The 56,567-nt window shown below is 69.4% G+C and carries 52 protein-coding genes and 2 tRNA genes (1 of these 54 running past the window's edge); 25 read left to right on the forward strand and 29 right to left on the reverse strand.

What is annotated here, in order from left to right; translation table 11 throughout:
- Positions 1-3,115, reverse strand: a 3,115-nt coding sequence (locus tag E4F61_RS03615) for a hybrid sensor histidine kinase/response regulator (protein ID WP_133478310.1), incomplete at its 3' end; no start/stop codon positions are given.
- A 153-nt stretch (positions 3,116-3,268) separates the two neighbouring features.
- Positions 3,269-5,512 (reverse strand): TonB-dependent receptor, encoded by a 2,244-nt coding sequence (locus E4F61_RS03620; RefSeq protein WP_133478311.1) that lies wholly within the window; start codon positions 5,510-5,512, stop codon positions 3,269-3,271.
- A gap of 167 nt (positions 5,513-5,679) precedes the next feature.
- Here E4F61_RS03620 and E4F61_RS03625 point away from each other — a divergent pair, with 167 nt between their 5' ends.
- A complete protein-coding gene (locus tag E4F61_RS03625) occupies positions 5,680-7,083 on the forward strand; it encodes a GntP family permease (protein ID WP_133478312.1) in 1,404 nt (467 codons plus the stop codon).
- Between the two features lie 12 nt (positions 7,084-7,095).
- Here the strand turns inward: E4F61_RS03625 and E4F61_RS03630 are convergent, their stop codons facing one another.
- Together E4F61_RS03630 and E4F61_RS03635 are read right to left on the reverse strand one after the other, a co-directional pair.
- Positions 7,096-7,923 (reverse strand): amidohydrolase, encoded by an 828-nt coding sequence (locus E4F61_RS03630; protein ID WP_133478313.1) that lies wholly within the window; start codon positions 7,921-7,923, stop codon positions 7,096-7,098.
- Positions 7,924-7,931: 8 nt separating this feature from the next.
- Entirely contained in the window at positions 7,932-9,080 is a 1,149-nt protein-coding gene (locus tag E4F61_RS03635) for a pyridoxal phosphate-dependent aminotransferase (protein WP_133478314.1), read from the reverse strand.
- A gap of 55 nt (positions 9,081-9,135) precedes the next feature.
- Here E4F61_RS03635 and E4F61_RS03640 point away from each other — a divergent pair, with 55 nt between their 5' ends.
- From E4F61_RS03640 to E4F61_RS03685, 10 genes are all read left to right on the forward strand, one after another.
- Positions 9,136-9,621, forward strand: coding sequence for a DUF3293 domain-containing protein (locus E4F61_RS03640; RefSeq protein ID WP_133478315.1), 486 nt, complete (start codon positions 9,136-9,138; stop codon positions 9,619-9,621).
- Positions 9,622-9,653: 32 nt separating this feature from the next.
- Positions 9,654-10,298, forward strand: a complete 645-nt coding sequence (gene ccmA, locus E4F61_RS03645) for a heme ABC exporter ATP-binding protein CcmA (protein ID WP_133478316.1) — start codon at positions 9,654-9,656, stop codon at positions 10,296-10,298.
- Positions 10,295-10,987 (forward strand): heme exporter protein CcmB, encoded by a 693-nt coding sequence (gene ccmB, locus E4F61_RS03650; protein ID WP_133478317.1) that lies wholly within the window; start codon positions 10,295-10,297, stop codon positions 10,985-10,987. The genes ccmA and ccmB overlap by 4 nt, the downstream gene beginning before the upstream one ends.
- Before the next feature lie 96 nt (positions 10,988-11,083).
- On the forward strand, positions 11,084-11,830 hold the full coding sequence (ccmC, locus tag E4F61_RS03655; protein WP_133478318.1) for a heme ABC transporter permease CcmC: 747 nt from the start codon (positions 11,084-11,086) through the stop codon (positions 11,828-11,830).
- Positions 11,827-11,997, forward strand: coding sequence for a heme exporter protein CcmD (gene ccmD / locus E4F61_RS03660; RefSeq protein ID WP_133478319.1), 171 nt, complete (start codon positions 11,827-11,829; stop codon positions 11,995-11,997). The genes ccmC and ccmD overlap by 4 nt, the downstream gene beginning before the upstream one ends.
- On the forward strand, positions 11,994-12,503 hold the full coding sequence (ccmE, locus tag E4F61_RS03665) for a cytochrome c maturation protein CcmE (RefSeq protein ID WP_133478320.1): 510 nt from the start codon (positions 11,994-11,996) through the stop codon (positions 12,501-12,503). The genes ccmD and ccmE overlap by 4 nt, the downstream gene beginning before the upstream one ends.
- 5 nt (positions 12,504-12,508) lie before the next feature.
- Complete coding sequence (locus tag E4F61_RS03670; protein ID WP_238382794.1) at positions 12,509-14,482, forward strand: heme lyase CcmF/NrfE family subunit; 1,974 nt, start codon at positions 12,509-12,511, stop codon at positions 14,480-14,482.
- Positions 14,479-15,030 (forward strand): DsbE family thiol:disulfide interchange protein, encoded by a 552-nt coding sequence (locus tag E4F61_RS03675; protein WP_133478321.1) that lies wholly within the window; start codon positions 14,479-14,481, stop codon positions 15,028-15,030. Before E4F61_RS03670 ends, E4F61_RS03675 begins: the two co-directional genes overlap by 4 nt.
- Positions 15,020-15,463 carry a cytochrome c-type biogenesis protein gene (locus tag E4F61_RS03680; RefSeq protein ID WP_133478322.1) on the forward strand — a complete coding sequence of 148 codons (444 nt, stop codon included), beginning with the start codon at positions 15,020-15,022 and terminating at the stop codon, positions 15,461-15,463. The genes E4F61_RS03675 and E4F61_RS03680 overlap by 11 nt, the downstream gene beginning before the upstream one ends.
- On the forward strand, positions 15,463-16,452 hold the full coding sequence (locus E4F61_RS03685; RefSeq protein WP_238382791.1) for a tetratricopeptide repeat protein: 990 nt from the start codon (positions 15,463-15,465) through the stop codon (positions 16,450-16,452). The genes E4F61_RS03680 and E4F61_RS03685 overlap by 1 nt, the downstream gene beginning before the upstream one ends.
- 90 nt (positions 16,453-16,542) lie before the next feature.
- Here E4F61_RS03685 and ppsA read toward each other — a convergent pair whose 3' ends face one another.
- A complete protein-coding gene (ppsA, locus tag E4F61_RS03690; protein WP_133478323.1) occupies positions 16,543-18,921 on the reverse strand; it encodes a phosphoenolpyruvate synthase in 2,379 nt (792 codons plus the stop codon).
- 132 nt (positions 18,922-19,053) lie between these two features.
- Between ppsA and ppsR the strand changes: the two genes are divergently transcribed.
- The 4 genes from ppsR to E4F61_RS03710 all read left to right on the forward strand — a co-directional run bounded on the left by ppsR (position 19,054) and on the right by E4F61_RS03710 (position 20,703).
- Positions 19,054-19,875 (forward strand): posphoenolpyruvate synthetase regulatory kinase/phosphorylase PpsR, encoded by an 822-nt coding sequence (gene ppsR / locus E4F61_RS03695; protein WP_133478324.1) that lies wholly within the window; start codon positions 19,054-19,056, stop codon positions 19,873-19,875.
- Positions 19,876-19,962: 87 nt separating this feature from the next.
- Complete coding sequence (locus E4F61_RS03700; protein WP_133478325.1) at positions 19,963-20,469, forward strand: DUF1249 domain-containing protein; 507 nt, start codon at positions 19,963-19,965, stop codon at positions 20,467-20,469.
- 43 nt (positions 20,470-20,512) lie between these two features.
- Positions 20,513-20,588: transfer RNA gene (locus E4F61_RS03705), tRNA-Ala, on the forward strand.
- 39 nt (positions 20,589-20,627) lie between these two features.
- Positions 20,628-20,703, forward strand: a tRNA-Glu gene (locus tag E4F61_RS03710).
- A 42-nt stretch (positions 20,704-20,745) separates the two neighbouring features.
- Here E4F61_RS03710 and E4F61_RS03715 read toward each other — a convergent pair.
- The 3 genes from E4F61_RS03715 to orn form a co-directional block, all read right to left on the reverse strand.
- Entirely contained in the window at positions 20,746-21,087 is a 342-nt protein-coding gene (locus E4F61_RS03715) for a hypothetical protein (protein ID WP_133478326.1), read from the reverse strand.
- Between the two features lie 72 nt (positions 21,088-21,159).
- Entirely contained in the window at positions 21,160-21,354 is a 195-nt protein-coding gene (locus E4F61_RS03720) for a hypothetical protein (RefSeq protein ID WP_133478327.1), read from the reverse strand.
- A 50-nt stretch (positions 21,355-21,404) separates the two neighbouring features.
- Positions 21,405-21,983, reverse strand: a complete 579-nt coding sequence (orn, locus tag E4F61_RS03725; protein WP_133478328.1) for an oligoribonuclease — start codon at positions 21,981-21,983, stop codon at positions 21,405-21,407.
- A 61-nt stretch (positions 21,984-22,044) separates the two neighbouring features.
- Here orn and E4F61_RS03730 point away from each other — a divergent pair, with 61 nt between their 5' ends.
- Positions 22,045-22,527 carry a DUF2721 domain-containing protein gene (locus E4F61_RS03730; protein ID WP_133478329.1) on the forward strand — a complete coding sequence of 161 codons (483 nt, stop codon included), beginning with the start codon at positions 22,045-22,047 and terminating at the stop codon, positions 22,525-22,527.
- Here the strand turns inward: E4F61_RS03730 and tadA are convergent.
- The 12 genes from tadA to ndk form a co-directional block, all read right to left on the reverse strand.
- Positions 22,484-22,984 (reverse strand): tRNA adenosine(34) deaminase TadA, encoded by a 501-nt coding sequence (gene tadA / locus E4F61_RS03735; protein WP_133478330.1) that lies wholly within the window; start codon positions 22,982-22,984, stop codon positions 22,484-22,486. The genes E4F61_RS03730 and tadA overlap by 44 nt on opposite strands.
- A gap of 120 nt (positions 22,985-23,104) precedes the next feature.
- Entirely contained in the window at positions 23,105-24,670 is a 1,566-nt protein-coding gene (guaA, locus tag E4F61_RS03740; RefSeq protein ID WP_133478331.1) for a glutamine-hydrolyzing GMP synthase, read from the reverse strand.
- A 105-nt stretch (positions 24,671-24,775) separates the two neighbouring features.
- On the reverse strand, positions 24,776-26,233 hold the full coding sequence (gene guaB / locus E4F61_RS03745; protein WP_133478332.1) for an IMP dehydrogenase: 1,458 nt from the start codon (positions 26,231-26,233) through the stop codon (positions 24,776-24,778).
- A 98-nt stretch (positions 26,234-26,331) separates the two neighbouring features.
- A complete protein-coding gene (folD, locus tag E4F61_RS03750; protein WP_133478333.1) occupies positions 26,332-27,207 on the reverse strand; it encodes a bifunctional methylenetetrahydrofolate dehydrogenase/methenyltetrahydrofolate cyclohydrolase FolD in 876 nt (291 codons plus the stop codon).
- 60 nt (positions 27,208-27,267) lie between these two features.
- Entirely contained in the window at positions 27,268-28,386 is a 1,119-nt protein-coding gene (moeB, locus tag E4F61_RS03755; RefSeq protein WP_425480103.1) for a molybdopterin-synthase adenylyltransferase MoeB, read from the reverse strand.
- Positions 28,387-28,452: 66 nt separating this feature from the next.
- Positions 28,453-29,850 (reverse strand): ribosome biogenesis GTPase Der, encoded by a 1,398-nt coding sequence (der, locus tag E4F61_RS03760; protein WP_133478335.1) that lies wholly within the window; start codon positions 29,848-29,850, stop codon positions 28,453-28,455.
- A 75-nt stretch (positions 29,851-29,925) separates the two neighbouring features.
- A complete protein-coding gene (bamB, locus tag E4F61_RS03765; protein WP_133478336.1) occupies positions 29,926-31,122 on the reverse strand; it encodes an outer membrane protein assembly factor BamB in 1,197 nt (398 codons plus the stop codon).
- Between the two features lie 11 nt (positions 31,123-31,133).
- Complete coding sequence (locus tag E4F61_RS03770) at positions 31,134-31,757, reverse strand: YfgM family protein (protein ID WP_133478337.1); 624 nt, start codon at positions 31,755-31,757, stop codon at positions 31,134-31,136.
- A gap of 87 nt (positions 31,758-31,844) precedes the next feature.
- Complete coding sequence (locus E4F61_RS03775) at positions 31,845-32,627, reverse strand: helix-turn-helix domain-containing protein (RefSeq protein WP_238382792.1); 783 nt, start codon at positions 32,625-32,627, stop codon at positions 31,845-31,847.
- Positions 32,627-33,442 (reverse strand): tetratricopeptide repeat protein, encoded by an 816-nt coding sequence (locus E4F61_RS03780; protein WP_133478392.1) that lies wholly within the window; start codon positions 33,440-33,442, stop codon positions 32,627-32,629. The genes E4F61_RS03775 and E4F61_RS03780 overlap by 1 nt, the downstream gene beginning before the upstream one ends.
- On the reverse strand, positions 33,429-34,673 hold the full coding sequence (gene rlmN, locus E4F61_RS03785; RefSeq protein ID WP_133478339.1) for a dual-specificity RNA methyltransferase RlmN: 1,245 nt from the start codon (positions 34,671-34,673) through the stop codon (positions 33,429-33,431). The genes E4F61_RS03780 and rlmN overlap by 14 nt, the downstream gene beginning before the upstream one ends.
- Positions 34,674-34,690: 17 nt before the next feature.
- Positions 34,691-35,116, reverse strand: coding sequence for a nucleoside-diphosphate kinase (ndk, locus tag E4F61_RS03790; protein ID WP_133478340.1), 426 nt, complete (start codon positions 35,114-35,116; stop codon positions 34,691-34,693).
- A 217-nt stretch (positions 35,117-35,333) separates the two neighbouring features.
- Between ndk and E4F61_RS03795 the strand changes: the two genes are divergently transcribed.
- The 3 genes from E4F61_RS03795 to E4F61_RS03805 are packed head-to-tail and all read left to right on the forward strand — an operon-like array spanning position 35,334 to position 39,631.
- Positions 35,334-35,972: a TetR/AcrR family transcriptional regulator gene (locus E4F61_RS03795; RefSeq protein WP_133478341.1), complete on the forward strand. Its 639-nt coding sequence runs from the start codon at positions 35,334-35,336 to the stop codon at positions 35,970-35,972.
- A gap of 21 nt (positions 35,973-35,993) precedes the next feature.
- On the forward strand, positions 35,994-38,363 hold the full coding sequence (locus E4F61_RS03800) for a 3-hydroxyacyl-CoA dehydrogenase/enoyl-CoA hydratase family protein (protein WP_133478342.1): 2,370 nt from the start codon (positions 35,994-35,996) through the stop codon (positions 38,361-38,363).
- A gap of 56 nt (positions 38,364-38,419) precedes the next feature.
- Positions 38,420-39,631, forward strand: coding sequence for an acetyl-CoA C-acyltransferase (locus E4F61_RS03805; protein ID WP_133478343.1), 1,212 nt, complete (start codon positions 38,420-38,422; stop codon positions 39,629-39,631).
- Positions 39,632-39,712: 81 nt separating this feature from the next.
- On the opposite strand, the gene E4F61_RS03810 is transcribed toward E4F61_RS03805, so the two are convergent.
- From E4F61_RS03810 to cmk, 8 genes are all read right to left on the reverse strand, one after another.
- Positions 39,713-41,011, reverse strand: coding sequence for an NAD(P)/FAD-dependent oxidoreductase (locus tag E4F61_RS03810; protein WP_133478344.1), 1,299 nt, complete (start codon positions 41,009-41,011; stop codon positions 39,713-39,715).
- Between the two features lie 38 nt (positions 41,012-41,049).
- Complete coding sequence (galU, locus tag E4F61_RS03815; RefSeq protein WP_133478345.1) at positions 41,050-41,961, reverse strand: UTP--glucose-1-phosphate uridylyltransferase GalU; 912 nt, start codon at positions 41,959-41,961, stop codon at positions 41,050-41,052.
- Positions 41,962-41,990: 29 nt separating this feature from the next.
- Positions 41,991-43,898, reverse strand: coding sequence for a polysaccharide biosynthesis protein (locus tag E4F61_RS03820; RefSeq protein ID WP_238382793.1), 1,908 nt, complete (start codon positions 43,896-43,898; stop codon positions 41,991-41,993).
- Entirely contained in the window at positions 43,895-44,881 is a 987-nt protein-coding gene (locus E4F61_RS03825) for an MraY family glycosyltransferase (RefSeq protein WP_162301394.1), read from the reverse strand. Before E4F61_RS03825 ends, E4F61_RS03820 begins: the two co-directional genes overlap by 4 nt.
- Positions 44,878-46,053, reverse strand: a complete 1,176-nt coding sequence (lapB, locus tag E4F61_RS03830; RefSeq protein WP_133478347.1) for a lipopolysaccharide assembly protein LapB — start codon at positions 46,051-46,053, stop codon at positions 44,878-44,880. Before lapB ends, E4F61_RS03825 begins: the two co-directional genes overlap by 4 nt.
- Before the next feature lie 76 nt (positions 46,054-46,129).
- Complete coding sequence (locus E4F61_RS03835) at positions 46,130-46,432, reverse strand: integration host factor subunit beta (protein WP_133478348.1); 303 nt, start codon at positions 46,430-46,432, stop codon at positions 46,130-46,132.
- A 116-nt stretch (positions 46,433-46,548) separates the two neighbouring features.
- Positions 46,549-48,237: a 30S ribosomal protein S1 gene (gene rpsA / locus E4F61_RS03840; RefSeq protein ID WP_133478349.1), complete on the reverse strand. Its 1,689-nt coding sequence runs from the start codon at positions 48,235-48,237 to the stop codon at positions 46,549-46,551.
- 203 nt (positions 48,238-48,440) lie between these two features.
- Positions 48,441-49,112, reverse strand: a complete 672-nt coding sequence (gene cmk / locus E4F61_RS03845; protein ID WP_133478350.1) for a (d)CMP kinase — start codon at positions 49,110-49,112, stop codon at positions 48,441-48,443.
- Positions 49,113-49,261: 149 nt separating this feature from the next.
- Here cmk and ykgO point away from each other — a divergent pair, with 149 nt between their 5' ends.
- From ykgO to E4F61_RS03875, 6 genes are all read left to right on the forward strand, one after another.
- Positions 49,262-49,387: a type B 50S ribosomal protein L36 gene (gene ykgO, locus E4F61_RS03850; RefSeq protein ID WP_010342887.1), complete on the forward strand. Its 126-nt coding sequence runs from the start codon at positions 49,262-49,264 to the stop codon at positions 49,385-49,387.
- Positions 49,388-49,547: 160 nt separating this feature from the next.
- Complete coding sequence (locus E4F61_RS03855) at positions 49,548-49,868, forward strand: hypothetical protein (protein ID WP_133478351.1); 321 nt, start codon at positions 49,548-49,550, stop codon at positions 49,866-49,868.
- Positions 49,869-49,879: 11 nt separating this feature from the next.
- Complete coding sequence (locus E4F61_RS03860; protein WP_133478352.1) at positions 49,880-50,911, forward strand: agmatine deiminase family protein; 1,032 nt, start codon at positions 49,880-49,882, stop codon at positions 50,909-50,911.
- Entirely contained in the window at positions 50,911-51,801 is an 891-nt protein-coding gene (locus tag E4F61_RS03865) for a carbon-nitrogen hydrolase (protein WP_133478353.1), read from the forward strand. The genes E4F61_RS03860 and E4F61_RS03865 overlap by 1 nt, the downstream gene beginning before the upstream one ends.
- Positions 51,764-52,351 (forward strand): GNAT family N-acetyltransferase, encoded by a 588-nt coding sequence (locus E4F61_RS03870; RefSeq protein ID WP_133478354.1) that lies wholly within the window; start codon positions 51,764-51,766, stop codon positions 52,349-52,351. Before E4F61_RS03865 ends, E4F61_RS03870 begins: the two co-directional genes overlap by 38 nt.
- 55 nt (positions 52,352-52,406) lie before the next feature.
- Complete coding sequence (locus E4F61_RS03875) at positions 52,407-53,627, forward strand: TraB/GumN family protein (RefSeq protein ID WP_133478355.1); 1,221 nt, start codon at positions 52,407-52,409, stop codon at positions 53,625-53,627.
- A 50-nt stretch (positions 53,628-53,677) separates the two neighbouring features.
- Here E4F61_RS03875 and E4F61_RS03880 read toward each other — a convergent pair whose 3' ends face one another.
- Positions 53,678-56,567 carry the 3' portion of an efflux RND transporter permease subunit gene (locus E4F61_RS03880; protein ID WP_133478356.1) on the reverse strand. Its footprint extends 200 nt past the window's final position, so 2,890 of the gene's 3,090 nt are visible here — the last part of the coding sequence; its start codon lies beyond the right edge, outside the window; it ends in the stop codon at positions 53,678-53,680.

Here is a 56,567-nt window from a genome sequence, read left to right on the forward strand (position 1 = left end):
TGTCGCCGTCGTCCAGGTGATAGTCGAGCAGCCAGACCGCGGGGTCGCGCGAATCGCAGGCGGCGAGCGCATCGCGGCGGTCGCGGGCGACGGCCACGTCGCAACCCCAGCGCTCCAGCAGCAGGCGGGTGGCATCCAGCGCGGCGGGCTCGTTGTCGAGCAGCAGCACGCGCAGTCCCGCCAGTCGTTGCGGCACCGTCGGCACCGGCGGCCGTTGCGGACGCGCTGCGCATTCGAGGTCGAGGGCGAACATCGTTCCGCGGCCGGGCCGGCTTCGCAGCGCGATCGGCGCAGCGAGCAGCGCGGCGATGCGGTCGGCGATGAACAGGCCGAGGCCGAGCCCCTGCCCCGGCGCGTCCTCGCCCCGACGGAATTCCTCAAAGATCTCGCGCTGGCGCGACGGGTCGATGCCGGGTCCGCTGTCGTGCACCTCGATCCGCAGCCGGTCGCCGCATCGACGCACGCCGAACACGACGCGGCCGCTCGCGGTATAGCGCACGGCGTTGGCGAGGAAGTTCTGCAGCACGCGGCGCAGCAGCTGCGGGTCCGTGCGCACCCACGTCGTCGTGCGCAGGTAACGGAACGACAGGCCGCGCGCAGCGGCGATCGCCTCGAACTCCGACGCCAGCGGATCGAGCACTTCGGCGAGCGCGAACACGCGCGGCTGCGGCACAAGCCCGCCCGCCTCGAGTCGCGACATGTCGAGCAGGCCCGAGAGCAGTTCCACGGTCGATTCGAGCGCGCCGCGCACCTGCGTGATCGTGGCGCGGCGCCGCTCCTCGTCGAGCCCATCGCCCAGCGCGTCGACGAAGAGCTGCGCGGCATGCAGCGGCTGCATCAGGTCGTGGCCGATCGCGGCCAGGAAGCGACTCTTGGCGTGGTTCGCGCGCTCCGCCTCGCGCGTGGCGACCTGCAATTCGACCGTGCGCTCGGCGACGCGCTGCTCGAGCGTTTCGTTGGCGAGGAGCAGGCCCGCCTGCGCGCGGCGGAACGCGGTGACGTCGGTGAACGTCGCGACGAAGCCGCCGCCCGGCATCGGCACGCCGCGGATCTCGATGATGCTGCCGTCGGGCAGCACGCGCTCGGACAGGTGCGGCGTACCGGCGCGCATGAACGCGAGCCGCCGATCGAGCGCGCGCTCGACGTCGCCGTCGAAGCCGATCCGCTGCAGCGCCCAGCGCGCGAGGTCGGCGATCGGCCGTCCGACCTGCAGCAGCGTCGTGGGATAGCCGAACAGCTCCGCATAACGCCGGTTCCATGCGACCAGCCGCAGGTCCGCGTCGACCACGCTGATGCCCTGGCTCATGTTCTGCAGTGCGGCCTCGAGCAGGCGCTGGTTGAAACGCAGGTCGGCCGAGGCTTCGCCGACGATCGTCGCGACGGTTTCGAGGTCGCGCGATTCGCGGCGCGCGGCGTCCAGAAGCACGCGCGCGGACGCCGCGCCGAGCACGCCGGCGAGTTCGCGTTCGATGCGCTCCTCGACCGCGACCGGCACTGGCCCGGTGGTCGCGACGCCCTGCAGCAGTTGCGAGACGCGTTCGCGCGGCAGGAAGCGCAGGCTCGCCGCCCGAAGCGTCGCGGCATCGAGTCCGCGATGCGCGCGCCGCGGCGTGCCGCCCCACGAGGCGGCGAGCAACAGCGTCGCGCCGGTGCCGAGGAACAGGCTCGCACCCACCGCGCGACCCAGCCGCGACCAGCCCGTCAGGCCGAAGAAGCCGTCCGGCGACAGCCATGCCGCGCCGAGCGGACCGTCCCGCAGCCAGGCCCCGTCGGCGAACGTCGGCAGGACGAGAATCCAGGCCCACGTGGCGAAGCCCACGAGGATGCCGACCAGCGCCGCGCGCGCGGGCGTCTGCGGACGCCAGACCGCGAACGCGAGCGCGGGCCCGAGCGTGGCCAGCGCCGAGAACGAGACCGCACCGACGTCCGCCAACGCTTCGCTGCCTGCGATGACGCGGCTGTACGCCCATGCGAGCAGCATCACCGCGACGATGCCCGTGCGCCGCAGCGTCAGCACGCTACCGCTGAGGTCCCCCGCCCCGCTGCGGTTCCAGGCGCCACGCAGCAGCCCGGGCGCGAACCAGTGGTTGCCGATCATCAGGCTCAGGCTGAGCGTGCTCACCACCACCATGCCGGTGGCCGCGCTCAGGCCGCCGAGGAACGCGAACAGCGCCAGCCCTTCGCGGCCCTGCGCGAGCGGCAGCGCCAGCACGTAGAGGTCGGACGGCACGCGGTCGCCGAGCAGCCGTGCGCCGGCGCGCGCGAGCGGCAGCACCGGCAAGGCGATCAGTAAGAGGTACAGCGGGAACAGCCAGCGCGCGGTGTGCACGTGCCGCTCCTCGCGGCATTCCACCACCGCGACATGGAACTGGTGCGGAAGGATGAACATCGCCAACGCGCCCAGCACCACCAGTGGCACGAAACCGCTGCCGTCGGCCGGCGCGGGCAGCGGCACCGCTACGGCCGGAACGTGCAGGCCGAACAGGACGAACGCACCGACGGCGAGCATCGCGCCGAGCTTGAACACCGATTCCAGCGCCATCGCGAACACGAGGCCGCGGTTGTGTTCCGTCGCCTCGGCCTTGCGCGCGCCGAACAGGATCGCGAACACCGCGAGCACGATCGCGACGTACAGGCCGCTGTCGCGCCACGGGGGCCCGCTGGCCGACACGCTGCCCGACGACAGCATCGAGAAGCTCATCGCCACGGCCTTGAGCTGCAGCGCGATGTAGGGAATGAGCCCCAGTGCCGCGACGAGCGTGACGGTGGCGGCCAGCCACGCGTCCTTGCCCAGGCGCGTGGCGATCAGGTCCGCGAGCGACGCGGCGTTGGTATCGCGCGCGAGGCGCGCCAGGCGCAGCATCACGCCGACGCCGAGTGCGTACAGCAGGATCGCGCCCACGAACGTGGGCGGAACGGGCCATCCGTAGCGCGCCGCCTGCGTCACCGTGCCGTAGAAGGTCCAGGAGGTGCAGTGCACCGCCAGCGAAAGCGCGTAGACGAGCCGCCAGCGACGCGACCACAGCGCCGGCCGCCGCTCGGCATGCAGCGCGGCGGCGAACATCAGCCCGAGCCAGGCAAGGCTCGCCGCGGTGACGACACCCGCGTTCAGCATCGACGTCGCATCCCGTCAGGTCCCGGCATCACGCGCCCCCGTTTCGCACGGTCGCCAGCTTAGTCGGCGGGCCCGGCCGGCGCACGGTCGGGCACAAATGCGACGGCGGGCCCGAAGGCCCGCCGCCGCGACTCCGACCGCCTTCGGCGTCGGTCAGAAGTCGTAACGCGCGGTGAGCGAATACTGGCGCGGCGGGCCGTAGAAGCCCGTGAGCACGCCATACGCGGCGATGTTGTAGCCCGTGGTGCGGTATTCCTCGTCGGTCAGGTTCGAGCCCTGCAGCGAGAAGGACCAGGCGTCGTTGACCTTCCAGATCACGCCCGCGTTGACCAGGCCGTAGCCGTCCTGGTGGATGGCGGGGCTCAGGTCCGTGGTCGGCCACACGTCGGACTGGTACGCGTACCCAACACGCGCCGACAGGTTGCCGCCATTGTCAAGCGGCGTGCGCCACTCGAGGTTGATCGCGCCCGAGAAGTCCGGCGCGTTCGTGAAGTACTGCGAATCGGCGATGTTGACGCCGGCGCTGATGAACTCGTCGTACTTCGCGTCCAGCCAGGCGAGGTTGCCGCTGATCGCCCAGTGCTGCGTCGGCAGGAACTGGTACTCGACCTCCAGGCCCTTCACCGTGCCCTTGCCGGCGTTGGTGAAGTCGCCGAAGAAGCTCTGGCTGCCGTTGGGCAGCGTGTACGAAGTGAAGACGGAGAGCTGGATGTCCTTGTAGTCGTTCTGGAAGTACGCCAGGTTCAGGAACAGGCGGTCGTCCATCAGCGACATCTTGCTGCCGATCTCGTAGCTGTCCACCGACTCGTCGCCGAACGGCTCGCCCGAGCGCGGCACGGCGGTGGTGTTGGCGCGGATGTTGTAGCCGCCCGACTTGAAGCCGCGCGACGCCAGCCCGTACACCATGATGTCCGGCGTGATCTGGTAATCCAGCGAGACCTTCGGCGAGACGTTCTTGAAGTTGACGGTCTTGTTGAAGTTCGCCGCCGTGCCCCAGGACGTCGTGTAGCTGCCGTTCGTGTAGAAGCGGTTGAGCGCGACCGCGTGCTTGTCCTCGTCGGTGTAGCGCGCGCCCACGTCGAGCTTGAGGCGATTGGTCAGGTCGAAGGTCCAGTCGGCGTAGGCCGCGAACGACTTCGTGTTGACGTAGCCCTGCGTGTCGCCGAACAGCGGGTTCGTGAGCGCCGGCGCACCGAGCGGGTTGTAGAAATGGTTGAGCACCTGGCCGCCGGCGTCGCCGTTGAACCAGTAAAGGCCCATGACGCCGCGGGCGCGGCCGCCGGCGTCGTAGTTGAGCTGCAACTCGTTGCTGACCTGCTGGTCGCTGTAGAAGGCGCGCACGTCGACCAGCGGCAGCGGCGTGGTGTCGAAGTCGATGTTGGTCTCGGTGTCGGACTCGCGCTTGGCGACCACGTACTTGAGCGCGAAGTCGTCGTTGAGGCGCCAGTTGGCGGTGATCGAGCCGCCCTTCATCTGCGTGTCGTTGACGTTGCCCATGCCGCTGCGGATGTCGTAGCGGCTGGCGAGGGGCGCATACGCCGGCGCCAAGGGGTTGGCCGCCAGCATCTTGGCGCCGCGCACGCCGGACTGGTCGTCCATCCAGTCCAGCGCGAAGCGGACGTCGAAGTTGTCGCCGGCGAAGGCGCCGAGCTCGAAGCGTGCCGCGTTGATTTCCTTGTCGCTGACGTCCTGGCCCGTGTAGAGGTTCGTGCCGAAGCCGTCGCGGTTGAGGCTCGCCACCGACACGCGGCCGCGCAGGCCGCTGTCCTCGCCGGCGATCGGGCCGCCGACCGCGGCCTTCACGTCGAGCTGGTTGTAGTTGCCGACCGTGATCGAGCCGAAGCCATCGAGCTGCTTGGGCAGGCCCTTGGAGATGTACTTGATTGCGCCGCCGATCGTGTTCTTGCCGTACAGCGTGCCCTGCGGGCCGCGCAGTACTTCGATGCGCTCGACGTCGAACACGTCGAGCAGCGCACCCTGCGGGCGCGCGATGTACACGTCGTCGAGGTAGATGCCCACGCCGGGATCGACGCCCCACAGCGGATCGGCCTGGCCGACGCCGCGGATGTAGGCCGTTACCGTGCTCGTCGAGCCGCGCGCCGCATAGATCGTCAGGTTCGGCACCTGTGCGTCGAGATCGCCGAGGTCGCGGACGTTGAGCTTGTCGAGCGCTTCGGGGGTGAACGCCGTCACCGCGACGGGCACTTCCTGCAGCGTTTCCTCGCGCTTGCGCGCGGTGACCTTGATGCGGTCTAGCGCGCGCTCGCCGTCCTCGGTGTCGCTCGCCGCGCTGGCGCCGCGCGCCGCGGTCGTGTCCTGCGCCCAGGCGGTGGGCACGATCAGCGCACAGGCGATCGCGAGGCAGAGGTGGTTACGGCTGACGTTCTTGCGGCGCATCGAAGGACTCTCCCCAGTGACCGGATGGCGTGATCGCACGGCGGACCGCGCCGTGATGCCGTGCACGGTAGGCGACGTCCATCGCGGCGGGCAGCTGTACCTTCGGACAATGCCGGCATCGCCGCGCGCCCGGATACTGGCCGCCACTCAAGGGGACGGGAGCCGCGATGGCCTTCCTGATCGTGCTCGCCGCGCTGGCGTTCCTGATGTTCGTGGCCTACCGCGGCCATTCGGTGATCCTGTTCGCGCCGGTCGCCGCGCTCGGCGCGGTGCTGCTCACCGATCCGGCACTGGTACCGCCGATGTTCACCGGCCTCTTCATGGAGAAGATGGTCGGCTTCCTGAAGCTCTACTTCCCGGTGTTCCTGCTCGGCGCGGTGTTCGGCAAGCTCATCGAACTGTCGGGCTTCTCGCGCGCGATCGTCGCGTCCACCATCCGGGTGGTCGGCGCGAAGCGCGCGATCCTGTCGATCGTGCTGGTCTGCGCGCTGCTGACCTACGGCGGCGTTTCGCTGTTCGTGGTCGTCTTCGCCGTCTATCCGTTCGCCGCCGAGCTGTTCCGCCAGAGCGACATCCCGAAGCGGCTGATTCCCGGCACGATCGCGCTCGGCGCGTTCACCTTCACTATGGATGCCCTGCCCGGCACGCCGCAGATCCAGAACATCATCCCGACCACCTTCTTCGGCACCACCACGTGGGCCGCGCCGGTGCTCGGCACGCTCGGCGGCGTCTTCATCCTGGTGGTTGGTCTGCTCTACCTCGAATCGCGGCGGCGCCGTGCGGCCGCCGCGGGCGAAGGCTATGGCGATCCGGCGACGCTGGTGAACGAACCCGCCGCGTTCACCGGCGAGCGGATGGCGAATCCGTGGATCGCCCTGCTGCCGCTGGTGCTCGTCGGCGTCGCGAACCGGCTCTTCACCGGCTGGATCCCGGGCTTCTACGGCGAATCGACGAGCTTCGATCCGGCGGTCATCGGCGACGCCGCGCCGGTCGTGCAGGAAACGTCCAAGCTCGCCGGCATCTGGGCCGTCGAGGGCGCGTTGCTGATCGGCATCCTCGCCGTGCTCGTGTTCGCCTGGCGACCGGTCGTCGCGCGCTTCGTGGAGGGCAGTCGCGCCGCGATCGGCGGCGCACTGCTGGCGTCGATGAATACGGCGTCGGAATACGGCTTCGGCGCGGTGATCGCGGCGCTACCCGGATTCCTGGTCGTGTCGAACGCGCTGTCGGCGATTCCCGACCCGCTGCTCAACACGGCGGTGACGGTGACCTCGCTCGCGGGCATCACGGGGTCGGCGTCCGGCGGCATGGGCATCGCGCTCGCCGCCATGGCGCAGCAGTTCGTCGCGCAGGCGACGGCGGCCGGTATCCCGATGGAGGTGCTGCACCGCGTGGCGGCCATGGCCTCGGGCGGCATGGACACGTTGCCGCACAACGGCGCGGTCATCACCGTGCTCGCGGTCACCGGCCTGACGCATCGGCAGGCGTACCGCGACATCTTCGCGGTCACGCTGATCAAGACCGCGGCGGTGCTCGTGGTGATCGCGCTCTACTACCTCACCGGCCTCGTCTGAGGCCGGCGCGGCTCACCGGAGTTCGAACCGGTCGGCATCCAGCATCGCGGGGAACCGCTCGCGGTGGGCGCGCAGCTCCTCCAGGAACATCGTGGTCGTGGCGACCACTTCCATGTCGGTGCATTCGCTGATCGGGTTGCCGAGGTAATCGATCACCGCGCTGTCGCCGGCGTAGACCAGGCCGTTGCCGTCCGTCCCGACGCGGTTGACCGCCGCGACGTAGCAGAGGTTCTCCATTGCCCGCGCGCGCAGCAGCGTGCGCCAGGCGTGGCCGCGCACGCCGGGCCAGTTGGCGACGTAGATCAGCAGGTCGTAGTCGAGGTCCGTGGTGCGCTCGACGTCGTAGCGGTTCCGCGAGAACACCGGGAAACGCAGGTCGTAGCAGACGAGCGGACAGATCCGCCAGCCGCGCCATTCGAGCGTGAGCCGGTCGCGGCCGGCGGCATAGCGCTCGTGCTCCCCCGCATAACGGAACAGGTGGCGCTTGTCGTAGTACTGGACGGCGCCGTCCGGGGTGACGAACAGCAGGCGGTTGGCGACGCCGGCCTCCGTGCGCAGCTGCACGCTGCCGGTGATCGCGGCATCGAGGTCCACCGCCTTCTCGCGCATCCATGCCACGGTCGGGCCGTCCATCGTCTCCGCGCGCTCGATCGCATCGTTCGAGAAGCCGCTGGTGAAGGTCTCGGGCAGGACGACGAGATCCGTCGTGCCGTGCAACGCGCCGACCAGCCGGCCGTAGTAGTCGCGGTTGGCCCGCGGATCGAGCCAGCGCGTATCGCCCTGGACCAGGCTGACGCGTAGCGGATTGCGGACTTCGGTAACGGCGTATTCGGTCGACATGGCGGCCCTCAGAGCGCCTGCAGCCGCGCGATGGCGGCATCGAGCGTGGTTTCGTTCTTGGCGAAGCACAGTCGCGCCAGGCGCTGGCCGGCCGGCGGCGTGCCGTAGAAAGGCGACAACGGGATCGCGACGACACCCTTCTCGATCGCGAGCCAACGGCAGAACTCCGCGTCCGGCAGGTCGCTGACGGCCGAGTAGTCCACCAGCTGGAAGTACCCGCCCGGCACCGGGAGCGGACGCAGCTTCGTCGTGAGCAGCTGCTCGCGGAAGCGGTCGCGCTTGGCTTCGTAGAACGCGCCGAGCTGTTCGTAGTGCTCCGGCTCGGCCTCGATCATCTCGGCGAACGCGAACTGCGCGGGGGCGAACGTGCAGAAGGTGTTGTACTGGTGGACCTTGCGGAACTCGGCCGAGAGTGCCGGCGGTGCGATGCAGTAGCCGACCTTCCAGCCCGTGCAGTGGTAGGTCTTGCCGAAGCTCGAGATCACGAACGCGCGCTCGCGCAGCGACGGATAGCGCAGCGCCGATTCGTGGCGGCGCCCGTCGAAGATGATGTGCTCGTAGACCTCGTCCGACAGCAGGTAGATGGACGTGCCCGCGAGCAGCGCCTCGAGCTGCTGCATGTCGTCGGCCGTCCACCTCGCGCCCGACGGGTTGTGCGGCGAGTTGATCATGATCATGCGCGTGCGCGGCGACACGGCGGCGCGGATCAGCGACCAGTCCGGCGCGAACGTCTCCGGGTCGAGCGGCACGTGCACCGCCACGCCGCCGGCGAGGTCGATCGCCGGCTCGTAGCAGTCGTAGCAGGGATCGAGCACGATCACTTCGTCGCCGCCGCGCACGACGGCGTGGATCGCATCGAAGATCGCCTCGCTGGCGCCTGATGTCACCGTCACTTCGGCATCAGCATCCGGTCGGTATCCGTAGCAGCGCTCGGTCTTGTTCGCGATCGCCACGCGCAGGGGCGGCACGCCCGACATCGGCGCGTACTGGTTGCGGCCTTCGCGCATCGCGCGCGCCAGCGCGTCGACCAGCCGGGCCGGAACGTCGAAGTCGGGAAAGCCCTGTCCGAGGTTGACCGCACCGTGCTCGATCGCGAGCTGCGACATCACGGTGAAGATGGTCGTGCCGACCTTGGGCAGCTTGGTTTCGGGCGTCATCGCGCGGAGCCTGGCGAAGGGGCCACGAGTGTACGGAATCGCTACGGAGGACCGCATGAGCAACGACGGGACGAACGACGACGCGCCGCAGGACGGTCCGGTGGCGCTCGCGCGCGCCTTTGCCGCCGCGCGCTACCGCGTCGAGACCGGCGGCGAGCCGATCGAGTTCGGCGTCGGCGACCCTGCCGCGGATGTCGAGGCCGCGCTGCCCGCCGCCTACTACGCCTTCATCACCGCCTGGAATCCGGACGCGGAATCCCAGCCTTTCCGCGACAACGCGGCGGCCGACGACGCGCTCGCGTCGCGCCTCGACGCGCTCGGCATGCACTACCGGCGCACCTGGGCGCAGGCGCCGGACGGCGGCCATCGGGAAGCCGGCTGGCTCGTCGCCGGCCTCGGCCCCGACCGCGCCGACGCGCTCGGGCGCGAATTCGAGCAGGCCGGCATCCTCGCCTGGTGCGTCGGCGGCGACGTGCGACTGCACATGCTCGCGCCGCGCCCGCCGAACGCCGACCTGCCGCATGTCGACTGGATAGAATGAGCGACCGCGGCCGCCGGCCGTCCGACGCGCCGATGTCCGCCCAACCGACGCCCCGACCGCCGCTGCTCGCCGCCACCGGCCTGCGCTTCTCGCGCGACGACGAACCCGTCTTCGGGCCGCTCGATCTGTCGGTCGACGTCGGCGAGGCGCTGCTCGTGCAGGGCGAGAACGGCGCGGGCAAGACAACGCTGCTTCGCGTCCTCGCCGGCCTGCTCCGCGCCGACGCGGGCGAGGTACGCATCGACGGCCGTCCGGCTACACCGGCCGAGCGCGCCGGGGTGATCGGCTACGTGGGCCACCTGCCCGGCCTTAAGGCGGACCTCTCGACGCTCGAGAACCTTGACTGCCTCGGTGGGCTGCAGGGCCGCCGGCCCGGGCTGGAGCCCGTCGACGCCCTGGACCTGGTCGGGCTGGCGGGCTACGAGGACCAGCTCGCCCGGCAGCTCTCGGCGGGGCAACGCAAGCGGCTGTCGCTCGCCCGCCTGTGGCTCTCGCCCTGCCCCTGGTGGCTGCTCGACGAGCCCTACGCGAACCTCGACCTCGACGGCATCGAGCTGGTCAACCGGCTGATCCGGCTGCACCTCGACGACGGCGGCGCGACCCTGCTCACCACCCACGGCGCCTATGCCGCCCCACCGGTCCGTACCCGACTGCTGCCGCTGGAGCGTCCGGCATGACCGCAGCTCACCCGCCGGGCCTGGCCCAGTCCGCGGCCGCGCTGGTCCGGCGGGACCTGCGGATCCTGTGGCGCCGTCGCAGCGAAGCGTTCCAGCCGGCGCTGTTCGCCGTGCTGGTGGCCGTCCTCTTCGCGCTCGCGCTCGGCGCCGACAGCCGCCTGCTGCCCAAGGTCGCCAGCGCCGTCCTGTGGCTCGCGGTGCTGCTGGCGGGCCTGCTGTCGCTGGACGCGCTCTTCCGCGCCGATGCCGAGGACGGCTCGCTCGAGCAGTGGATGCTGGCGCCCGTCCCGCTGCCGTGGCTGGTGCTGGTGCGCACGGCGATGCACTGGGCCACGACGGCCCTGCCGCTGCTGGTCGCTACGCCGCTGCTAAGCCTGCTGCTGCAGCTCCCGACGCCCCAGCTGCCGGTGCTGATGGCCTCCCTGGCGCTGGGCACGCCGCTGCTGAGCCTGATCGGCGCGGTGATTGCGGCACTGACGGTCGGGATGAAGCGCTCCGGTATACTCGTCGCCCTGCTGGCCCTGCCGCTGTACGTGCCGGTGCTGGTCTTCGGCGCGGGAAGCGTCGTCGCCGCCTCGCAGGGCCTGGACCCGACCGGTGCGCTGCTGCTCCTGGGCGCCGGGCTGGTCGCCAGCCTGCTGCTCGCCCCGCTCGCCGCCGCCGCGGCCCTGCGGATCGCGCTGAACTGAAACGCCCGAATTGAGTCTGATCAAGCGCCCGTCCGCGCCCGTCGCGGAGACTTCCACGCACGCTCAGGCGGCCCGCCCGCCAGTCCCGACGCCCCGATGAATCCGCTGGTCCGCTGGTTCCACCAACTCGGCTCGCCGCCCTACTTCGACCGCTTCGCCGCGCGCTGGGCGAAGTGGGGCTACGCGCTGGGCCTGCTGCTCATGCTGCCGGGCCTGTACGGCGCGCTGTTCACGGTCCCCGCCGACTACCAGCAGGGCGACAGCTTCCGCATCCTCTACATCCACGTGCCGTCGGCGTGGATGAGCATGGCGGCGTTCGCGGCGATGGCGTTCTACGCGGCCATCGCGCTGGTGTGGCGCATCAAGCTCTGCGAGATCCTCGCGATGGCCTGCGCGCCGATCGGCGCCGGGTTCACGCTGATCACGCTGCTCACCGGCTCGATCTGGGGCAAGCCCATGTGGGGCACGTGGTGGGACTGGGACCCGCGGCTCACCACCGAGCTGATCCTGCTGTTCCTCTACCTCGGCGTGATGGGCATCTACGGCGCGATCGACGATCGTCGTATCGCGGCGCGCGCCGCGTCGTTCCTCGCGCTCGTCGGCGTCGTGCTGCTGCCGATCATCCATTACTCGGTGGTGTGGTGGAACTCGCTGCACCAGGGGCAGACGATCCGCCTCTTCGGCGAGTCGTCGATGGACGCGTCGATGGTCGCGCCGCTCATCTGGATGGCGGTCGGCACGCATGTCTGGTTCGTTGGCGCCCTGCTCGCACGCGCGCGCGCCGACAACCTGCGTCGCGAAGCCGGCAAGGCCTGGATCGCGCAGACGGGAGCGGCTCGATGAGCTACGCCGGCTACGTCGCCGCGGCCTACGCCGTATTCGTCATCGTGCTCGCGTGGGACTTCGTGGCTACGCAGCTCCAGATCCGCCGTCGCCTGCGCGACGCGCAGCGTCGCCAGTCACGCGACGCCGCCCGCGCGCGCCCGAAACGTTCCGTGGAAGTGCAATGAACCCGATCCGTCGCCGCCGCCTGCTGTGGATCCTCGCGCTCGTCCTGGGCGCGGGCCTCGCGGCCACCCTCGTCGCGACGGCGTTGCAGCGCAACGTCGCGTATCTCTACACGCCGTCGGAGATCTTTTCCGGCCAGGCCGGCGCGAACGTGCGCGACGGCGGGGCGAAGTTCCGCCTCGGCGGCATGGTCGCGCGCGGCTCGTTCAAGCGCGCCGAAGGCTCGATGGAAGCGCATTTCAACGTCACCGACGGCGATCGCGTGATGCCCGTGGTCTACACCGGCATCCTGCCCGACCTCTTCCGCGAGGACCAGGCCGTCATCGCCACGGGCCGCATGCAGGGCGATCGCTTCATCGCCGAGCAGGTGCTCGCCAAGCACGACGAGACCTACATGCCGAAGGAAGTCGCCGAAAAGATGGGCAAGGCGCACCGCAAGCACGATGTCGCCTCCGATGCGCCCGCCGATGCGTCCGCGCCGGTCACGCCGGCCGGAGCGATGCAGTGACCGACCTGATCGCCGCGCTGCCCGAGCTCGGGCAGTTCGCGCTGCTGCTCGCGTTCGTCGTGGCGATCGTGCAGTCCACGCTGCCGCTGATCGGCGCGCACCGCGGCCTCGGTGCGTGGATGGAGGTGGCCCGCCCGGCCGCCTACGCGCAACTCGCATGCATCGCGTTCGCCTTCATGGCATTGACGGTCGCGTTCGTCACGCAGGATTTCTCGGTGAAGTACGTCGCCGAGAACAGCAATTCGCTGCTGCCGTTGCGGTACCGCTATTCCGCGGTCTGGGGCTCGCACGAGGGTTCGTTGTTGTTGTGGGCGCTCGTGCTCGCACTGTGGACGGGCGCCGTCGCGACGTTCTCTCGCGGGCTGCCGCGCCATATGGTCGCCCGCGTGCTGAGCGTGATGGGCATCGTCGCGGTCGGTTTCCTCGCGTTCCTCATCTTCACCAGCAATCCCTTCACCCGCCTGTTGCCGGCAGCCGCCGAGGGCCGTGACCTGAATCCGCTGCTGCAGGATCCCGGCCTGATCATCCATCCGCCGATGCTCTATGCGGGCTACGTCGGCTTCGCCGTGCCGTTCGCATTCGCGATCGCCGCGCTGCTCGAGGGCGGCGTCGACGCGCGCTGGCTGCGCTGGACGCGTCCGTGGACGAACGTCGCCTGGGCCTGCCTGACGATCGGCATCGCGCTGGGCTCGTGGTGGGCGTACTACGAGCTCGGCTGGGGCGGCTGGTGGTTCTGGGACCCGGTCGAGAACGCGTCGTTCATGCCGTGGCTCGCGGGCGCGGCGCTGATCCATTCGCAGGCGGTGACGGAAAAGCGCGGTGGCTTCGTCGGCTGGACGCTGCTGCTCGCGATCGCTGCCTTCTCGCTCTCGCTGCTGGGCACGTTCCTCGTGCGCTCGGGCGTGCTCACGAGCGTGCACGCGTTCGCCGCCGATCCCACGCGCGGCACGTTCGTGCTGATCTTCCTCGGCATCGTGATCGGCGGCTCGCTGCTGCTGTATGCGCTGCGCGCGCCCGAGGGCGACGCGGCGCGCGGCGGGTACTTCGCCTCCTACTCCCGCGAGACGCTGCTGCTCGTCAACAACGTTCTGCTCAGCGCAAGCTGCGCCATGGTGCTGCTCGGCACGCTGTACCCGCTGCTCGCCGATGCGCTGGACCTCGGCAAGATCTCGGTCGGCCCGCCGTACTTCGCGTCGTTCTTCGTTCCGCTGGTCGCGCTGATCGCGCTGCTTCTTCCGCTGGGCCCGCTGACGAAGTGGCAGCGCGACGAGCCGTCGCGGCCGGCGAAGCTGCTGGCGCCTCTGCTGGTGCTCGCGCTGCTGGCGGGCATCGCAACCTTCCTGGCGCTGCCGCACGGCGGCTGGAAGACCGCGCTGGGGGTCGCAGGTGCAGCGTGGGTCGTGCTGGGGACGCTTCGCTTCGTCTGGCAGCGGCTACGCATGCCCGGCGCGCGCTTCACCGCCGAGATGGTCGGCATGGTCCTCGCTCATGCCGGCGTCGGCGTATTCGTCGTCGGCGCGCTGCTGGTCGAGGGCATGGCGCAGCAACACGAACTCGCGCTGCGCCCCGGCCAGTCCGTCGAGCTCGCCGGCTACGCGTTCCGCTTCGAAGGCGTGAGCCATTCGCGCGGTCCCAACTACGAGGCCGACCGCGGCACCGTCGTGGTGACGCGCGGCGACCGCGTCGTGCAGACGATGCATCCGGAAAAGCGCAACTACGCGAGCGGCGGCCAGGTGATGACGGAAGCGGCGATCGTGCCGGGCGTGTCGAAGGACCTCTACGTCGCACTGGGCGAGCCGCTCGGCGGCGGGGCCTGGGCCGTGCGCGTGCACGTCAAGCCATTCGTGCGGTGGATCTGGTCAGGCGCGTTGCTCATGGCACTCGGCGGCCTGGCGGCGGCCTCCGACCGGCGCTTCCGCAATGCCCGCGAACGCGCCGCCACCGGTGCGCAGCCCGTTCCGGCAGGAGCCGCGCCGTGAACCGCAGCCGCTGGATTCCGTTGGCCGTCTTCGCCGCATTGGCTGCATTGCTTGCGGCAGGCGTCTGGCTCAGCCGCCGTCCCGATCGCGAGGCCCTGCCTTCGCCGCTGATCGGTAAGCCCGCGCCCGAGTTCGCGCTGCCGTCGCTGCACCAGCCGGAGCGCATCGTGCGTGCCGCCGACCTACGGGGCGCGCCCTACCTGCTCAACGTCTGGGGCAGCTGGTGCCCGGCCTGTCGCGAGGAGCATCCGGTCATCACGCGCTTCGCCGAGACCAAGCGCGTGCGCGTGGTCGGCTACAACTGGAAGGACGCACGCCCCGACGCGCTGCGCTGGCTCGAGCAGTTCGGCAACCCGTATTGGCTGGTGATCGTCGACGAACCCGGCGACACGGCGATCGACTTCGGCATCTACGGTGCGCCGGAAACTTACCTGATCGACGCCAATGGCCGCATCCGCTGGAAACACGTGGGCGAGCTCAGCGACGCGATCATCCGCGACGAGGTGATGCCGCAGCTGCAGGCACTGGAGAGCGAACATGGCGCGTAGGTTCGTCGCCATTCTCGCCGGTCTGCTGGTGGTCGCCTCGGCCTTTGCGCAGGTCGCGGACCGGCGTCCTCTGCAGTTCCGGGATACGACCGAGGACGCGCGCTTCCGCGACCTCACGCACGAGCTGCGCTGCGTGATGTGCCAGAACCAGTCGATCGCCGATTCCGATGCGCAGATCGCCGTCGACCTGCGACGCGAGATCCTGCGCCTCATGCGCGACGGGCGCAGCGACGAGGAGATCCGTCGCTTCCTCGTCGATCGCTACGGCGAGTTCGTGCTCTACCGTCCGAACGTCGGTCCGGCCACGTGGCTGCTCTGGTTCGGACCGCTGGCCGTGCTGCTGGCCGGCGGTGCGGTCGTCTGGCGCATCGTGCGCGAACGGTCGGCGCGGCCGGGCGCGACGCCGGTCGATCCCGACAGCGGAGAGTGGTGATGAACTACGGCTTCATCGCGGCGGCGCTGGTACTCGGCCTCGCGGTCCTCGTGCCCGCCTTCTGGCCGCTGATCCGCCGTCGCCCCGCCGTGGGCGGCCTCCTGGCCGGCGCGGCGCTCGTGCTGGTGTCCTCGATGTACCTGCTGGTCGGCAGCCCGGCGGCACTGGATCCGGCCAACGTGCGCACGCCCGATACGCTCGCCGGCGCGGTGCAGCGCCTGGAAACGGAGCTCGCGCGCCAGCCGGCGCAACCCGATGGCTGGCGCCTGCTCGCCGATGCGTACCGCGCGCAGGGTCGCGTGGCGGACGTCGCGCGCGCGCTGGGTCAGGCCGTGCGTTACTCGCCGCGCGACGCCGACCTGCTCGCCCAGGCCGCCGAAGCCCGCGCGCTGGCAGCGCCCGACCGGCGCTTCGACGCCGACGCGATGCTCTACCTGCAGCGGGCGCTGGCGGTGCAGCCGTCACACCAGCGGTCCCGTTGGTTCATGGGGGTCGCGCAGCGCCAAGCCGGGAAGCCCGCGGACGCCGCGGCGACCTGGCAGGCCCTGCTGCCCGACGTCGACCCGGCGACCGCGACCGCGCTGCGGCCGCAGATCGACGCCGCCCGCGCCGACGCGGGCCTGCCGCCGCTGCCGGCGGCGCCTGCCGCGCGAATGCTGTCGGTTGTCGTCGACATCGACCCCGCCCTTCGCCGCACGCTTCCCGCGGATGCCGCGGTGTTCGTCATCGCGCGCGAGCCGGGCGGCGCGCCGATGCCCGTCGCGGCCAAGCGGATCACGCTTGCGGATCTACCCGCGACGTTGACGCTCTCCGACGCCGACAGCCCGATGCCGACGCGCCGCCTGTCGCAGCTTGCGAAGGTGGAAGTGCTGGCGCGCGTGTCGCGCAGCGGGACGGCGAACGCCACCCCGGGCGACCTGGAATCCGCCGCGCAGGTGGTGGCGTCGGACGGTCGCGCGAAGCTGGCCATCGACCACGCGCGTCCCTGACGAGCGCGGCCGCAGCCTGCAGCACTGGCGGCCGCGCCAACGAAAAAGCCCCGCCGGAGCGGGGCTTTTCTTCGTCCGGTCGCGAATCGATCAGCCGGCCTTGGCCTTCGCCTTGGCGAGCCGCAGCCACGTATCGACGACGGTGTCCGGATTCAGCGACACCGATTCGATGCCCTCTTCCATCAGCCACTGCGCCAGGTCCGGATGGTCGCTCGGGCCCTGACCGCAGATGCCTACGTACTTGCCCTTCGCGCGCGCGCTGCGGATGGCCATCGACAGCAGCTTCTTCACCGCCGGGTCGCGCTCGTCGAACAGGTTCGCAACGATGCCGGAGTCGCGGTCGAGCCCGAGCGTGAGCTGGGTGAGGTCGTTCGAACCGATCGAGAAGCCGTCGAAGATGTCGAGGAACTCGTCGGCCAGCAGTGCGTTCGACGGCACCTCGCACATCATGATGATCTTCAGGCCGTCCTTGCCCTGCTCGAGGCCGTTGGCGCGCAGCACCTCGACCACCTTGCGGCCTTCGTCGAGGGTGCGCACGAACGGGATCATCACCCAGCAGTTCGTCAGGCCCATCTCGTTCCGGACCTTCAGCACCGCGCGGCATTCCAGCGCGAACGCGGCGGCGAACGACGGATCGACGTAACGGCTGGCGCCGCGGAAGCCGATCATCGGGTTTTCCTCGTGCGGCTCGTAGCGGGCACCGCCGATGAGGTTGGCGTACTCGTTCGACTTGAAGTCCGACAGGCGCACGATCACCGGATTCGGCGCGACCGATGCGGTGATCGTCGCGATGCCTTCGGCGAGGCGATCGACGTAGAAGTCGACCGGGCTGGAATAGCCCGCCATCTTCGCGTCGATCTTCTTCTTGGTGTCCGCATCCTGGCGGTCGTACTCCAGCAGTGCCTTGGGATGCACGCCGATGTGGCTCGCGATGATCATCTCCAGGCGCGCGAGGCCGACGCCGGCGTTGGGCAGCATCGCGAAATCGAACGCGCGCTCGGGGTTGGCGACGTTCATCATCACCTTGAGCGGCGCCGGCGGCATGTGCTCGAGGTCGGCGACGTTGCGGTCGAACGGCAGCTCGCCTTCGTAGATGAAGCCGGTGTCGCCCTCGGCGCAACTCACGGTGACCTGCTGGCCGTCGAGGATGGAATCGAGCGCGTTGCCCGTGCCGACGACCGCCGGCACGCCGAGCTCGCGCGCGATGATCGCCGCGTGGCAGGTGCGGCCGCCACGATTGGTCACGATCGCCGCCGAACGCTTCATAACCGGCTCCCAGTCGGGATCGGTCATGTCGGCGACCAGCACGTCGCCGGGCTGCACCTTGTGCATGTCGTCGAGATTGCGCACGACGCGCGCCACGCCGGTGCCAATCTTCTGGCCGATCGCACGGCCCTCGCACACGATCTTGCCGCGCTCCATGAGCTGATAGCGCTCGATCTGCGTGGCATGCGCGCGCGACTTCACCGTTTCAGGCCGCGCCTGCACGATGAAGAGCTTGCCGCTGATGCCGTCCTTCGCCCACTCGATGTCCATCGGGCGGCCGTAGTGCTGCTCGATGACGAGCGCCTGCCTCGAGAGTTCCTCCACGTCCGCATCCGTGACGCAGAAGCGGTTGCGCAGTTCCTCCGGCGTCGGCTCCGTGCGCACGCGCTCGCCCGGCACGTCGGAATAGACCATCCGCAGTTGCTTCGCGCCGAGCGTGCGACGCAGGATCGCCGTCTTGCCCGCGCGCAGCATCGGCTTGTAGACGTAGAACTCGTCGGGATTGACCGCGCCCTGCACGACCATCTCGCCGAGTCCGTAGCTGGCGGTGACGAACACGACCTCGCGGAAGCCGGATTCGGTGTCGAGCGTGAACAGCACGCCGGACGCGCCGCAGTCCGAACGCACCATCAGCTGCACGCCGGCGGAGAGGAACACGTCCTCGTGCTTGAAGCCGTGGTGCACGCGGTAGGCGATCGCGCGGTCGTTGTAGAGCGACGCGAAGACTTCCTTGACCTTGTGGACGACGTCGTCCTCGCCGGTCACGTTGAGGAAGGTCTCCTGCTGGCCCGCGAAGCTCGCGTCCGGGAGGTCCTCTGCGGTCGCCGACGAGCGAACCGCCACCGCGACGTCGCCGCCGCCGTTCTCGGCGCACAGCGTGCGGTAGGCCTCACGGATCTCGCGGTCCAGGTCGGGCTGCAGCGGCGCGTCGATCACCCAGCCGCGGATCGCGCCGCCGGCGCGGGTCAGCGCCTGCACGTCCTCGACGTCGAGCGACGCGAGGCGGTCGAAGATGCGCTGGTGCAGGTCGTTATGGGCGATGAAGGCCTTGAAGGCTTCCGCCGTCGTCGCGAAGCCACCGGGCACCGACACGCCGAGACCGGCGAGGTGGCCGATCATCTCGCCGAGCGAGGAATTCTTGCCGCCGACGCGCGCCAGGTCGGACAGGCGCAGCGCGTTCAACCAGAGGATGTTCTCGTTCAAGACCTTCTCCGAGGAGGTTTTCCGGGCACGTCCGGCCGGCGGATTGCGGATATGATCGCCGCTGCGTCCCGCGCATACAAGCTTGATTTGCCGGGGTTTTTCCTGTCCCACCACCGCATGGCGCACACCGCGATGAGCGACGTTCGACCCGTCTTCTACGTCTCCGACGGCACCGGCATCACCGCCGAGACGATCGGCCACAGCGTGCTCACGCAGTTCACCGAAACCCGGTTCGAGACGTTCCGCATCTCGTTCGTCGATTCGCTGGAACGGGCGAGCGAGACGGTCGCCCGCATCCGTGAAGCGGGCGCGCGGCATGGTGTACGACCGATCGTGATCAATTCGTGCGTGGACCCGGAGGTCAGTGCGGCGTTGGTCGAGAGCGGCGCCCTGATGCTCGACGTCTTCGCACCCTTCATCGAGCCGCTGGAGCGCGAGCTCGGCCAGAACCGGCAGCGGCACGTCGGCCGTGCGCACGGCATGGTCGACTTCGAGCGCTACCACCGCCGCATCGACGCGATCAACTTCACGCTGACGCACGACGACGGCCAGAGCCTCGACTATTCCGCCGCCGACCTCGTGCTCGTGGCGGTGTCCCGCGCGGGCAAGACCCCGACCTGCCTATACCTTGCGCTGCACTACGGCGTATGCGCGGCGAACTACCCGCTGACCGAGGAAGACCTCGAGCACGACCGGCTGCCGCCGCGCCTGCGCCCCTACCGCGACAAGCTGTTCGGCCTGACCATCGAGCCGTCGCGCCTGCAGCAGATCCGGCAGGAGCGCCGTCCGAACTCGCGTTATGCGCAACTGGAGACGTGCCGGCGCGAAGTCGCGGCCGCCGAAGCCATGTTCCGCGCCGAGCGCATCCCGACGCTGAGCACCACGCACACGTCGATCGAGGAGATCGCGAGCAAGGTGCTGACCACGCTCGGGCTGCAGCGCGAGATGTTCTGAGGACGCGATCACGGCTTCCCGTATCTGGGCCTGAACGCGTTCGGCGGCGTCGCACCGGCGTGGACAGGCCGCGTGTACAGTCGATCCATGACGACTGTCGCCGCCCGTAAACGCCTCGTCCCGCGCCTCGGCCGCTTCGCCTGGCTGATGGCGCTGTACGCCGAGAACCACGGCCGCCTCGCGCGGCTTTTCGATATCCGGCACCTGGCCGAGGGCCGATGGACGTCCGATATCGGCGACGGGGTGGCGCTGCGCGTCGACGTGATAGGCCAGCACCCGTACACCACGGAAGTCCGGTTGAGCTATGCGATGACCGATCCCGTCACTGGAGAATCGGATCCGTCGGCCTACGTCCGCCTGTATCACGATGCCCGCCAGGCCGAGGCCACGCATTGCTACGTCGGACGGCGGTGGCAGGACGTGATCGGCGTCAACCCGACGCCCGAGCGGCTGCTGGGCCATCGCATGCGGATGAACACGTTCCTCGGCAAGTGGCTGCAATACCTGGGCGAGCGCGGGCATTCGACCGCGACGCTGCGCTTCGTCGGACCGCTCGATGCTGCGGAACGTGAAGTAATCGTGCAGGACGCTTGACGGACCCCGGGCTCATCACTAACATGCCGGCTCTCCAGCGCGTGGGGCCATAGCTCAGCTGGGAGAGCGCTACAATGGCATTGTAGAGGTCGCCGGTTCGATCCCGGCTGGCTCCACCAATCTTCGACTCGTCGAGCGGTATCCGGAGAGTCAACGACGTCCCCATCGTCTAGAGGCCTAGGACATTACCCTTTCACGGTAGCGACCGGGGTTCGAATCCCCGTGGGGACGCCATCCTTCAGAAGCCCGCGAAAGCGGGCTTTTGTTTTTTCCGGCTCAGGGATCGAGCGATCGACGCAGGACTTCGTCGTCCGCCTCGCCACCGTGCAGTGGCAGGCAGTTCGCCTTCCGAAGGCGACGCTCCACTTCCTTGCAGCGCCGCGGTGGCCCGCCGAACGCAGCCGCCGCGACGCCCACCGCCGCCGAGCGAAACGAGGCCTGACGCAGCGCGTCGCCTTCGGGAACCCATGCTTGGGCGAAACGCGTGGGCCGCGCCTCCACCGCCGGCGCCCGCTCGAGTGGGTTCCGGGCTTCCGCCGTGGACGCAGCCATATCTGGAAGTCGCAGGTCCAGCGGCGCGACGACGACGTCGTGGACCGCAGTACCCGACGACTGCACCGGCGCCTCGCCCGCCGCCCGCGGGAGCGGATCGACGGTGTGCGTCGCCTCGCGCGCGATGGTGGTTGCCCGCTAGGACCGCGGACGCGTCACGCGTCCGGCCACGCGCGGCGCAGGGATGACTTCGACGACGAGCGCGTCGTCGTGCGCGCCCGGCGCCACCGGCGGCCGTAGCTGCGCAATCCCGATACCGATCGCCGCCTGCATCGCGCCGACCGCGATCCACGCGATCGTCGCGTCCCGCCGTTCCCTTGCGTCCCGCACCATGCCCGCCTCCCTTGGACGGGCATCCGACCGTAGCGAGAGGACGCAGTTCCCTAGGCGTTCGTGCCCGCCTGCCCCGCGAGCGCGCCCATGAACTGGCGGTAGTGCCGCAGTTCGGCGATCGAGTCGCGCACGTCGCTCAGCGCGGTATGGGCGGCTTCCTTGCTGACCCCGGCCAGCACCTGCGGCGCCCACCGCCGCGCCAGTTCCTTTATCGTGCTCACGTCGAGGTTGCGGTAGTGGAAATGCCGCTCGAGACGCGGCATAAGGCGATGCAGGAAACGGCGGTCCTGGCAGATCGAATTGCCGCACATCGGCGAGGCGCCGGGCGCGATCCACTGCTCCAGGAACGCGACCGTGAGCCGCTCGGCTTCGGCCATGTCGACCGTCGAAGCGACGACGCGATCCCACAGGCCCGAACGCCGATGCTGGTTGCGATTCCAGTCGTCCATCGCCTCGAGCCGCGCGACGGGGTGCGCGATCGCGAGCTCCGGCCCTTCGGCGAGGATCTGCAGGTCGGCATCGGTCACGATCGTCGCGATCTCGAGGATCGAATCGGTCCCGGTATCCAACCCCGTCATTTCGAGGTCGATCCAGATCAGGCGTTGGCCGTGCCCGCGCGGGTCGCTCATCTGCATCATCCGTGTCGTGTTGGACGCATCATAATCCAGTGACCCTCACGACCCGAACGCGATGAACGCCCTCTTCAATGCCGGCCATTACGCGATCCTCACCGCGATGCTCGCGCCCGCGCTGCTGATGACCGCCACCGGGTCGCTGCTCGCATCGGCCAACGCGCGGCTTGCGCGCGTGGTCGATCGGCTGCGACGCGTGATCGAGGAGTGGAAACACGCGACGCCCGACGACCCCGGACGCGAAACCCGCGTCCGCCGCCATCGTCGTCGCGCGCACCTCGTGTTGCGCGCCTGCCAGATGCTCTATATCGCGCTCGGCTGCTTCATCGGCACCAGCCTCACGCTGGCGATCGACGCATTCCTGCGCTACCGGCTGGATGTCCTGCCCACCGCGCTCGCGCTGCTCGGCGTGGCCTTCCTGCTCGGCGCGAGCCTGCTGCTCGGCGTGGAGGTCAGCCTGTCCGTGCGCTCCTTCGACGAGGAGCTCGACCAGGAAATCAGTCGGCACCGGACCCCGGCGGCACCGGACGACCGCGCTTAGCGCGGAAGTACGCGGTCAGCATCGCCCCGGCTTCGTCGCCCAGGACGCCGCCGGCCACCTCGACGCGATGGTTGTGCCGCGGATCGCCCAGCAGGTCGAACACGCTGCCGGCCGCGCCCGTCTTCGGGTCGAATGCACCGAACACGACGCGCGCCAGGCGTCCGTGGATCAACGCCATCGCACACATAGGGCACGGCTCTAGCGTCACGTAGAGCGTCGCGCCGACCAGCCGGTGGTTGCCGACCGCCCTGCCCGCCTGGCGCATGGCAACGATTTCGGCATGCGCGCTCGGGTCGTGCTCGCCGATGTTGCGGTTCCAGCCGCGCCCGATGACCTCGCCCCGCGCATCCACGACCAGCGCGCCGACCGGGATCTCATCCTCCGAATCGCGGGCATGCGCGGCCAGCGCGAGGGCTTCGCGCATGAAGTGCATGTCGATGTCGCCCGGAAGACTCATGCGCCGGCGGACATCACCAATGAAGCGATCCGCCGGGCGTCGCGTGTTTCGAACGCCCGTCCCGGCCGGCAGCGCAACGCTGCGAACGACGCCCGCGGCCGGGCCGCGCAGGCTGGTCGCTCATTCCCATTCGATCGTCGCGGGCGGCTTGCCGCTGATGTCGTACACCACGCGCGACACACCGCGAACCTCGTTGATGATGCGACTCGACACGTGGCCGAGGAACTCGTGCGGCAGGTGCGCCCAATGCGCGGTCATGAAGTCGATCGTTTCCACCGCACGCAGCGCGATCACCCATTCGTAGGCGCGGGCATCGCCGACGACGCCGACCGAACGCACCGGCAGGAACACCGCGAACGCCTGGCTCACCTTGTCGTAGAGGTCCGCGCGACGCAGCTCCTCGATGAAGATGTGGTCGGCCTTCGCGAGGATCTCCGCATATTCCGGCTTGACCTCGCCGAGGATGCGCACGCCCAGGCCCGGGCCCGGGAACGGATGGCGATACACCATGGGCGCCGGCAAGCCGAGCTCGACGCCGAGCCGACGCACCTCGTCCTTGAACAGCTCGCGCAGCGGCTCGACCAGCCCGAGGTTCATCTCCTCCGGAAGACCGCCCACGTTGTGGTGGCTCTTGATCACGTGCGCCTTGCCGGTCTTGCTGCCGGCCGACTCGATCACGTCCGGATAGATCGTGCCCTGCGCGAGCCAGCGCGCGTTGGTCAACCGGTGCGAGTCCTCGTCGAAGATCTCGACGAACAGGCGGCCGATGATCTTGCGCTTCGCTTCGGGGTCGTCGACGCCCTTGAGCGCATCGAAATAGCGATCGCGTGCGTTCACGCGGATGACGCGAACACCCATGTGCTCGGCGAACATCGCCATGACCTGGTCGCCCTCCTGGAAGCGAAGCAGCCCGGTGTCGACGAACACGCAGGTCAGCTGGTCGCCGATCGCGCGATGCAGCAGCGCGGCGACAACCGACGAATCCACGCCGCCCGACAGGCCGAGGATCACCTCGTCCGTTCCGACCTGCGCACGCACGCGGGCGATCTGGTCCTCGATGATGTTCGCCGCCGTCCAGAGCGTCGCGCAGCCGCAGATGTCGACGACGAACCGCCGGAGCAGCGACTGGCCCTGCTTCGTATGCGTGACTTCGGGATGGAACTGCACCGCGTACCAGCGGCGCGACTCGTCGGACATCGCCGCGACCGGGATCCGGTCGGTGCGCGCGGTAATCGCGAAGCCGGGCGGAACCTCGGCGACGTGGTCGCCGTGGCTCATCCAGACGTCGAGGCGCGGCGCGCCGCCGTGGTCGCTCAGGCCGGCGAACAACGCATCCGGCCGCACGATGTCCACCGTGGCGTGGCCGAATTCGCGCGCATCGGCCGCTTCGGTCGCGCCGCCGAGCTGCGCCGCCATCGTCTGCATGCCGTAGCAGATGCCGAGGAGCGGCAGCCCCGAATCGAACACTTCCTGCGGTGCACGCGGCGCATCCGGCAGCGTCGTCGATTCCGGGCCGCCGGACAGGATGATGCCCTTCGGCGCGAACGCGGCGATCTCCGCCGGATCGTGGTCCCAGGCCCAGATCTCGCAGTAGACGCCCAGCTCGCGCACGCGGCGCGCGATGAGCTGCGTGTACTGCGCGCCGAAATCGAGGATCAGGATCTTGTCGCTGTGGATGTCGTGCACGCGCTGGGTTTTCCGGTGCGTCCCTTTGAGCGGGACGGTGACTGTCCCGACGGCGCGACGTCGCGGCCGTCGACATCGTGTTGCGCCGTCACGGCGCGCCGCGAACTACGTGCGGTAGTTCGGCGGCTCCTTGGTGATCTGCACGTCGTGCACGTGGCTCTCGCGCGTGCCGGCGCTGGTCACGCGCACGAAGCTCGGCTTCTTGCGCATTTCCTCGACCGTCGCGCAACCGACGTAACCCATCGTCGCGCGCAGGCCGCCGGCCAGCTGGTGCACCACGTTCGCGAGCGGCCCGCGGTACGGCACGCGGCCCTCGATGCCTTCCGGCACGAGCTTGTCGGCGTCGGACGCATCCTGGAAATAGCGGTCCTTCGAGCCCTTCTCCATCGCACCGAGCGAGCCCATGCCACGGTAGCTCTTGTAGCTGCGACCCTGAAACAGTTCGATCTCGCCGGGCGATTCCTCGGTGCCCGCGAACAGGCCACCGATCATCACGCTCGAGGCACCGGCGACGATCGCCTTGCCGATGTCGCCGGAGAAGCGGATGCCGCCGTCGGCGACCAGCGGAATGCGATCCTGCAACGCCTCCGCGACCATCGACACCGCGGTGATCTGCGGCACGCCGACGCCCGCGACGATGCGCGTGGTACAGATCGACCCCGGGCCGACACCGACCTTCACCGCGTCCGCGCCGTGGTCCATCAGCGCGAGTGCCGCGTCGCCGGTGACGATGTTGCCGCCGATGACCTGCACCTTCGGGTACCGCGTCTTGACCCACTTCACGCGGTCGAGCACGCCCTGCGAATGGCCGTGCGCGGTGTCGACGACGATGACGTCCACACCCGCCGCTACCAGCGCTTCCACGCGGGCCTCGGTGTCGCCGCCGACGCCCACCGCGGCGCCGACCAGCAGGCGACCGCCGCTGTCGTAGGCCGCGGTCGGGTTGTCGCGCTTCTTCTGGATGTCCTTGACGGTGATCAGCCCGCGCAGCGCGAAGTCGTCGTTGACGACCAGCACCTTTTCGATGCGGTGCTTGTGCAGCAGGTCGAGCACCTCGTCGTCCTGCGCGCCTTCGCGCACGGTCACCAGGCGATCCTTGCGCGTCATGATGTTGCGCACCGGATCGTCGAGCTGCTTCTCGAAGCGCATGTCGCGGCTGGTGACGATGCCGACCAGCTGCCCGCTGTCGTCGACGACCGGAACACCCGAGATGTTGCGCGCCCGCGTGAGCTTGAGCACGTCCGCAATCGTCGCGTCGGGCCCAACCGTGAACGGCTCGCGGATGACGCCGGCCTCGAAATTCTTGACCTGCGCGACGTGCGCGGCCTGCTGCTCGAGCGTCATGTTCTTGTGGACGATCGAGATGCCGCCGAGCTGGGCCATCGCGATCGCGAGGCGCGCCTCGGACACGGTGTCCATCGCCGCCGACAGGATCGGCAGGCGGATCGAGAGATCGCGGGTCAGGCGGGTGGCGAGCGAGACGTCCTTGGGCAGGACCGTCGAGTGCGCGGGGACGAGCGAGACGTCGTCGAAGGTAAGCGCTTCAGCCTGGATGCGCAGCATGGGCGGCCCCGGGAGGATGAAGCGCGTCATTGTACCGTGGCGCCGCGCCCCGCGCCGAACGCGGACGGAACGGCGTGTACGCCCCACGCACCGTCCTGTTACCGATCAAGCGCTTCGGCCGCGTCCAGCGTGTTCTCCATCAGCGTGGCGACCGTCATCGGTCCTACTCCGCCCGGGACGGGCGTGATCCAGCTCGCCCGGCGCGCGGCGGCGTCGAAGCCGACGTCGCCGACCAGCCGGCCGTCGTCGAGACGGTTGATCCCCACGTCGATGACCACCGCGCCGGGCTTCACCCACTCGCCCGGGATCAGCCCCGGACGGCCGACCGCCACGACGAGGATGTCGGCCCCGCGCACGGCCGCTTCCAGCACCTCGGGCGGCGTGAACCGGTGGCAGCAGGTCACCGTGCACCCGGCGATCAACAGCTCGAGCGCCATCGGGCGGCCGACGTGGTTGCTGACCCCGACGATGGTCGCGTTTCGTCCGCGGACCGGCTGGTCGGTGTAGCCCAGCAACGTCGTGATACCGCGTGGCGTGCACGGCCGCAGCCCGAACTCGCGCAGGACCAGCGCGCCGACGTTCTGCGGATGGAAGCCGTCGACGTCCTTGCGCGGGTCGATGCGGTTGATCAGCGCGCTGGCGTCGCGGCGGTCGGGCAGCGGCAGCTGCAGCAGGATGCCGTGGATCGACGGATCGGCGTTCAGGCGGTCGATGAGCGCGAGCAACCCGTCGTCGCCGGTGTCGGCCGGCAGGTCGTAGTCGATCGCGCGGATGCCCACCTTCTGGGCGGCACGGCGCTTGTTGCGCACGTAGACAGCGGAGGCCGGGTCGTCGCCGACCAGGATGACGGCCAGGCCCGGCGCCTGCTTGGCGGCCGCGAGGCGCGCGCGGACCCGGGCTTCGAGCTCGTCGAGCAACGACTCGGCGATGCGCTTGCCATCGAGGATTCGGGCGGTCGGGCGATCGTCGATCATCGGCGGGCGGCGGCTGAACGGGGCGCCATTATCGCCGGTCCCGGTGCGGCGCGGCCGTCGTCAGCCCGCGCAGAAACGCGCGTAATCGATGTAACCGGCGAACGCGCGGCCCGGCGCGCAGACGGCGCAATCCGGATCGGGCCGAAGGCGCGTCTCGCGAAAGCGCATCGACAGCGCATCGAAATGCAGCAGGCGGCCCGACAGCGGCTCGCCGAGGCCGAGCAGCAGCTTCAGCACTTCGGTGGCCTGCAGCAGGCCGATCACGCCCGGCAACACGCCCAGCACCCCGGCCTCGGCGCAGTTCGGCGCGGCTTCCGGCGGCGGCGGCTCGGGGAACAGGCAGCGGTAGCACGGCGACTCGCCGCGATGACGACCGGCGTCGAAGACCGACAGCTGGCCTTCGAAACGATGCACGGCGCCGTACACCAGCGGCTTCCCGTGCCGGACGCAGGCGTCGTTGAGCAAGTAGCGCACCGGGAAATTGTCCGCACCGTCGAGCACGAGGTCGACGCCGTCGAGCAGCGCGTCGACGTTCTCCGACGTGACGCGCACCGCGTGCTGTTCCACCTGCACCCGCGGATTCAGCGCGTCGAGCGTGCGCGCCGCCGAACCCACCTTCGACATGCCGATACGGTCTTCGGCATGCAGGATCTGGCGCTGCAGGTTGCTGCGGTCGACCACGTCGTCGTCGGCGATCCGCAACGTGCCGACCCCGGCCGCGGCGAGGTAGAACGCCGCGGGCGATCCGAGGCCGCCGGCGCCCACCACGAGCACGCGCGAGGCTTCCAGCCGACGCTGTCCGTCGACGCCGATGTCCGGCAGCCGCAGGTGCCGCGAGTAGCGATCGAAGAAGTCGGCATCGCCTTCGGGCACGACGATCGGCAGCCCATCGTCGCGCCAGCGCCGCGTGCCGCCGTCGACCGAGAACACGTTCGCATAGCCCAGGTCGTGCAGCTCGGCCGCCGCGCGCGCCGAGCGCATGCCGGACTCGCAGATCAGGCCGATCTCGCGCGCGCGGTCGCCGACGGTGGCGGGGATCTCGGCCGCTGCGCACCCGATGGCGCCCTCGGCCATGCCGGATGCGCGCTCATGCGCCTCGCGGACGTCGAGGAGGACGGCGCCCGCACGCTGGCGCTGAAGGGCTTCCCGCGGAGCGATGGTGGTGATCATGTCGTTCATTGTGACGGCGCCCCGGCACGCGGCCGGGGCCCTACGTGGGATACGCCGTCGCCGTCGCGTCGCGCATTACCTGCGCTTGACGTGCCGGATCAGGCGACGCTTCTTCGCGACCTGCTTCTCGGTGAGCACGTTCTTCTTGCCCTCGTACGGATTCGTGCCTTCCTTGAAGACGAAACGCACGGGCGTGCCGACCAGCTTGAAGCGCTTGCGGAAAAAGTTCTCGAGGTAGCGTCGATACGTGTCGCTGAGCGTGCGCAGGCGCGTGCCGTGCACGATGAACATCGGCGGATTGCTGCCGGCCGGGTGCGCGAAGCGCAGCTTGGCGACGTGACCGCGGACCGTCGGCGGCGGGTTGGTTTCGTAGGCGATCTCGACCGCCTTCGTGACCTCGCTCGTGCTGAACTCGCGGGTGGCCGAGGCATGCGCGCGGTGGATCGCCGCGAACAGCTCGCGCAGCCCGGAGCCGTGCTTGGCGCTGATGCGCACCGCCTCGGCCCAGTCGACGAAGCCGAGCTTGCGCGACAGCATCGTCTCGGCCTGCTGCCGCTGGTAATCCGTCAGTCCGTCCCACTTGTTCACCCCGACGACGAGCGCGCGGCCCGCGTCGAGCGCGTAGCCCAGCACCGTGGCGTCCTGGTCGGTGATGCCTTCCGACGCATCCAGCAGCACGACGGCCACCTGGCACTGCTCGATCGCGGCCAGCGTCTTGAAGGCCGAGAACTTCTCCACTGCCTCGTCGACGCGCGACCGGCGGCGTAGGCCGGCGGTGTCGATCAGCCGGTAGCGACGACCCTCGCGCTCCATGTCGATGGAGACCGAATCGCGCGTGGTGCCCGGCACCTCCGAGGCGATCATGCGCTCCTCGCCGAGCAGCCGGTTCACGAGCGTCGACTTGCCGACGTTCGGCCGCCCGATGAAGGCGATCCGCACGCGCGACGGGTCCTCGTCGAGCACCGGCGCCGCGCCCTCCTCCGGCAGCTGCGCGTAGATGCGGGCGAGCAGCGCATCCACGCCGTGCCGATGCGCCGCGGCCACCGCGATCCGGTCCGCGAGCCCGTAACGGGCGAATTCGTTGAGCGATTCCTGCGCGTCGATGCCGTCGGTCTTGTTGACGACCAGCAGCGTCGGCCGGCCCGTGCGCCGCAGCCAGCCGAGGATCTCGTCGTCGAGCGCCGACGGGCCCTCGCGCCCGTCGACCACGAACAGCACGAGGTCGGCCTCCTCCGCGGCGGCGCGCGCCTGCTTCGCCGTGGCGCCTGCGAGGCCCTCGTCCTCGCCCGCGATGCCGCCGGTATCGACGACCGCGAACGGCGCTCGGCCTTCCGGGCGCGCGACGCCGTAGTTGCGGTCGCGCGTGACGCCGGGCTCGTCATGTACCAGCGCGTCGCGCGTGCGGGTCAGGACATTGAAAAGCGTGGATTTGCCGACGTTGGGGCGACCGACGAGGGCGACGAGCGGGAGCATGGTTCGACCTCGCGATCTTCCGGAAAACGAACGGGCCGCGCCGTGGACGCGCCACGGTCGCGGCCCGCGGCGTCATTACTGTGCGCGGAACGCGGTCAGACCGCCGTCCACGTTCTGCACCAGCACGATGCCGTCGGCGACGACCGGCGTGGCGCGGATGCCATTGCGGCCGGCGCGCATCCGCGCGGCGAACGCGCCGTCGGACAGGCGCAGCCAGTGCACGTAGCCCTCGAGGTCGGCGACGACCGCGGCGTCGCCGGCAACGGCGGGCGCAGTGACGTCGCGGCGCGCGAGTGCGGGCTGCTGCCACAGCGCGGCACCGGACTGCTTGTCGAGCGCGAACACGCTGCCATCGACCTCGGTGACGACGACGCTGTTGCCGCCGAGCGCCGGGCGCCCCGGGCCGCCGTGCTCAGCCGCCCAGACCGGACGACCGTTCGGCGCATCAATGGCGACGGTCGAGCGCTTCATGCTGGTCGCATACAGCGCGCCGCCTTCCAGCACCGGAGTGCCATCGACGTCCGCGATGCGCTCAAGCTCGTTACGTCCCTCGGGCTGGCCGATCGGGAGCTCCCACAGCGGGCGGCCGTCGGCGGCGGCGAGCATCGCGACGCTGCCGTCGTCGTTGCCCACGAACACCACGCCCGGCCCCACGGCGACCGCATCGTTACCGCGTGCGGTGAGGTTGGGAAGCTGGCGGTTCCAGAACCAGCGGCGCTCGCCGGTCGCGGCGTCGAACGCGGTGACGCGGCCGTCGACGGAGCGCACGAAGACGCGACCCTGCGCGATGGTCGGCGCGGCCACGACCTCGTTGCCGACCTTCGCAGTCCACTTCTGCGCGCCCGTGGCTTCGTCGAGCGCGATCACCTCGCCCTCGAGGCCGCCGACGACCACCAGACCCTCGCCGGCGCCCGGCCCGCCCGACACCTTCACCTTTGTGTCGTGGTGCCAGACGGCCTTGCCGGTCTGAAGGTCGAGCGCGTACACGCCACCGGTGACCGCCGCGGCGAATACGCGGCCGCCATCGACCACCGGCCCCTGACGCAGACCGAGGCGGCCTTCGCCGCCGCCGACGTCGGTGCTCCACAGCTGCGACACGGTCATGCTGGGCGTGATCGCGACGAGCTCGGCCGGCTTGGCCGCCTTCTTCGAATCCTTGCTACCGAACCAGCCGCTCACGGTCGAGCAGCCCGACAGCGCGACGATCGCGGCGACGAGGGCCAGACGCGCGACGCGGCGCCCGGTCGGCGAAGAGGGGCGAGCGGAATTCATGCGGGATGACCTCACGGTGTCTGCGGCTGGGCGGGCACGCCGCCGACCTGGGTGTACTTGAGTTCGAGCAGTCGGCGCTGCGGCGAGCCGACCTCGGCCTTGGCGAGCGACTTACGGTACGACTCGCGGGCCGCGTCGACCTGACCGAGGGCGAACTGGGCATCGCCGCGCAGCTCGAGGGTCGCCGCATCGGTGCCATCGAGCGCCTTCAGGGCGTCGGCGGCCTTGCCCGAGTCGATCTGGAGCAGCGCGATGCGGCGCTCGAAGATCGCCTTCAGGGCGGTGTCGGTCGGCATGGCCGAACGGAGCGTAGCGATCGCCGCGGCGTTGTCCCGCGCATCGGCCTGGGTCTTGGCAAGGCGCAACGCGGCGAGGCTGCGGTAGACGCCCGCGGGCAGCGTCTGGACACGACCCGCGGCCTTGATGCCGTCACGCTCGATCGCGTCCACCGCGGCCTGGAACGTATCGGCCTGCTTCATTTCGGCCTGGGCCTGGCGCTGTTGCCACCACTTCCAGCCGCCTACGGCGGCGAGACCGAGCAGGATGCCGCCGATCAGGCCACCGCCGTTGCGGCGCAGCCATTCCTGCACGCGCCGGCTCTGTTCGTGTTCGTCGAGGATTTCGTCGATCGCCATGCTGTCTCGCCCCGCGCATGGCGCGGGAACCGCTGGAGGACTGGGCCTCGCGCGGGGTCGGCCGCGACCTCCGGCCGACTGGCGGGATCAGGGCGCGGACGGCGCGAGGGAACCGTCAGAGGATAGCGTAAAGCGCGCGACGTTCGCTCGGCTGAAGGGCGCCAGGTCGACCGACTGGCCGTGCACCGAGACTTCCACCGCCGACGCGTTGCCGAGCACCAGGCGGCTCACGGCGTCCGGTTGCAGTGCCCGGTGCTCGCCCGCGTGCAGCAGGCCCTTCTCGACGATGCTGCCGTCGGCGGCAAACAGCTGGATCCAGCTGTCGCCGTGGAATCGAAGCTCCACCGGTGCCGAGACGGTCGCGGCCGACGCGCTCGCGATCGGGGCGATGGAAGCCACCATCGGCATGCGCGCCTCGGGGCTCGCCGACCCGGCCTGCGAAGGCGCGATGTCGAGCGGCGCCACGGCCGACGCATCGCCGGCGTGGCCGCGCGTGGCGAGCCAGATCGGTACCACCAGCGATACGGTCAGCACGACGTAGACGGCGCGCCGGGCGAGGTTCTCCGCCATGTGGCGATACCGCGGCACGTGCGCGTGGCTGACGAGGCTGGGAATCTGCGTCGTCGTGAAGGGGCTCGGTAGCGCCTCGTCGTCCAGGCAGATGCCCAGCATCCGGGCGTAGTTGCGCGCCTGGCCGCGGACGAACACGGGCGGACCCAACCGCTCCCATTCCCCGTCTTCGAGCGCCTGCAACGTATGGACGGGAAGCCGCATCCGGGCCGAAGCCTCGGCGAGCTCGTATCCGGCCGCTTCGCGCGCCCGCTTCAAACGCTCGCCGGCGGCAGTGCCGGCAGAGTGCATGGTCGTCATCATTTATCCCCACTGGGACGGGAGGTTGGGGGAAACTCCGTCCGCAGGCGTTCAACGTAGCGCGCGGCCGCGGCCGTGTCGCCGAGGGATTTCTCAATCTGTGACGCGAGCTGCAACGCGTCCGGATCGGCGGGGGCAGCGGCGAGGCGTCGTTCGATGAAGGCCCGCGCTTCCAGCCCGCGCCCGCCCGCCAGCGCCGTACGCGCCAGCACCGTCAGGGCCAGGGCATTGGACGGGGCAATCGCGAGTGCGCGGCGGGCCGCGGCCTCCGCGCGCGGTCCCTGCCCGATCTGGGCCGCGCAGGCGGCCTCGTTCGCGAGCGCGGCGTCAGGCGTCTCGTAACCCGGCGCGGCCACCGCCCGGGTGAACCAGTCCAGCGATTCCGCCGCCTTGCCGTTCGAGCAGAGCCAGATCCCGTAGTTGTTCAGCAGCGCGCCGCGTGCCGGCGCGAGCTCGGCGGCGCGCCGATGGTGCGCGCCGGCTTCCGCATAGCGACCAAGGGCGTCGAGGCTCAACGCGAGCAGGCTGTGCGCATCCGCCGAGGACGCATCCGCCTTGAGCGCGCGTTCCGCGGCCGTGGCCGCCGCCTGAGCGTCGCCACCGAGCAGTCGGGACTGCGCGACCTGCACCATGGTGAAGGCGGTATCCCGGCCGTTCGACCGCGGGTCGATATGGACCTCGTGCGCGACCTGCTCGTAGCGGCCGCGGTCGTAGCTGGGTCGGATGAAACTGAGGCGGCTGCAGGCGGATACGAAGACGACGGAACCGATCAGGAAAAGTACCGTCGCGTGCTTCGCGACCTCACGCTGCGGCATCACCTTGCTCCCGTTGTGCCAGCTGCCGGCGGAAATCCGCATTGCGGCGCGTGCGATCCATGACCTGGCCCTTGAGCTGGCCGCAGGCGGCGTCGATGTCGTCGCCACGCGTGCGGCGCACCGGCGCGATCATGCCGGCGTCGTTGAGCAGCTTCTGGAACGCGCGGATCGCCTGGTCCGTGGGCCGCTCGAAGCGGGTGCCGGGGAACGGATTGAACGGAATCAGGTTGACCTTCGCGGCGCCCTTCATCTGCACCGCCCGATCGAACGCCTTCATCAGGCGGACCAGCTCGCGCGCATGCGGCGGCTGGTCGTTGACGCCCTTCATGAGCGTGTATTCGAAGGTCACCGACGTGCCGGGCTTGCGCAGCGCATAGCGCACGCAGGATTCCATCAGCTGCTCGATGCCGTACTTCTTGTTGAGTGGCACGAGTTCGCTGCGCAACTCGTCGTTCGGTGCGTGCAGCGACACGGCGAGCGACACGTCGCTGACTTCGCCCAGCTTGTCGATCATCGGCACCATGCCGGCGGTCGAGAGCGTGACGCGCTTGTTGGCGAGGCCATAGCCGAGGTCGTCGCGCATGATGCTCATCGCGCGCACGACGTTGTCGAAATTCGCCAGCGGCTCGCCCATGCCCATCATCACGACGTTCGTGAGCCTGCGCTGCTGGTGCGGCACGTTGCCCAGGTGCCGCGCCGCCACCCAGACCTGGCCGATGATCTCGGCGGTCGACAGGTTGCGGTTGAAGCCCTGCGTTGCGGTGGAGCAGAACTGGCAGTTGAGCGCGCAGCCCACCTGCGACGACACGCACAGCGTGCCGCGGCCCTTGTCCGGGATGTAGACCGTCTCGATGGCGTTCTTCGGGTCCATGCCGAGCAGCCACTTGTGCGTGCCGTCCTCGGAGGCCTTGTCGAACACCACCGAGGGCGCATGCACGTGCGCATGCTGCTCGAGCTTGGCGCGCAGCGCCTTGCCGAGGTCGGTCATCTGGTCGAATTCGGTGACGTAGCGGTGGTGGATCCACTTCATCACCTGGTGGGCGCGGTAGCGCTTCTCGCCCAGCACCTGCTCGAAGAAGTCCTCGAGCTGCACACGCTCGAGGTCGAAGAGGTTGGTCCTCTTCGCCTCGGGCGCGGCGACGGGCACGTCCACGCGCGCGGCCGCGTCCGCCGGCACGGCGGACGCCGTGTCGATCAGCGTGGCATCGATGTCGCGGGACGTGCTCGTCATTTCTCTCACTTCAGGTATCAGCGCGCGTAGACGTCGGTCTGCGGGAAGAAGTACGCGATCTCGATCGCGGCGTTCTCCTGGCTGTCCGAGCCGTGCACGGCATTGGCGTCGATGGAATCGGCGAAATCGGCGCGGATCGTGCCCGGCGCGGCGTCCTTCGGGTTGGTGGCGCCCATCAGCTCGCGGTTCTTGGCGACGGCGTTCTCGCCCTCGAGCACCTGGATCATCACCGGGCCGGAGACCATGAACTCGACCAGCGCGTTGAAGAACGGACGCTCGCGGTGCACCGCATAGAAGCCTTCGGCCTCCTGACGCGACAGCTGCTTCATCTTGGCCGCGACGACCTTCAGGCCGGCGCCCTCGAAGCGGCTGTAGATCTGGCCGATCACGTTCTTGGCGACCGCGTCGGGCTTGATGATGGAAATCGTGCGCTCCAGCGCCATGGGACTGCTCTCCGGTAGGCGGACGCCGATCTCGTCTCGGCGTCCAAGATAACAAGAAAAACCCGCGTAGTTACGCGGGTTTAGCCGATCTGGCAGCGATGGATTCTACGCGTTCAGCCGGGGTCGGCGAAAGCGGCCGCAGCGACCCGCCGCCGACCATTGACCCCCGTATGGTCCGGGTCTACCATCAAACAAGCGTTTGATTCGAAGAGGTCCGATGACCGCCTCCGCCCCGTTTTCCACCAAGGACCGCATCCTCGGCGCCGCCGAGGAACTGTTCGCGCAGTACGGCTTCAGCGGAACCTCGCTCCGGCAGGTCACCAGCCGCGCCGACGTGAACATCGCCGCGGTCAACTACCACTTCGGCAGCAAGGAAAACCTCGTCAACGAGGTGTTCCGCCGCCGCATGGACGAGATGAGCGAGAAGCGCCTGTCGCTGCTCAAGTCCGCAGTGGAGCGGCATCCCGGGGAACTCGAGCCCATCCTGGCGGCGTTCGTCGAGCCCGCGCTCGCGATGGCGCAGGACCGCCACGGCGGCGCCTCGTTCGTCCGCGTGATCGCCCGCGCCTACGCCGAAAAGAACGACGCGCTCCGCAAGTTCCTGTCCGACCACTATGGCCACGTGCTGCGCGACTTCGCCAAGGCCATCGCCGCCGTCGTGCCGGGCCTGAGCAAGGAGACGCTGTACTGGCGCCTGGACTTCCTGTCCGGCGCGCTGACCTACGCGATGTCCGACTTCGGCCTGATCAAGCGGCCGGCCGGCGCATCCGATCACAGCCACCGGGCCCGCGCCGCGCGCGAGCTCATCCGTTTCGCGGCCGCGGGCATCCAGTGCCCGTCGACCGACCCCGCCTGACCCCACCGGGACTTCACCGACATGTCGAAGAAACTGCTCGTCCGCCGCGCCGCCGTGCTCGGCGCTGGCGTCATGGGAGCGCAGATCGCCGCTCACCTGACCAACGCCGGCGTCGATACCGTGCTGTTCGATCTTCCTGCGAAGGAAGGCGATCCGAACGGTGTGGTGACCAAGGCGATCGCGAACCTCGCGAAACTCAGCCCTGCCCCGCTCGCCGACAAGTCGCTCGCCGAGCGCATCACGCCGGCGAACTACGAGACCGGGCTTGAGCTGCTGCGCGGCTGCGACCTAGTGATCGAAGCGATCGCGGAGCGCATGGACTGGAAGCAGGATCTCTACAAGAACATCGCGCCGTTCGTGCCGGCGCACGCGGTGCTGGCGAGCAATACGTCGGGCCTGGGCATCAACGCGCTGGCCGACGTGCTGCCGGAAGAGCTGCGCCACCGCTTCCTCGGCGTGCACTTCTTCAACCCGCCGCGCTACATGCACCTCGCCGAGCTCATCCCGGCGAAGACGACCGACCGCGAGGTACTCGACGGCCTCGAAACCTTCCTCACGACCACGCTCGGCAAGGGCGTCGTCATCGCCAAGGACACGCCGAACTTCATCGGCAACCGCATCGGCGTGTTCTCGATGCTGGCCGCGATGCACCACACCGAGCGACTCGGCCTCGGCTTCGACACGGTCGATTCGCTGACCGGCCCGGCGATCGGTCGCCCGAAGTCGGCGACGTACCGCACCGCGGACGTCGTCGGCCTCGACACCATGGCGCACGTCATCAAGACGATGGCGGACACACTGCCGAACGATCCGTGGCATCAGCACTTCAAGGCGCCGGTGTGGCTCACCGGCCTCGTCGAGAAGGGCGCGCTCGGCCAGAAGACCGGCGCAGGCTTCTACACGAAGCGCGGCAAGGACATCCTCGTGCTCGACGTCGCGGCGCGCGATTACCGGCCGACCGTGGGCGATCTGGATCCGGACGTCGCCGCAATCCTGAAGGAACGCGACCCGGCGAAGAAGTTCGCCGCGCTGCGCGCGAGCGAGAACCCGCAGGCGCAGTTCCTGTGGTCGGTATTCCGCGACACGTTCCACTACAGCGCCTACCACCTGCAGGACATTGCCGACACTGCGCGCGACGTCGATTTCGCGATGCGCTGGGGCTACGGCTGGTCGCAGGGACCGTTCGAGACGTGGCAGTCGGCCGGCTGGCAGCAGGTCGCGCAGTGGATCGCCGAGGACGTCGCCGCGGGCAAGACGATGGCGAACGCGCCGTTGCCGGCATGGGTCGCCGCGCGCAACGGCGTGCACGAGGCAACGGGCAGCTTCAGCCCGGCCCAGAACGCGGCGGTCGCGCGCTCGTCGAATCCGGTCTACGCGCGCCAGCGTTTCCCCGACCCGCTGCTCGGCGAGCAGTTCGCGCCCGGCAAGACCCTGTTCGAACACGACGGCATCCGCCTTTGGGCCGATGACGACGACATCGCGGTGGTCAGCTTCAAGACCAAGATGCATACCGTGTCGGACAAAGTTCTCGACGGCCTGCAGGAAGCCATCGGCATCGCCGAGCGCGACTTCGGCGGCCTCGTCATCTGGCAGCCGAAGGAGCCCTTCTCCGCCGGTGCCGATCTCGCCGGTGCGCTCGGCCTGCTGCAGGCCGGCAACGTCGCCGGGTTCGAGGCGATGGTCGAGAACTTCCAGCGCACCAGCCAGCGCATCAAGTACGCGCTCGTGCCCGTGGTCGCGGCCGTTCGCGGCCTCGCGCTCGGTGGCGGCTGCGAATTCCAGATGCACGCCGCGTGCAGCGTGTTCGCGCTGGAGAGCTACGTCGGCCTCGTCGAGGCGGGCGTCGGCCTTCTGCCGGCGGGCGGCGGCCTGAAGGAGTTCGCGGTGCGCGCGTCGCAGGCGGCCGGCCCGGGCGGCGACGTGTTCGCGCACCTCAAGACGCCCTTCGAGAGCGTCGCGATGGCGAAGGTGTCGACGTCCGCATTCGAGGCGAAGTCGCTGAAGCTCGCGCGCGAGAGCGATGTCGTCGTGTTCAACACGCACGAACTGCTGCACGCGGCCAAGGCGCAGGCGCGCGGCATGGCCGAAGCCGGCTACCGCCCGCCGCTGCCGGCGCGCAACGTCGTCGTCGCGGGTGACGTCGGCATCGCCTCGCTGCAGATGATGCTGATCAACATGCTCGAAGGCATGTTCATCTCGCCGCACGACTACGAGATCGCGACGCGCATCGCCACCGTCATGTGCGGCGGCGCGGTCGATCGTGGCTCGGTGGTCGACGAGGAATGGCTGCTCAAGCTCGAACGCCAGCACTTCGTCGAACTCGCGCAGATGGAGAAGACGCAGCAGCGCATCGCGCACATGCTGCAGACCGGCAAGCCGCTGCGGAACTGAGGTTCGAAGGCCCGCCCTTTCGAATCCCCTTCGAACCTCGACACAGAGAACCGAACATGAGCAAGCAAGTCCAGGACGCCTACATCGTCGCCGCCACCCGCACGCCGGTGGGCAAGGCGCCGCGTGGCTTCTTCCGCAACACCCGCCCCGACGACATGCTGGCGCACGTGCTGCGCAGCGTGGTCGCACAGGCACCGGGCATCGACGTCAACCAGATCGACGACGCCATCATCGGCTGCGCGATGCCGGAGGCCGAGCAAGGCATGAACGTGGCGCGCATCGGCGTGCTGCTGTCGGGCCTGCCGGACGTCGTCGCCGCGCAGACGATCAATCGTTTCTGCTCTTCCGGTCTGCAGGCGGTCGCGCTCGCGGCCGACCAGGTGCGGCTCGGCAATGCCGACCTGATCCTCGCCGGCGGCACCGAATCGATGTCGATGGTGCCCATGATGGGCCACAAGATCGCGCTCAATCCGCGCGTCTTCAACAAGGACGAGGACCACATCGCGGTCGCCTACGGCATGGGCATCACCGCCGAGAACGTCGCGAAGGAGTGGAACATCTCGCGCGAGGCGCAGGACGCGTTCTCGGTGGAATCGCATCGCAAGGCGCTTGCGGCGATCGCCGCGGGCGAGTTCAAAGACGAAATTTCGCCGTACGAAGTTGTCTCGCACGTCCCCGACCTGGCGGGCAATGCGATCCAGCTCAAGAAGCGCATCGTCGACACCGACGAAGGCCCGCGCGCCGACACGTCGATGGAAGGCCTCGCCAAGCTCAGGCCAGTGTTCAAGAACGGCCAGTTCGGCGGTTCGGTGACGGCGGGCAACGCGTCGCAGATGAGCGATGGCGCGGCCGCGGTGCTGATCGCCTCCGAAGCGGCCATCAAGCAGTACGGCCTCACGCCCCTCGCCCGCTTCGTGAGTTTCTCGGTCGCCGGCGTGCCGCCCCACATCATGGGCATCGGCCCGAACGCGGCGATCCCGAAGGCGCTGAAGCAGGCCGGCCTGACGCGCGATCAGCTCGACTGGATCGAGCTCAACGAAGCGTTCGCCGCTCAGGCTCTCGCGGTGATCAAGGACAGCGAACTCGATCCGTCGAAGGTCAATCCGCTCGGCGGCGCGATCGCGCTCGGCCACCCACTCGGGGCGACCGGCGCGATCCGCACCGCGACCATCGTGCACGGCATGCGCCGTCGCCAGCAGAAGTACGGCATGGTGACGATGTGCATCGGCACCGGCATGGGCGCGGCGGGGATCCTGGAAGCGGTCTGACGCATACCCGACTGAAGACGGACGGGGCCGGAGCGGCCCCGTTACGGCACCGATCGCCGGTTCGGGCATCCAAGGCCGGCGCTATCCGAAGACGCCCCGCTCCACGCGGTCCTTGAGGGCGTCCTTCGATTGCGCCCACCAGTAGCTCGCCTGCGCTGCGAGGAAGCCGAGCGGCTTGAACGCCGGCTGCAGGCCATAGCGCGATAACCGTCGCCAACGTGTGTCGCCTTCCGCGATGGCGGACGCGATCAGCTCGCCTGCCGCCGTCGTCGGCGCGACACCGTGGCCGCCGAACGCCTGGGCGACCCAGAGGCCGGGTTCGGCTTCGAGCACGTGCGGCATTTCGTGCGGCGCGTAGCTCATGAGCCCGGACCAGGCATGGTCGATGGCGACGCCGGCCAGCTGCGGAAACACGCGCAGCATGTCCCGCACCAGCACGTGTTCCACCGCCGAGGGCGCGCGATCCCACACCGAGATGCGACCGCCCCAGAGCAACCGGGTATCCGGCAGCGGCCGGTAGTAGTCGAAAGCGAAGCGCGTGTCGTAGACCGCCGCGTCGGTACGCAGCACGTCCCGCATGCGGTCGCCGAGCGGCTCGGTCACCATCACGTAGGTCGCGACCGGCAGCACCGACGCGTCGATCCGCGAGCGCAACCCCGCGAGGTAGCCCCCGCAGGCGAGCACGACGGTGCGACAGCGGACCTCGCCTTCGGGCGTCTGGACGCGCCAGGCACTGCCCTCGCGCTTGAGCGCGATCGCCGGGCTGTCCTCGTGCACTCGCACGTCTTCGCGGGAGAGCACGCCGGCGATGCCGCGCGCGTATCGCAGCGGGTGGAAATGGAACGCGGCCTGCTCGAACAAACCGTCCGCGTAGCGTTCGCTGACGATTCGCTCGCGCATCTGCGCCCGGTCGAGCCACGTCCAGCGCGCGTCGTAGCGGTCCTGCAGGAGCGACTGGCGCGCCTTCAGCGGCCGGGGGTCCTTGAACCAATTCGCCCAGATGACCCCGCCGTCGACCGCGTCGCAGTGGATCCCGTGCGCATCGATGCGCGACCGGATGCGGCGCACGGCGTCCAGCGTCCACCCGTAGACCTCGCGCGCGACTTCGGGCCCGAGGTCGGCGATCAGCCGTTCCTCGCCGCGCGAGTAGCCACCGAAGACGAAGCCTCCGTTGCGGCCCGATGCGCCGAAGCCGACGGTCCGCGCCTCCAGCACCACCACGTCGCGACGGCCGCGCTCCACGAGACCGAGCGCCGTGTTGAGCCCCGCGAATCCGGCGCCCACGATGCAGACGCCCGCATCGACGGCACCGCGCAGCGGTGGGGCCACCGGCGCGGGGCCGGCGGTCGCGGAGTAGTAGTCGCCCTGGAATCGCGGCATCGCGCCAGCGTGGCGCCACGCCGCGACGCTGTCCAGCGTCAGGGCAGCTCGACGACGCCCAGCTCGACGAGCGCGTTCCGCATCGTCTCGGCCGCGGCGTCGCTCAGCTTCTCGTGATCGAGCGCGTAGCGGATGGTCGCCTCGATCAGGCCGATGTGCGTGCCGCAATCGAACCGCGTGCCGCGGAAACGGTAGGCGTCGACGCATTCCTCCTGCAGCAGCCGGTCGATCGCATCGGTGAGCTGGATTTCGCCACCGGCGCCGGGCGTCGTGGCTTCCAGCAGCTCGAAGATGCGCGGCTGAAGAATATACCGGCCGACGACGGCGAGCGTGCTGGGTGCGTCCTGCGGCTGCGGCTTCTCGACGATACGCGTGATGCGTCCCTGCCGGTTCGCGAAGTCACTGGTGGCGACGATGCCGTAGCTCGCGGTCTTCTCGGCGGGCACGTCCTGCACGGCGATCACGCTGCACCCGCTCTGTTCCGCCGCGTCGGCCATCTGCCGCAGCGCGCCCGGACCACGGTTCCAGATCAGGTCGTCCGGAAGAAGCACCGCGAACGGCTCGTCGCCGATGACGTCCTTCGCACAGAGCACCGCATGCCCGAGCCCGAGCGCCTCGGCCTGCGTCACGAAGATCGTCTTGACCCCCGGCGGCAGCACATGGCGCACCAATTCGAGCTGTTCCGTCTTGCCCGCGCGCTCGAGCTTGTGTTCGAGCTCGTACGCCTTGTCGAAGTAGTCCGCGACCGCATGCTTGTAGCGGTTGGTGATGAACACCAGCGTGTCGCAGCCGGCCTCGATCGCCTCGTCCACCGCGTATTGGATCAGCGGCTTGTCGATCACCGGAAGCATTTCCTTCGGCACCGTCTTCGTAGCCGGAAGGAAGCGGGTGCCGAGGCCGGCCACGGGAAACACGGCCTTGCGGATTCGACGCGGGGTCTGCGATGTCATCGATGTCGGAGTCGGGGAGCCGGAATCCATCAGATTTTCCGGGACAGTCGTGCAGGAAATGCGACGACCGTCGCCGTCGTGGCCCGCTGCTCGCGGGCGTCGAGCGGTTCGAATTCGGGCACGGCCTCGCGCAGGAGGCGCGCGAGCTGTTCCAGGTCGTAGCGCGAGCATGCATCGAGGCACTGCGCGAGCTGCTCGAAGATCTGCGTGGCGGCAACGCCGCGCGGCTCGGCCTGCAGGATTTTCGGATGCTGCGTCGGGCGGTAGCGCTCGTCCGCGTGGAAGAGCGTCTCGTGCAGTTTCTCGCCCGGCCGCAAACCGGTGTACACGATCGCGACGTCGCGCCCGGGCTGCTTGCCAGCCAGGCGGATCATCTGCTCGGCGAGCAGGCGGATCGGCACCGGGTCGCCCATGTCGAGGGTGTACACCGCCTCGTGCGTGCCGATCGCGGAGGCCTGCAGGATCAGCTGGCAGGCCTCGGGGATGGTCATGAAGAACCGGGTGACCTCCGGGTCGGTGACCGTCACCGGCCCGCCCGCGCGGATCTGCTCGCGGAACAGCGGCACCACGCTGCCCGCCGAATCCAGCACGTTGCCGAAGCGCACGGTGACGAAGCGCGTCGGACAGTCGGCGAGCGCCTGGCAGACCATTTCCGCCATGCGCTTGGTCGCACCGAGCACGTTGACCGGGTCGACCGCCTTGTCCGTGGAGATGAGGACGAACGTGCCGACGGAGGCGTCGCGACAGGCGCGGGCCACGGTATGCGTCGCCAGCACGTTGTTACGCACCGCTTCGCGCAACTGCGCTTCGAGCACCGGCACCTGCTTGTAGGCGGCGGCATGGAAGACCGCCTCCGGCATCGCGCGGCGTATGGCGAAGTCGACGACGGCGCGATCGCCGCAATCGCCGAGGATCGGCATCACCTCGATCTCGGGGAAGTCGCGGCGCAGCGCCGACTCGGTGGTCATCAGCGCGAGCTCGTCGATTTCGACCAGCGCGATGCGGCGAGCGCCGTGCCGCGCGCACTGACGACAGAGTTCTGCGCCGATGGAACCGCCGGCGCCTGTCACCATGACCGAGCGGCCGCCGAGCCAGGCGCGGATCGCCTTCCAGTCCGGCAGCACGGGCTTGCGGCCAAGCAGATCCTCGATCGCGACTTCCTTGAGTTCGCCCGGGAGGGAGCGCCCCTCGAGGACGTCCTGCAGTCGCGGCACCATCCGGAACGGCAGCCCGCTGCGCTCGCAGATGCCCACGATCTGCTGGAGCGCGGTCGCGTCCGCCGACGGCACCGCGATCACCACCAGCTGGGCCGCGGTCTCGCGCGCGATCTCCGGCAGCTCTTCGATGCGCCCGAGCACCGGCACGCCATGCATCTTGGACCCACGCAGCCGCGGCGCGTCGTCGAGGAAGCCGACCGGCTGGTAGGTGCCGAAGCGACGGAGGTCGCGCACGAGCGCCTCGCCGGCCTGGCCTGCGCCCAACACGAGCACACGCGTGGACGACGCGCGCTTGCGGTCGGACTGCGCGTCCTTCCAGGCGCGGTAAACGAGCCGCGGCGCGCCGAGCATCGCTGCCAGCACGATCGGATAGAGCACGAGGACCGCGCGGGGCACCGAGTCCATGCGGTCGTACAGGAACAGCCCGAGCATGACCCCGAGAACGCCGACGACCGACGCCTTGAGGATGTTCCAGAGATCCGGAACGCTGGCGAAGCGCCACAGGCCCCGATACAGGCCGACCCGCCAGAACACGATCGCCTGCACCGAGAGCACGATGAAGGTCTGAACCGACCACAGGCGCAGGTCCGGCGCCGACGGTTCCACCGCGTAGCGCATCCAGTGCAGGCCGTACCAGACCAGCCACACCATGGCGAGGTCGTGCGCCACGACCGCGATGCGGGGCAAGCGTGCTTGCCAGGGGGACAGCAATGGGCTCATGGATCCCTCGTTGCCGACGCGTCGCGTTCCGCTGCGACCTGATGCTGCAGCACGAGCCACAGCAATGCCGCGCCCATATAGCACAGCACGACGGAGCCCATCGTAAATGCCGCGCCGTAAGGCTGCACCGCCAACGCCGCAAGCGCCGCGAGGATGGACCATCCGGCATACGCCAGCGTCACCCTGACATGCCCGTACCGGCGTGCAAGTCCCTGGTACAGATGCTGCGTATGCGGCTCCCACCAGCGTTCGCGACGGAGCATGCGGCGAAGCAGGGTCAGGGTGGCATCGACCAGGAAGGCGGAAATCGGCAGTGCGGGAAGCAGCCAGTCGCCCGCGTCGGCCGCGTGGACCGATGCCGTCGCGACGATCCACCCGATCGCCAGCCCCAGTGCACCGCTGCCCACGTCGCCAAGGAAGATCCGCGCGCGCGGGAAATTGAAGGGCAGGAAGGCGATGCAGGCGGCAGCCAGCGCGAACGACGCATCGTGCGCTGCCGGGGACGCCAAACCGATCGCGATCGCGGCGATGACCGCCTGCGACGTCGCGATGCCGTCGATGCCATCCATGAAATTCCAGACGTTGACGAGCACCACCCCGCCCGCGGCGATGGCGAAGAATGCCCACGGTCGGGTTTCCACGTCGACGGTCGCCGCCGCCACCGCGAGACTGGCGAGCACATGCACGATCAAGCGCCAAGAGACGGGCAACGAAGCGTGGTCGTCCCAGGCGCCGATCAGCGCGACGCCGGCCAGTGCCGCCGCCACCCACCACGTCGGGGCACCCGCCGGCTGCGCCACGGCGAACCAGAGGAGCAATGCCGCGACGGGTCCTGCGCCGCCGCCCCTGGGCGTGGCGACGGCATGGCTGCGGCGCTCGCCCGGCTCGTCGACCAGGCGCCGGCGCAAGGCATAGGCCCGCGCGGCCGCCGTGCCGGCAGCCGAGACGACCGCTACCGCGAGGAACGCGGCGACGTTCGTCACACGACCGCGTAATTGAGCAGCGGCTTCACCGAGCCCCACTCCTTGCAGCTGGGACACTGCCAGTGGTGGCTGCGGGCGCCGAAACCGCAGCGCGTGCAGCGGTAACTCGGATTGCGCACCAGCAACTGGTCGGTGATGTGCTTGAGATCGACCAGCGTGGCCGTCGAATCGGCCTGCTCGGCGAGCGAGAGCTCGATGAGGGCGGCCTCGCCGCGAACCGACGGTCGATCCTTCAGCTCCTTCGCGAGGTACGCGCGCGCCGCGGCGACGCCCTCCTCCCGCTCGATCATGCGGGTGAGCGCGAGCACGGGCGCGATGCCGCGGTAGTGCTCGCACATCTCCGCGAGGAAGCTGCGCGCGCCGGGTACGTCGCCCGTCGCCTCGTAGCACTCCAACAGAGGCGCCATCACTTCGGGCAGGTAATCGGGGTCGCTGCGTGCGACGCGCTCGAACGAACGTACCGCCGCGGCGTGGTGGCCGGCCTCGAGCTCGATGCGCCCCTCCAGCATGCCGGCGCGCACGGAGTTGGCGTCGGCCGCGTACGCCCGTGCCACCGCCGCGCGCGCGGCGTCGACATCCCCTGCCGCGCGATGCCGGTCGGCCAGTTCGCACTCGAAGTGCGCGACGAGCTTGCCCATCGGCTCACCAGTGGCCTCCTCGAAGCGCAGCGCGTTCTCGATCGCCTTGGCCCAGTCGCGCTCGGCCTGGTAGATGCCGATCAGGTGGCGCAGCGCGAGCGGCGACAGATCGAGCGCGACCAGCTCGCTGAAGACGGTCTCGGCGCGATCGAGCAGGCCGGACTTCATGTAGTCCTCGCCCAGCGCGAGGAGCGCCTGGATGCGCTGCACGTCGGTGAGGTCGTTGCGCTGCACGAGCGACTGGTGCAGCCGGATCGCGCGGTCGACCTCGCCGCGGCGGCGGAACAGATGACCGAGCGCGACCTGCGTCTCGAAGGTGTCCTTGTCCAGTTCCGCGATGTGCAGGAACAGCTCGATCGCCTTGTCAGGCTGTTCGTTGAGCAGGTAGTTCAGGCCGCGGAAATAGGTCGTCGACAGCCGGCTGACCTGGTTCTCGCTGTGCAGCTTTCCGCCGCGCCGACCGATCACCCAACCCGACAGGGCCGCCAGCGGCAGCAGCAGGAAGAACCACAGCCATTCGGTGATGAACGCCATCGCGGGCTCCGTCGATATCGGCGGGAGGTTGGCCCAGCCCGGTAGGTGAAGGCAAGCCGTTGCGGCTCGCGGGACGTCAGCCGTCCTCGTCGATCGGCTGCGCGCCGCTCACGCGCTCGCGCAGTTCCTTGCCCGGCTTGAAATGCGGCACGTGCTTGCCGCGCAGTGCGACCGACTCGCCGGTCTTGGGATTGCGGCCCACGCGCGGTGGCCGGTAATGCAGGCAGAAGCTGCCGAAACCGCGAATCTCGATGCGCTCTCCACCCGACAGCGAGCCGCTCATCATGTCCAGCAGCGACTTCACCGCCAGCTCGACGTCTTCGGACTTCAGGTGCGCCTGCCGCTGGGCGAGGATCTCGATGAGCTCGGACTTGGTCATGGACGCTGGGAACCCGCGACGCCTGCAGTCTGCTTTGAATTCGTCGGGACGCGATCGTCCCGCATAAAAAAGGACGGCCCGACAGGGCCGGGCCGTCCCGGTTTACCGCGAAGCGATTACTCGCCCTTCTTGCTCAGCTGCTCGCGAAGCAGCGCACCGAGGCTCATGTTGCCAGCGGCCGCTTCCGACGACTGGCGGTTGTAGTCCGCCACCGCCTCGCTCTCTTCCGCGTAGTCCTTCGCCTTGATCGACAGCTGCATCTGGCGCGACTTGCGATCGTTGCCGATGATCTTGGCTTCGACCTGGTCGCCGACCTTCAGGCGCGTGGTCGCGTCGTCGACGCGCTCGCGGGCGATGTCGCGGGCCTGGATGTAGCCCTCGACGCCGTCCGACAGCTCGACGGTCGCACCCTTCGCGTCCACGTTCGTCACCGTGCCGCGCACGATCGAGCCGCGCGAGTTGGTGGCGACGAACGAACCCATCGGGTCCTGCTCCATCTGCTTGATGCCGAGGCTGATGCGCTCGCGCTCCGGATCCACCGCCAGGACGACGGCTTCGACCGTGTCGCCCTTCTTGTAGTTGCGGACCACGTCCTCGCCCGTGGTATTCCACGAGATGTCGGACAGGTGCACGAGGCCGTCGATGCCGCCGTCCAGGCCGATGAAGATGCCGAAGTCGGTGATCGACTTGACCTGGCCTTCGACCTTGTCGCCCTTGCGGTGGATGGCCGCGAAGGTCTCCCACGGGTTCGACGTGACCTGCTTCATGCCCAGCGAGATGCGGCGACGGTCTTCATCGACGTCCAGCACCATCACCTCGACGTCGTCACCGACCTGCACGATCTTGGACGGGTTGACGTTCTTGTTGGTCCAGTCCATCTCGGACACGTGCACCAGACCCTCGACGCCCGGCTCGATCTCGACGAACGCGCCGTAATCGGTGACGTTCGAGACCTTGCCGAACACGCGGCTGTTGGCCGGGTAGCGACGGGCGATGTTGTCCCACGGATCCTCGCCGAGCTGCTTCAGGCCGAGCGAGACGCGGTTGCGCTCGCGGTCGTACTTGAGCACGCGGACGTCGAGCTCCTGGCCGACTTCCACCACTTCCGACGGATGGCGCACGCGCTTCCACGCCATGTCGGTGATGTGCAGCAGGCCGTCGATGCCGCCGAGGTCGACGAACGCACCGTAATCGGTGAGGTTCTTGACGACGCCCTTGAGCACGGCGCCCTCGACCAGCTTCTCCATCAGCTGCTCGCGCTCTTCCGAGTGCTCGCTTTCGACGACGGCGCGGCGCGAGACCACGATGTTGTTGCGCTTGCGATCGAGCTTGATGAGCTTGAACTCGAGTTCCTTGCCCTCGAGGTAGCTCGAATCGCGCACCGGGCGCACGTCGACCAGCGAGCCCGGCAGGAAGCCGCGCACGTCCTTGATGTCGACGGTGAAGCCGCCCTTGACCTTGCCGCTGATGCGGCCGGTGATCGTCTCGTTCTTCTCGAGCGCCTGCTCGAGCTCGTCCCACACCATGGCGCGCTTGGCCTTCTCGCGCGACAGGACGGTTTCGCCGAAGCCGTTCTCGATCGAGTCGAGGGCGACCTTGACTTCGTCGCCCACGCCCACGTCGATCTCGCCGGCGTCGTTCCGGAACTGCTCGATGGGCACGATGCCCTCGGACTTGAGGCCGGCGTTGATCACGACGACGTCGCCGCGGACTTCCACGACGATACCGGTGACGATGGAGCCCGGCTTCAGCTTCGCCAGATTGGTCTGGCTGGCTTCAAACAGTTCGGCAAATGATTCGGTCATTGGAGTATTGCTCTGTTGGACACACAGGCCGTGCACGTGCGTTCCCGCAGGATCGACGCACCGATGTACGGCCCACCCGTTGAGTGGTGCGAAGGAACGCGCACCGTGCGGTTGGATATCCGTCGCGGAGGGCGACGGGCCGGTTCTGCCGGACGGACGATGCGCCCCGGTCCGGAAGCGACTCCGGGCGCCGCCGTGAACGGCTAGCGCTTGACCAGGGACAGCACGCGTTCGACCACCGCTTCGATCCCGGTGCCGGTGGTATCAATGCAGACGGCGTCGTCGGCCGGTCGCAGTGGGGCCACCGCGCGAGAGGCATCGCGGGCGTCGCGGGCGAGAATCTCCCGCAGCAGATCGCCCAAGTTAACCGAAATGCCCTTTTCCTTCAACTGCTTATACCGCCGCTCGGCCCGTTCCTCGGCGCTGGCGGTGAGGAAGACCTTGGTCGCCGCGTCGGGGAAGATCACGGTGCCCATGTCGCGGCCGTCGGCGACCAGCCCAGGGGGCTGCCGGAAGATGCGCTGGCGCTCCTTGAGTGCGGTGCGGACCTCGGGGATCGCGGCGATCGCGGAGGCGGCCGCACCGGCCGTTTCCGTGCGGATCTCATCGGTCGCGTCCCGGCCGTTGACGAGGATGCGGAGTTCCTGGCCCGGCACCTCTACGAACTCGATGTGGCTGTCGAAGCAGCAGCGGACCAGGGCGCCGGGGTCGCTCAGGTCGAGGTCGGCCCAGCCGGCAGCCACGCCGACGGCGCGATACAGCGCGCCCGAATCTAGGTAGTGCCAGCCCAGGCGCTGGGCGACGAGGCGACTGATCGTGCCCTTTCCGGAACCGGAAGGGCCGTCGATGGTGAGCACGGGGGCGGTGGGGTCCATCCGGTCATTGTCGCCCGCGGCTGCCGGAAATGCCCATCGGGGATGGGCCGTCCGGGGCACGAGTCCAACCCGTTGATTATCAAAATGTTAGGCCGCTATAATGCGCGGCTTCGTTCGCCCGCTCATTCTCTTTTGCCGAGGTTTTTCTCATGAAGGTCCTGTCCTCCCTGAAGTCGGCGAAGGCCCGTCACCGTGACTGCAAGGTCGTCCGCCGCCGCGGCAAGGTCTTCGTGATCTGCAAGTCGAACCCGCGTTTCAAGGCTCGCCAGCGCTAAGCGCTCGGCTCCAGCCGGTTCGCCGAGAAGCCGCCGAAAGGCGGCTTCTCGCGTTTCGCGGGCGGCGTTCACCGCGGCCAGCCGTGCCCGCCCGGACAATCCGGCCGCTGCATACAATCGCGGCTTCACCCGAACCGGGCGACGCCCGAGGAGAGACACCATGGTCCGCACCGTCCTGGCCGCCGCCGCCCTGGCCCTCTGCGCCGGCACCGTCCACGCTGAAACGCTGCTCATCGACCGGGTGAAGCAGGAGACCGGCGCGATGCCCGCCCGCGGCATGCGGGTGGCCGACGTCGAAAAGCGCTTCGGCGCGCCGACCGACCGGCTCCAGCCCGCCGGCGGCCAGAAGCGGCAGTGGCCGACGATCCAGCGCTGGGTCTACCCGGCGTTCACCGTGTATTTCGAACGCGGCCGGGTCGTCGACGCCGTCGCCAACAAGGCCGTCCCCACCGAGATCGGGCCCAAGCCGCCGATCCGCTGACAGGAAGCACGATGTCCCGAACCGATGCACGGCTCCCCGCCGAGTGGGAGCCGCAGTCCGCCGTCCTCCTCGCCTGGCCGCACGCCGGCACCGACTGGGCCGACCGCCTTTCCGAAGTCGAGACCACCTACGTCGCGCTGGCCGCGGCGATCACGCGCTTCGAGCAGGCGGTGATCTGCGTCGCCGACGAGGCGCTGCAGGCACACGCCGGCGCGCTGCTCGCCGCCGGTGGCGTCGACCTGGGCCGCGTACGCTTCGTCCGCGCCGACTACGACGACACCTGGTTGCGCGACTCGGGCCCGATCACCTTGCGCACGGCCCACGGTTTCCGCCTGCTGGATTTCCGGTTCACGGGCTGGGGCGGCAAGTTCGAGGCGAGCCGCGACGACGCGCTGGTCGAGGCGCTGCAAGCCCGCGGGCTGTTCGCGCGCGCCGAGCGCACGTCGATCCCCTTCGCGCTCGAAGGCGGCGCGATCGACAGCGATGGCGACGGCACGCTGCTCACCACGTGGGAGTGCCTCAACCAGCGCCATCCCGATGCGTCGCGCGAAGAGCTGTCGGCCAAGCTCGCCGACTGGCTGGCGCAGGACCGCGTGCTCTGGCTCGACCACGGCTTCCTCGAGGGCGACGACACGGATGCGCATATCGACACGCTCGCGCGCTTCGCGTCCGTCGACTCGATCGTCTTCCAGGGCTGCGACGATCCGTCCGATTCCCATTACCCGCACCTGCGCGCGATGGCCGACGAACTCGCCGCGCTGCGCACGAAGGCCGGCGCGCCGTACCGCCTGTTCGAACTGCCCTGGGCGCGGCCGATCCTCGATCAGGGCCGCCGGCTGGCCGCGAGCTATGCGAACTTCCTGATCGTCAACGGCGCGGTGCTCGCGCCCTCGTACGGCGATGACGCCGACGCGCGTGCGCAGGCGGTGCTGCAGCAGGCGTTCCCCGATCGCGAGATCGTCATGGTCCCGTGCCGTGCGCTGATCTGGCAGAACGGCAGCCTGCACTGCCTGACCATGCAGCTGCCCGAAGGAGTGGTGTGATGTCGAAGAAGAAGGTGCTGCCGGTCGCACTCGTCCAGGAGTCGAACCACGGCACGGCCGAGGCCAACCTGGACGTGATCGCGCAGCGCATCGGCGAGGCCGCCGGCAACGGCGCCAGGCTCGTGCTGCTGCAGGAGCTGCACAACGGCGCGTACTTCTGCCAGCACCAGTGCGTCGACGAATTCGAGTCCGCCGAGCCGATCCCCGGCCCGACGACCGAGCGCCTGTCCGCACTCGCGAAGCAGCACGGCGTCGTGATCGTCGGCTCGCTGTTCGAGCGCCGCGGCCCGGGTCTGTACCACAACACCGCGGTGGTGCTCGATGCCGACGGCTCGCTCGCCGGCAAGTACCGCAAGATGCACATCCCCGACGATCCGGGCTTCAACGAGAAGTTCTATTTCACGCCGGGCGACCTGGGTTTCCATCCGATCGACACGTCGGTCGGCCGCCTCGGCGTGATGGTCTGCTGGGACCAGTGGTATCCGGAAGGCGCGCGCCTGATGGCGCTGGCCGGCGCGGAGATGCTGCTGTACCCGACGGCGATCGGCTGGGATCCGAACGACGAGCAGGACGAGAAGGACCGCCAGCGCGGCGCGTGGATCCTGTCGCATCGCGGGCACGCGGTCGCCAACGGGCTGCCCGTGCTGTCCTGCAACCGTGTCGGCCACGAGCCCTCGCCCATCGGCCGCAGCGGCATCGACTTCTGGGGCTCGAGCCACGTGCTCGGGCCGCAGGGCGAGTTCCTCGCGGAAGCGTCCATCGAGCGTCCCGAAGTGCTGATGGCGGAGGTCGACCTTCGCCGCAGCGAGGATGTCCGTCGCATCTGGCCCTTCCTGCGCGACCGCCGCATCGATGCCTACGGCGACCTGCTCAAGCGCTATCGCGATTGACGCCACCGCGCGCGTTCGCCGCGCCACGCCGGACGACGTGCCGGCGCTGGCGCGCATCTATGCGCACGAGGTGGCGCACGGCACCGCGTCCTGCGAATACACGCCGCCGGACGCCCGCGAGTTCGCCCGTCGCTTCACGGCGATCCGCGACGGCGGTTATCCCTACCTCGTCGCCGACGTCGACGGCCGGGTCGGCGGCTTCGCGTATGGGAGCGCCTACCGCACGCGCGAGGGTTACCGGTGGGTCGTCGAGGACAGCGTGTACGTCGATGCCGCCTTCCGCGGTCGTGGACTCGGCGGCCGCCTGCTCGATGCGCTGATCGGGCGCTGCACGGCCCTAGGTTACCGCCGCATGATCGCGGTGATCGGCGACGGCGGCAACGCGGCGTCGATCGCACTCCACGAACGTGCCGGTTTCAGCGTGGCCGCACGCTTCGCCGGACTCGGCTTCAAACACGGGCGCTGGCTCGAGAACGTGCAGATGGTGCGCGCCCTCGGCGCCGGCGATACGTCGCCCCCCGCCGCGGCGCCATTGCCGGACGCGGACTGACTCCCTACCCTGCCCCGTCGCGACACCGACGGTGCCGCCTTTCCTGCAGGTCGACATGGATCCGATGCCCACCACTTCCGACGCGCTGGCCGGCCAGCCGCACGCGATCGTCGAGCGCGACGGCGTGCGTTACACGCTGCTGGGCACCGCCCACGTCTCGAAGGCCAGCGTCGACGCCGTGCGCGCCGCCATCGCCTCCGGCGATTACGACCACGTCGCCGTCGAACTCGACAGCGCGCGGATGCAGGCCCTCGTCGAGCCGGAAGCGATGGGCAAGCTCGACCTCGTCGAGGTGATCCGCACCGGCCGCACCGCGATGTTCGCCGCCAACCTCGCCCTGGCCGCCTACCAGCGCCGCCTCGCCGAGCAGCTGGGCATCGAACCCGGCGCGGAGCTGAAGCAGGCGGTGCTGGACGCACGCGAGCGCGAGCTGCCCGTGTCGCTGATCGACCGCGACGTGGGACTGACGGTCCGTCGCGCGGCGAGCCGGCTGGGTTGGTGGAAGCGGATCAAGCTCGGCGGTGGCCTGGCCGCGTCACTGATCGCCAGCGACGAAGTGCCGGAACACGAGATCGAAAAGCTCAAGGAAGGCGACATCCTGGAGTCGAGTTTCGCGGAGTTCGCGAGCCACAGCCCCGAGCTCTACGAGACGGTGATCGCCGAGCGCGACCGCTACATGGCTGCGGGGCTTCGCACGGCGGGCGCGGCCAGTCCCGCGCCGCGCAACGTGCTCGCGGTCGTCGGCGCGGGCCACCTGGCCGGCCTTTCGCGCGAGCTCACCGAGCAGCACGACGACCCGGTGTCCCTGCATGCGGCGTTGGAAGCGGTGCCGAAGAAGCGCAAGGTGCCGTGGTTCACGCTGCTGATCGGCGCGCTGCTGCTCGGCGGCATGGCCTGGGGCTTCCAGAGCGGCGGCCTGAAGCTGGCGTCCGGCGTGCTCGTGCAATGGCTCGTGGCGACGAGCGTGCTCGCCGCCGTCGGCGCGCTGCTCGCGGGCGGCCATCCGCTCAGCGTGCTCGCGGGCGCGGTCGTCGCGCCGTTCAAGCCGTTCCGTCCCGCGATCCCGGCGGGCGCGGTCAGCGCGTTGGTGGAAGCACGCATCCGCAAGCCCACCTACGCCGACTTCATCCGCCTTCGCGATGACGTGCGCACGCTGCGCGGGTGGTACCGCAACCGCGTCGCACGCACCCTGCTCGTCTTCATCCTGACCAATTTCGGCACGATGGCGGGCGAGTGGATCGCCATCGCGCGGATCATCGGCACGCTCGCGCGCTGACGGGCCGCCCGCAGAAAAAGAAAGGGGCCCGAGGGCCCCTTTTTCGTTTCTCAGGCCGTCGCTGCCGCGGCGGGCACGGCCGGCAACCCCCGCGCGCGCCGAAACAGGCGCGACGTCGCGCCGCGCAGGTCGTCCAGGATCGCGTAGACCGTCGGCAGGAACAGCAGGCTGACGACGGTCGAGAACGCCAGCCCGCCCGCGATCGCACGCGCCATCGGGTAGTACGGGGGCCCGTTGCCGGCCATCTGCGTGTTGCCGATCGCGATCGGCACCATGGCGAGGATCGCCGTGCCCATCGTCATGAGGATCGGCCGCAGGCGCTCGCGGCTGCCCTCGACCAGTGCCTCCGTGCGCGACAGGCCGCGGCGGCGCAGGTTGTTGATGTGCTCGATCATCACGATGCCGTTGTTCACCACCACGCCCATCAGCACGAGGATGCCGATGAAGGCCATGATGTTGAACTCGGTGCCGGTGAGCCAGAACAGCCAGAACACGCCGAACACCGAGAACAGCACGCCGGACATGATCGCCGACGGGAACAGCAGCGACTCGAACACCGCCGCCATCACCACGTAGATCATCACCAGCGCGATCAGCAGGTTGAACATCATCTGCTTGCTCGCCTCGTCGTCCTCCTGGAAGGCGCTGCCGTCGAAGCTGTAGCTGTAGCCCGGCGGGACTTGCACGGACTTCAGCGTGTCCTCCATCGCCTTCTTCGCCTTGGCCGGCTCGACCTTGTCCGGCAGGCTGGCCTGGATCGTCAGCGTGGTCTGGCGGTTCGTACGCTGGATCTGCGACGCCGACGGCCGCACCGCCACGTCGACCATCGCCAGCAGCGGCACCGCGCGGCCGTCTGGCGCACGCACCGTGAAGCCCGCGATGTCACCGACGCCGAAATCCTCGGCGCCGGCGAAGCGCACCCACACCGGTACCTCGGTGTCGCCGCGACGGAACTCGCGCAGCGGCGCGCCACGCAGGGCCAGCCCGACGAACTGCGAGACCTGCTGCGCGGTGAAGCCGAACGCCGCCGCGCGCTCGCGGTCGACGCGCACGGCGAGCTCGCTGTTCTTGTCGCCGGTATCCACCCGCACGTCGCGCAGCTCGGGCCGCTTGGCCAGGATCGGCACGATGTCGCGGCCGAGGTCCTCGAGCGTCTGCGTGGAGTCGCCCACCAGCTGCACCTGCACCTTCTGGCCCGGCTGACCCCCGTTCGGGCCGCCCTGGTTGCCCACGGTCAGGTCCGCGCGCGCCGACTTCGGCAGCTCCTTGCGAAGCGTCTCGACGTAGGCCTTCATGTCCGGCACGACCTTCGTATCCACCGTGAGCCGCGTCGACGCCCCGCCCTGCTCGCTGTAGTACGAATAGAGCTGGGTGATGCCGAGCGGCTTCCGACGGGCGTCGAGATAGTGCTCGACGCGCAGCAGCTCGTCCGACATCTGCTCCTTCGTGTACGCACCTTTCCACTGGTACTGGATGCTGACCTCGTCGCCGTCGTCGCCGCCGAACATGTTCTTCTTCGTCAGCATCATCGGCACGATGCTGACCGCGATGATCAGGAAAATGCCGGCGACGCTCGCGCCGCGGTGCTCGAGCGTCCAGCGCAGCAGCGTGGCATAACGCCGCTGCAGTCGCGGGATCAGGCCGTTCGGGCTGCGCACAGCGGGGGGCGTCTTCATGCGCGCCGACAGCATCGGAATCAGGCTGACCGCCACGAGCCACGACGCCAGCAGCGACACCGAGATCGTGATCGCGATCTGCGAGAGATAGATGCTGAGGAAGTTGCGCTCGCCGAACAGGTTCGGCAGGAACACGATGCAGTGGCAGAGCGTGCCCGCCGACAGCGCGATAGCGACGTGCCGCGTGCCGACGATCGATGCCATCACCGGATTGCCGGGCATTTTCTCCCGTTCCTGGTAGATGCTCTCCACCACGACGACCGCGTTGTCGACCAGCATGCCGACCGCCAGCAGCAGGCCCATCATCGACAGGATGTTGAGCGAAACGCCGGCGAAGTACATGAAACCGAGCGTCATCACGAAGCAGATCGGGATCGCCAGCGTCACCATGGCCGTCGACGGCCAGTGGCGCAGGAAGAAGAACAGCACGGCAATCGACAGCACCAGGCCGATCGCGCCCGCCTCGGCGAGTTCGGTCAGCGAGTTGGTCACGTCCTCGCCCTGGTTCTGGATGATCTTGACCTGCACGTCGTGTAGCGCGGGATCGGTGCGGATCGCCTCGACCTCCTTGAGCGCGCGCGCCGATACGTCGACCAGGTTCGCGCTGCGCTCCTTGTAGACGTCGAGGCCGACGGCCGGACGCCCGTCGAGCCGGCGGCCGTAGTCCATGCGCGCCGGCTTCAGCCGGATTTCGGCGATGTCGCCCAGGCGCGTTCCCTTGGCGTCGATCACCAGCGCGCGCAGCTGGTCGAGGTCGGCGATCTCGCCGACCGGCTGCACGCGCAGGCGACGGCCGCCGTCGTCGATCTCGCCGCCCGAGACGGAGAAGTTCACGGCCTGCAGGCGCGTGGTCAGCTCGTTGAGCACGACACCGCGCGAGGTGAGCGCGTCCGGATCGATCGCGATCTCCACCTCGTTGGGGGCCGCGCCCGACACCTCGACGCGGGCGACGCCCGGGATGCGCTCGAGGCGGCGCTTGAACTCGCGCTCGATCATGTCGTACGCGCCGGTCAGGTCGCGCGCACCCGCGAGGCGGACCTGCAGCACCGGCTGGTCGGTCGTCGAGAACTTGTTGACGAAGTAGCGCTTGAGGTCGTCCGGCAGATCGTCGCGGATCGCGTCAATGCGCTCGCGCGCTTCCGACGCCGCGATCGAGACATCGCGGCTCCAGTCGGAGAAGAACACGCCGATGCTGGCACCCTCGGAGCGGGCATTCGACTCCATGCGCTTGACCCCCGTCAGCGTCGACAGCGCTTCCTCCGAC

The sequence above is a fragment of the Cognatilysobacter segetis genome (genome assembly GCF_004359965.1).
In the GTDB taxonomy this organism is placed as follows: Bacteria; Pseudomonadota; Gammaproteobacteria; order Xanthomonadales; family Xanthomonadaceae; genus Cognatilysobacter; species Cognatilysobacter segetis.

Coding starts and splice junctions, on each gene's coding strand:
- ppsR (WP_133478324.1), top strand. CDS start 19,054: ATGAGCGACGTTCGACCCGTCTTCTACGTCTCCGACGGCACCGGCATC.
- E4F61_RS03810 (WP_133478344.1), bottom strand. CDS start 41,011: ATGCCGCGATTCCAGGGCGACTACTACTCCGCGACCGCCGGCCCCGCG.
- orn (WP_133478328.1), bottom strand. CDS start 21,983: ATGAGCGACCCGCGCGGGCACGGCCAACGCCTGATCTGGATCGACCTC.
- bamB (WP_133478336.1), bottom strand. CDS start 31,122: ATGAATTCCGCTCGCCCCTCTTCGCCGACCGGGCGCCGCGTCGCGCGT.
- E4F61_RS03795 (WP_133478341.1), top strand. CDS start 35,334: ATGACCGCCTCCGCCCCGTTTTCCACCAAGGACCGCATCCTCGGCGCC.
- ccmD (WP_133478319.1), top strand. CDS start 11,827: ATGAGCTACGCCGGCTACGTCGCCGCGGCCTACGCCGTATTCGTCATC.
- cmk (WP_133478350.1), bottom strand. CDS start 49,112: ATGGACCCCACCGCCCCCGTGCTCACCATCGACGGCCCTTCCGGTTCC.
- E4F61_RS03775 (WP_238382792.1), bottom strand. CDS start 32,627: ATGACGACCATGCACTCTGCCGGCACTGCCGCCGGCGAGCGTTTGAAG.
- E4F61_RS03685 (WP_238382791.1), top strand. CDS start 15,463: ATGAACTACGGCTTCATCGCGGCGGCGCTGGTACTCGGCCTCGCGGTC.
- E4F61_RS03630 (WP_133478313.1), bottom strand. CDS start 7,923: ATGTCGACCGAATACGCCGTTACCGAAGTCCGCAATCCGCTACGCGTC.
- moeB (WP_425480103.1), bottom strand. CDS start 28,386: ATGAACGACATGATCACCACCATCGCTCCGCGGGAAGCCCTTCAGCGC.
- galU (WP_133478345.1), bottom strand. CDS start 41,961: ATGACATCGCAGACCCCGCGTCGAATCCGCAAGGCCGTGTTTCCCGTG.
- folD (WP_133478333.1), bottom strand. CDS start 27,207: ATGATCGACGATCGCCCGACCGCCCGAATCCTCGATGGCAAGCGCATC.
- E4F61_RS03800 (WP_133478342.1), top strand. CDS start 35,994: ATGTCGAAGAAACTGCTCGTCCGCCGCGCCGCCGTGCTCGGCGCTGGC.
- E4F61_RS03780 (WP_133478392.1), bottom strand. CDS start 33,442: ATGCCGCAGCGTGAGGTCGCGAAGCACGCGACGGTACTTTTCCTGATC.
- E4F61_RS03640 (WP_133478315.1), top strand. CDS start 9,136: ATGAGCAACGACGGGACGAACGACGACGCGCCGCAGGACGGTCCGGTG.
- E4F61_RS03865 (WP_133478353.1), top strand. CDS start 50,911: ATGTCGAAGAAGAAGGTGCTGCCGGTCGCACTCGTCCAGGAGTCGAAC.
- E4F61_RS03635 (WP_133478314.1), bottom strand. CDS start 9,080: ATGACGCCCGAAACCAAGCTGCCCAAGGTCGGCACGACCATCTTCACC.
- E4F61_RS03805 (WP_133478343.1), top strand. CDS start 38,420: ATGAGCAAGCAAGTCCAGGACGCCTACATCGTCGCCGCCACCCGCACG.
- rlmN (WP_133478339.1), bottom strand. CDS start 34,673: ATGACGAGCACGTCCCGCGACATCGATGCCACGCTGATCGACACGGCG.
- ccmE (WP_133478320.1), top strand. CDS start 11,994: ATGAACCCGATCCGTCGCCGCCGCCTGCTGTGGATCCTCGCGCTCGTC.
- E4F61_RS03860 (WP_133478352.1), top strand. CDS start 49,880: ATGTCCCGAACCGATGCACGGCTCCCCGCCGAGTGGGAGCCGCAGTCC.
- E4F61_RS03870 (WP_133478354.1), top strand. CDS start 51,764: ATGCCTACGGCGACCTGCTCAAGCGCTATCGCGATTGACGCCACCGCG.
- rpsA (WP_133478349.1), bottom strand. CDS start 48,237: ATGACCGAATCATTTGCCGAACTGTTTGAAGCCAGCCAGACCAATCTG.
- E4F61_RS03820 (WP_238382793.1), bottom strand. CDS start 43,898: ATGAGCCCATTGCTGTCCCCCTGGCAAGCACGCTTGCCCCGCATCGCG.
- E4F61_RS03620 (WP_133478311.1), bottom strand. CDS start 5,512: ATGCGCCGCAAGAACGTCAGCCGTAACCACCTCTGCCTCGCGATCGCC.
- tadA (WP_133478330.1), bottom strand. CDS start 22,984: ATGAGTCTTCCGGGCGACATCGACATGCACTTCATGCGCGAAGCCCTC.
- E4F61_RS03625 (WP_133478312.1), top strand. CDS start 5,680: ATGGCCTTCCTGATCGTGCTCGCCGCGCTGGCGTTCCTGATGTTCGTG.
- ccmB (WP_133478317.1), top strand. CDS start 10,295: ATGACCGCAGCTCACCCGCCGGGCCTGGCCCAGTCCGCGGCCGCGCTG.
- E4F61_RS03770 (WP_133478337.1), bottom strand. CDS start 31,757: ATGGCGATCGACGAAATCCTCGACGAACACGAACAGAGCCGGCGCGTG.
- guaB (WP_133478332.1), bottom strand. CDS start 26,233: ATGCTGCGCATCCAGGCTGAAGCGCTTACCTTCGACGACGTCTCGCTC.
- E4F61_RS03680 (WP_133478322.1), top strand. CDS start 15,020: ATGGCGCGTAGGTTCGTCGCCATTCTCGCCGGTCTGCTGGTGGTCGCC.
- ccmC (WP_133478318.1), top strand. CDS start 11,084: ATGAATCCGCTGGTCCGCTGGTTCCACCAACTCGGCTCGCCGCCCTAC.
- E4F61_RS03700 (WP_133478325.1), top strand. CDS start 19,963: ATGACGACTGTCGCCGCCCGTAAACGCCTCGTCCCGCGCCTCGGCCGC.
- E4F61_RS03730 (WP_133478329.1), top strand. CDS start 22,045: ATGAACGCCCTCTTCAATGCCGGCCATTACGCGATCCTCACCGCGATG.
- E4F61_RS03855 (WP_133478351.1), top strand. CDS start 49,548: ATGGTCCGCACCGTCCTGGCCGCCGCCGCCCTGGCCCTCTGCGCCGGC.
- ndk (WP_133478340.1), bottom strand. CDS start 35,116: ATGGCGCTGGAGCGCACGATTTCCATCATCAAGCCCGACGCGGTCGCC.
- E4F61_RS03875 (WP_133478355.1), top strand. CDS start 52,407: ATGGATCCGATGCCCACCACTTCCGACGCGCTGGCCGGCCAGCCGCAC.
- E4F61_RS03835 (WP_133478348.1), bottom strand. CDS start 46,432: ATGACCAAGTCCGAGCTCATCGAGATCCTCGCCCAGCGGCAGGCGCAC.
- ykgO (WP_010342887.1), top strand. CDS start 49,262: ATGAAGGTCCTGTCCTCCCTGAAGTCGGCGAAGGCCCGTCACCGTGAC.
- lapB (WP_133478347.1), bottom strand. CDS start 46,053: ATGGCGTTCATCACCGAATGGCTGTGGTTCTTCCTGCTGCTGCCGCTG.
- ccmA (WP_133478316.1), top strand. CDS start 9,654: ATGTCCGCCCAACCGACGCCCCGACCGCCGCTGCTCGCCGCCACCGGC.
- E4F61_RS03720 (WP_133478327.1), bottom strand. CDS start 21,354: ATGGTGCGGGACGCAAGGGAACGGCGGGACGCGACGATCGCGTGGATC.
- der (WP_133478335.1), bottom strand. CDS start 29,850: ATGCTCCCGCTCGTCGCCCTCGTCGGTCGCCCCAACGTCGGCAAATCC.